Raw genomic sequence first — 56,224 nt, 5'->3', positions numbered from 1 at the left:
CCCGGTCGTCATAGCCCCGGGATTGCGGTGGTGGCGGGGGCGGCGCCGAGGCACTGCGGTCGATAATCTTGTCGAGCTCTCCGCGGTCCAGCCACACGCCGCGGCACTCGGGGCAATAGTCAATCTCGACCCCGCTGCGATCGGTAATCACAAGCGGCGTTCCGTCTAAGGGGCATTTCATCGGGCGTCTCCGTTGTTGATGCTTGTTAAGGCAAGATATAGGTGCGCAGGCCTGTCTTTTCACCCGCAACAGGCTGCGGTCTCGTCAGGTCGTGATTTCGCTTTAGGTTAGCATAATGCGGTTAATGATCTTTGCTCTTCTCATGACGACATCGACGGCACAGGCGTGGGAATTCACCCCCGGTCTGCCCTGTCGGCTGAACCATGACGCCGGTCAGGTGCAGATCGAATTGACCTATGATCCCACGCAACCGCTTTATTCCATCAGCCTGACGCTGGACCGTGCCTGGCCACAGGCACCGCGCTTTGACATGGCCTTTGGCGGCGGCGCGGCACTGGCCATCGCAACCGACCGTCACCGGCTCAGCCCGGACGGGCGAACGCTGACGGTGACGGACCAGGGGTTTGGAAATGTGCTGGACGGGTTGCAGTTCAACACCCGGGTAACCGCCGGATCCGGTGTGGAGATTGTGGAGTTTCCGCTGATTGATGCTGCCGAGCCCGTGGCCGCCTTCCGCCGATGTGAAGTGCCCGCCGGGGCCTGAGGCTGTCTTTAAAGCATCCCACCTTAAATCCGATACATCCCGCTTTGATCAGAGCACCCGCGCGACAGGCACTGTTGCGCCATCCTTTGGGCCGGCGCTTCAGTCTAAACCTTTGGTATCTCAGGTTTAGGATTGAGTGCTTTCGGGCACCTTCCGCATCGCCTAACGCGGCGTAACCTTTTCTTAACGCCAGTTAACCATGATGCCGGTCGGGAGACTAATATGATGCACGCGGGCGTCCTGGCGCTGATCATGATGGTGACGACCGCCGGGGCTGCGCAGGCGGGTCCCTGGTTGCGTGAGGAAAAAACCGGTTTTCTATCGACCACGGGCGGTGTCACCCAAAACAACGACATGAGCGGATCGCTCTATGCGGAGTACGGTCTGACCGCGGCAACGACGATTGGCGCATCGGTTTTCTATGGCATCGACCGGACGTTGCAACAGGCGGGATCGGCCATCGTCTTTCTGCGCAGAGCGCTGAGCGCGCCCGACGCCACGCAGAAATGGGCCTGGCATCTGGGCTTCGGTGCGCGATCACAAAACTACACTGTCACCCCGGCGGTCGAAGCGGGGCTGTCCTGGGGCCGTGGCATCCAGGTAGGCGAACGATACGGCTGGGCCGTGATTGACGGCAGCGTCAATGTTCCCCGCTCACCGCTGGAGACGCGCATCAAGCTGGATGGCACCATCGGGCTTGGGTTCACCGACAGGTTCAAGGGCATGGCGCAGGTCTTTCTGACCCATGAGGATGGCGAAGTTTTCGGCAAATTCGCCCCCTCGCTGCTCTTCACCCCGCGCGAGAGCAAACAGACCTTTCAGCTGTCCGTTGAATTTCCCTTCATGGGCGGCGGTGATGCGGAGATCAAGATCGGGCTCTGGCGGGAATTCTGACGCTTTGGCCCGAGACCCGGGCACACCAGCGGGACCCGACAGAGTGCATATTTGCGCGCCATGGACTACCACCGGGCTTGCAAAATGATCTGAAGCTCAGGCACTTAACTCGGCGGCATCAAGGATCTGCACCCCGTTGATCCGCCAGCCTTCCGCCGTCTCCAGCATCCGGTAGTCGAGCAGATGGCGGCGTCCCTGCTGATCGGTGATCATCACCCGTTGCCACAGGCTGCCGTCGCGTTCGCTCAGCTCCAGATAGCGGACATCGCCCGGGCGCCAGACCATCGGATAGCCATTGGTGACCATGCGTTCGAAGTTCTCGGGCGTCTGGAACAACCGCTGCAGATTCGGGCTGGCGTATTCAAAGGCGGCGGCAAAGTCATCGGACTGAAACGCCTCCAGCTGCTGCGAGATGGTGGCCTGAATATCCGCCTCCTGCGCCTGTGCGGGAATCATAAGACCCAGCCAGATCACGCACCCCAGAATAATGTCCCGCATGTTGCATCCTCCCTGATCTCCCAGGAAGGATAAGGCCCCCGCGGCCTACGGCAAGGGATCACCCCTCGGACACCAGCCCGCCTGCAAGCGCCTGATCGATCAGCGCCACGGTTTCCGCGACCCCGTAGAGCGCAATGAACCCGCCGAACCGTGGCCCCTGGCTGGCACCCAGCAGCACCTCGTAAAGCGCGGAGAACCAGCTGCGCAGCGGGTCGAACCGCTCGCGCCCGCAGGCATATACGATGGATTGCAATGCCTCGTCATCCAGCGGCCCGTCGTAGGCAGCCAACTGGTCCCGCAAGTCCGCCAGCGCCTCGCGTTCCAGATCGCTGGGCAGCCGGTAGACCCGCGTCGGTTTCACAAAGTCGTTGTAGTAGCGCACCGCGAAACCGGCCGCGGCATCCATATCCGGGTTGTTTTCGGGGTTGGTGTCCGGCGCGTAGCGCTGGATGAAACCCCACAGCTGCGCCTTGTCCTCGGCACTCGACACGGCTGCGAGGTTCAGCAACATGGAAAACGGAACCACCATGTTGGACGCGGGCACGTCGCCCCCGTGAATATGCCAGACCGGATTGTTGAGCCGCTGGGCGGTGTCCTGCGTCTGGTAGGCACGCAATTGCTGGTGGTATTCATCGACCGCCTTCGGGATCACGTCGAAATACATGCGCTTGGCCGTTTTCGGCTTGAGATACATGAAGTAGGACAGGCTCTCGGTGCTGGCATAGGTCAGCCATTCATCAATCGAGATGCCGTTGCCGGAGGATTTGGAGATCTTCTGCCCCTTGTCGTCCAGAAAGAGCTCGTAGCTGAAGATCTCGGGCGCCTTCCCGCCCAGCAAGCGACAGATCTTGGAGTAGATCGCCGTATTCGTCGCGTGCTCCTTGCCGTACATCTCGAAATCCACGCCGAGTGCTGCCCAGCGGGCCCCGAAATCGGGCTTCCACTGCAGTTTCACGTGACCGCCGGTGACCGGCAGGGTCATCTCCTCACCCTCTTCGGTATCGAAGGTGATGGTCCCCGCCTCCGCATCCACCGACTTCATCGGCACATACATCACGCGACCGCTCTCGGGGTGGATGGGCAGGAAGATCGAATAGGTCTGACGCCGCTCCTCCCGCAGGGATTTCAGCATGACGTCCATGATAGCATCATAATTCCGCGCTGCCCGCAGCAGCGTGTCGTCAAACTGGCCTGTCCTGTAGAACTCCGTGGCCGAGATAAAGTCGTACTCGAAGCCGAAGGTGTCCAGAAAACGCCGCAACATGGCGTTGTTATGCGCGCCAAAGCTGTCGTGGGTGCCGAAGGGGTCGGGCACGGATGTCAGCGGGCGTTGCAGATGCTCGGCCAGTTGGTCGGGGTTGGGAACGTTCCCCGGCACCTTGCGCATGCCATCCAGGTCGTCCGAAAAGCAGATCAGCCGCGTCGGGATGTCGGAGAGCGCCTGAAAGGCACGCATCACCATGGTCGTGCGCGCGACCTCGCCAAAGGTGCCGATATGGGGCAAGCCGCTGGGGCCATAGCCCGTCTCGAACAGGACATATCCCTTTTCGGGAGGTGCCTTTTCGTAGCGTTTGAGAATGCGGCGTGCTTCCTCGAAGGGCCAAGCCTTGCTGGTCATCGCGGCGTCACGTATCTGGGACATATCTCACCTGAACACTCTCGCCCGCGCACCCCATGTGGCGGGTCCGACCGTCCCTATTGCCTTGCCGTGCGGGCGTCAATAATCTGGCCCCCTCAGCTCCTCAACGAAAGATCACTCTACCGTGCCAGATGATGCGCCCCACTCCTTTACGCCGCAGGACAGTCTCGTGGCTCTCATGGTAGCGGTTTCCGCCTCGGATGAGGACATTCGCACTGCTGAACTGGTGAAAATCCAGACCTCCGTGCAATTGCTGCCGATTTTCTCGGACTATGACGAAGACCGGCTGACCACCGTCAGTCAGGCGGTCTTCGATCTGTTCGAGCAGGAGGATGGGCTCGATGCGCTCTTTGGCCTCATCCGCGAGGGGCTGCCGGAAAGGCTTTTTGAGACCGGTTATGCGCTGGCCTGCGATGTGGCCGCCGCGGACGGCACGCTGGAAGAGGCTGAATTGCGGCTGCTCGAAGAGATTCGCTATGAGCTCAATCTGGACCGGCTTCATGCCGCGGCGATCGAACGCGGCGCGCGCGCACGGCATCTGACCTGAAGGTCGGTTCGGGTGTAAAGTTGCTCTGGCGTTGATCATTTGGATTGCTGAGCGGGAAATGGGCTCAGTTTATGAGTGCTGCCCGCGGACAGTTAGACCACGAACCGGGCGCAGCATCATTGGCGCACCACGGCCCGAAGATCCGGTCCATCGCCGTCCTCAGCCCACAGGTATAAGCCTCAGCAGTTGACAGAAAACTATCCCTGTCGTGTGCCAAAGCAGTCCGATCGGTTCCGATGCAGACCGCAGAGACTGACGTTTATCAGCGTATGGCAGATCCGATCAGGATCTTGTTTTGACAGAAGATTATCCGACACGAGGCTCAAACCGGACAACCCATACATCAATTCAGCGACCGTCGGTGACGCGATGCCCCATCCAGCCAGTCCCGGGGTATCTCTGGTTGTAGTCATCGTTAAAAGTCGCTGACCCGGGGCATCGTCATTGTGTCAGCATAAGGTCAAATTCCAAACCTCGGTTTGGCGCTCTCGCGCCACTGTGCGGTTGACCACAGGCGGCTTGGTCGGATGTCCGTTGTCCGAAGCACTCGGACGCCGACAAGTGAATTCCACAATCGGGCACACCCTGGACCCAGGTCGGGACATTCACCGGATGTCCTGCTCGCGATCACCGCGGACCACACCAGCCATCGGGTCGTTTAGCGGAGGAACCGATGGGTTGGCGTCGGGCAATGCTGCTGGTGAGGGCTTATCCTGACCTGAGTAGATCAGCGTCCCGCAGCGTCAACGGTGGCGGGTTGCAGGTCGCGTCGATGTGATCCGCCTCCAGCACCGCGTCGGGTCCGGGCAGCGCAACACTGAAGAGCCAACCCTGCACATCGTCGCATCCCAGATCTCGTACCAGCTGCCATTCTTCCTCGGTCTCGACACCCTCGGCGGTAACCTTCAAATCCAGCCCTTTTGCCAGGCTGACCACACCACAGAGCATCTTTTGTTTCTCGGTACTGAGATGGGCGTTGGAGACAAACATGCGGTCGATCTTCAGCTTGTCGAAAGGCAGCCGGTTCAGATATCCAAGCGAAGAATACCCCGTCCCGAAATCATCGAGAGCCAGCTGGACGCCGCGCGCTTTCAGCCTGTTCAGGATCCCCTCAAGCCGGCCGATGTTCTCTGCCGCAAAGACCGTTTCGGTCAGTTCGATGCACAAAAGATGAGGATCGAGGCCGGATGACCGCAGCGCACTATCAATGACTTTTTCCAGATCGCCGTGCCAGACCTGAGCCGCCGAGACGTTGACCGACACCGTGCGTCGCGGCAGGCCCTGGGCGACCCACCTTTGGGCCTCCGCACAGGCGGCATGCAGCACAAAGGAGCCCAGATCCGCAATCAGATGCGAGCTTTCGGCAATGGGGATGAACTCCGACGGAGGGATGAAACCGCCGTCGTTCTTGGGGAGTCTCAAAAGCGCCTCGAACCCGTTGACCGTGCCGGTTTCGGAATCCACGATTGCCTGGTAATGCGCTTCGAACCTTTTCTCGTCGAGCGCCGAACGAATCTCGGCACTCAGATTCATCCGGGTCCCGAGCGCCACACTGAGCGAGGCGTCATAGTAGGAGTGTCTGCCACGGCCCTGCTCTTTGGAAGCGTAAAGCGCGAGATCGGCGAACCTCAACAACTCGTCTGGCTCGCTGGAATCCACCGGAACGACGGCGATACCGATACTGGCATTCGTCTGGACCGATCCAAGAGACAGCGACGCGGGAACGCTCATGCTCTCCACAATGGCATTGCCAAGCTGGTCTAGCTCTTGTCTGGTGACGCCACCCTCCACGACGATCGCGAATTCATCCCCCCCCAGCCGCGCCACGAAAGCTGTGTTCGGCACGACCTTGGACAGACGGTGGCCGACAATGCCGAGCAGCTGGTCACCTGCCTGGTGACCAAGCGTGTCGTTGACTTCCTTGAAATGATCAAGGTCGATCAGCAGCAATGCGGCTTGCGGATCGTCGCCACTGGCAGCTGCGCAAACCCTTTTGAGCTCCCGCGAAAACAGCGTGCGATTGGCAAGCCCCGTGAGGTTGTCATAGTAAGCGAGTTTCTCCAGTTCGCGTGCTGCCCGACGCTCTTTCGTGACATCCTGGAGTGTGCCGAACAGCGCAAATGGCGCGCCGGCCTCGTCGCGTTCCAACTTGGTGCGGATGTGGAGATCAATGACCGATCCGTCCGCGCGGCGCAGCTTCAGCGTGTCGGACTTTTGCGCACCTGTCTCGATAACGCTTTGCTGCAAGGCCTCAAGACGGCGGCGGCTCTCTTCCATGTAGAAACTGCGAATATTCTCTAGTGTGGGCTCGAAGGTGTTGGCATCCAGCTTCATGATCTCATACGCCCGTTCGTCCAGTTCGACCCGCTCGCCATCCAGGCAAAACCGCCAGGTTGCCAGATTGCCCAGGCGCTGCGCTTCCATCAGGTCGGCGGACTTGCGTTCGATCACCCGGTAACTGTCCTTCAGGGCGCGATCTGCCGTCGCTTGGGCCGTGTTATCCTGAATCACACCGACGACACCGGTTATCTGACCGTTGTCGTCTCGCTCGGCCTCCATATGGACCAGCATGTCAATGATCTCGCCGTTGGGACGTCTGAATTGCGACCGTGATACGGCAGGCTCACCGGTCTCCAGGACCCGCTTGAAGGCCAGGTGCTGGGCATTGTTCTCGACGTCTTCGTCCTCTTTCACCACATCACCTGCCTGAACCAGCGAGAGAGGGTGAAACCCTTCTTGCACCTCCATCCCCCAAAGCTCGATAAGCTCCTTGGACAGCCAGATCGGATCTGCTTCGGGGTTGATGGCGCGCCAGTGACCCATTCGGGAAATCTTGAGCGATTGCGACAGCAGGTTAGCGCGCTCATCCAGCTGTGCGCTTATTTTCGCAACGGCCTTTGCGGCATCGCGGGTCAGCGGGCGAAAAATGAAGACGCCCACCAGCACCACAAGCGCCAGCGAGATCGCAACCCAGATACCGTGTATCTTGATGGCGCGCATCATCTCCGCCTCAGCCGCAGCCGCGTGCAAAAAAGCGGCGTGTTCCAAGGCGACCAGCAGAAAATTCTCCGCCTGAACCCGCTCCATCGCGACGATTTGCCGGCTCATGTCCGGGTCTTCCAGAAAACTCTCGTAGAAATCCAGAAAATCGGAAACTTCGCGGTTCAAATGTCGCCGGTCGCGCGCGTAATGATCCATCAGCGCTTCGGTCATCTGCGCGGGCGGTGCCACGTCCGGCCGACCGTTGAGCAAAAAGTCATGTCCTGCGCGCATGTCATCAACGGTCTCGCGGATCGCCACCAATACGCGCCCTTTGCTGTAGCTGTTGGTCTCTGTGGCGACCCGGTCAGGCAGCAGGACGAGACGTTGCGCCAGTAGAGGTTGGTCAGACGCGATGCTGATGACCTCACTCTGCTGGCGATTGAGCTCCAGCACCTTGTTGACTTGGAACGCACCAAGCGCAATCGCCCCTGCGACCAGCATCATCGCGCACATGTAACGCAGGGTGTAGCGCCAGATGAGCGTGCGTTCTATCACGGAAGGCTGATCCAAAGGTGGTCCCGTTTCCATCAGGCGATATAGCAGAGCATCCAATTAGCAAACGAGACCTAAGGAACCTCTAAAAAACCGCATTCCCGCGGGTCTTCGCCTCAAAAAGAGACATCGCAGTTAATGGTTTATGACCCAGTCAGGTCTTCCATCAGGGTGGGGCAGGCGTTCTTTCCACCATAACATGCCGAGATCTGGTGGCATGTGCCGTGCGCATGCTCCTAAGTCATCGAATTGCTCGGGTGGGCTTACCTGCCGGACCGAACCACGTGCCTGATCCGCAAACCTCTCTTTTGGAAAACCCCATATCCGGTGGCCGTTGCGTAGAGAGCAGAGCCCACAGCGTCGCCGCTCAAGGCCTTCGCGTCATCTTCGTGCCCGCAAAAACGGCACTATCCTGGACCGACCGCCGCGTTCTCCATAGCAAGGGCCGGTGATACAAAAACGCGATTGCAGCCCGCTTTGAAAAGGACCAAGGTCGACGCGCAGCAAAAGGCCGCGCCTCCCCCTCGCGCACCCATTGCACCAATGATCCCGGGGCAAAGATCTTGACACACATACTGGTAACTGGAGGGGCGGGCTACATCGGCTCGCACGCCTGCAAAGCACTCAAGACCGCGGGATTCACCCCGGTGACATTCGACAATCTTGTCACGGGCTGGAAAGACTCTGTGAAATTCGGGCCGTTCTTTCAGGGCGATCTTCTGGACCGCGCAGCGCTGGACGAAGCCTTTGCCACGTACCAACCCGCCGCCGTGATGCATTTTGCCGCCCTCAGCCAAGTGGGTGAGAGCATTCATGACCCCGGCCGCTACTGGCGTAACAACTTTCAGGGATCGCTCACCCTGCTGGAAGCTGCGGTGGCCGCCGGGTGTGACCAGTTCGTCTTTTCCTCGACCTGTGCCACCTACGGCGAGCAGGACAACGTGGTACTGGACGAGACCAGCGCACAGCAACCGATCAACGCCTATGGTGCATCAAAACTGGCCACCGAGCATGCCTTGCGCAATTTCGAGACAGCGCACGGGCTCCGGCATGTGATCTTTCGCTATTTCAACGTGGCCGGTGCCGATCCCGATGGCGACATAGGCGAGTTCCACCAGCCCGAGACACATTTGATCCCCCTGATGCTCGACGCGATTTCGGGCAAGCGCGACGCGCTGACGATCTATGGCACCGACTATGAGACGCCCGATGGTACCTGCATCCGCGACTACGTGCATGTCTGTGATCTGGTGGATGCGCATGTTGCTGGACTGCAATGGCTGCTCGACGGCAAGCCGAGCGAGGTTTTCAATCTGGGGACGGGCAGCGGCTTTTCGGTGCGCGAGGTGATCAACCACAGCCGTCGCGTCACCAATGCGGAGGTGCCGGTCACAACCGGTACGCGCCGCGCTGGCGACTGTACCAAACTGGTGTCGGGCTCTACCCGGGCCAACAGTGAGCTTGGCTGGCGTCCTGACCGCTCGACGCTGGATACGATGATCGCTGATGCGTGGCAGTGGCACAAGACAGGCCATTACACCGAATAGACCGGTTCTGCTGTTTCCGGACGGAAATGCCCGGCGTTAGACACGAGACATAAACCAATAGGCCCTATCCTGCCGCCAACGCGGATTGAGGATGGACCAATTTGGCACAGAAAGACGCATTGGGTTTGCCGGAGTTGCAGGCCGCGCGGGCGGCAGGTACGCGGCTTTTGTGGGCCGTTTTCCTTTTCAGCGTCTTTGTGAACCTGCTGATGCTGACGGGTCCGCTCTTCATGCTGCAGGTCTATGACCGCGTACTCGGCTCCAGATCCGAAGAGACACTGGCAGCGTTGTTCTTGCTGGTTGGCGTCCTCTACGCGCTCATGGGGACATTGGACTATGCGCGTGGGCGGGTGCTGGCCCGTTTCGGTGCACGGTTTCAGTCCACCCTCGACGACCGTGTGTTCGACGCCGTGCTGAGGCGCGCCATTCTGCCGCGCGAGCGGGGCGCACCGGCCAGTGGCCTGCGGGATCTCGAAACGGTTCAGGGTCTGTTTACCTCGCCACTGATGCTGGCGCTTTTTGATGTCCCCTGGACCCCCCTTTTCATCGGGGCGATCTTTATCTTTCACCCCTGGCTGGGGTGGATGGCCCTGCTCGGCATGGTGATCCTGATTGCCATTACCCTACTCAATAACTGGCTGACCCAACCCAAGACGATGGAAGCGCAAAGCCGATCCGCCCAGGCCGACGGATTCGCCGAACAGGTTCGCCGCTCGGCCGAGGTGGTGCGCGCCCAGGGCATGGGCACAGCCGTCTCAAGCCGCTGGCACGGCATGCGCGACAGAGCGCTTGAGCAGACCGTGAAATCGAGTGACTGGACAGGGCTTTTTACCGCAACGACGAAATCGTTCCGGCTCTTTCTGCAGTCTGCGATGCTGGCCGTGGGCGCGTATCTGGTCCTACAGGCCGAGATGACAGCCGGGGCGATGATTGCCGGATCGATCCTGTTGGGCCGGGGTCTCGCCCCGATCGAGCAGTCGCTGAGCCATTGGCCCATGGTGCAGCGTGCGCGCGGCGCCTGGTCGGATCTGGCCGCTCTGCTGGCCAAGACGGCGCCCGAGGATGACACCCACGCCCTGCCCAAGCCGGAGGCAACTGTCACCTTCAAAGGAGTCAGTGTAGTCCCGCACGGCGGATCGGCCCCAACCCTGTCCAGCGTCTCCTTTTCACTGGCGGCAGGCGAAGTGCTGGGCGTCATCGGCAAGAGTGGGTCCGGCAAATCCACTCTCGCCAAGAGCATTCTGGGCCTCACTCATACCGCAGCTGGCGAGGTCCGTTTTGGCGGCGCGACCCTGGATCAGTACAGCGCAGATGCCCTGGGCGCCTACATCGGCTATCTGCCCCAGAACGTTGTGCTGTTCTCCGGCACCATCGCGGAGAACATCGCGCGCATGGCAATGCAGCCCGACGAACAGGGCGTAGTTGATGCGGCCAAGCGTGCCAATGCGCATGAGATGATCCTGTCGCTACCAGAGGGCTATAAAACCCTGATCCAGAGCGATGACAGCCAGCTTTCCGGCGGGCAGAAACAACGCATTGCACTGGCGCGCGCGTTCTATGGCGACCCGGTTCTTCTGGTTCTGGACGAGCCGAACTCCGCGCTGGACAATGACGGATCGGTCGCCCTGAACCGCGCAGTGCGGGAATTCAAAACCTCGGGCAAATCGGTCGTCATCCTGACCCACCGACCGACGGCGATCTCGGAATGCGATCGGCTACTCGTTGTCGAAAACGGCCGGATCCTGGCGGATGGCCCCCGGGACGAGGTGCTGAAATCCATGGTGAGCAATGTGCGCGACATCAAACAATCCCTCGCCAAGGCGTCCCAATCATGACGCCCCCGATGTGGAAAGCCTCCGGCCCGCTGATCACCGGCGGTCTCGCACTTTTCGTATTGATCGGTGTGCTCGGTGCCTGGAGCGTGCAGGCGCGGATTGCGGGCGCCATCATCGCATCTGGCATGATCGAGGTCGAATCAAACCGGCAGGTCCTGCAACACCCCCAGGGCGGTGTTGTCGGCGAAATTTTGGTCACGGATGGCGACGTGGTTGCCGCAGGTGATGTGGTGCTGCGGTTTGACGATACGCAACTGCGTTCAGAACTCGCGATCATAGAAGGTCAGCTTTTCGAGCTGCTGGCACGCAAGCTGCGCCTTCAGGCGGAGCGGGACGGGCTCGAGCGCTTGCCAGACCCCGATGCGCTGCTTGAGCAGGTCAAAAACGATCCGGGCGTTCAGGCCCTGATTGACGGGCAAAGGCGGCTCTTTGAAACACGCGCCGTGACGCTCCGGCAACGCGGGGAACAGATCGCGGAGCAGGTCGCCCAGGCCGAGAACCAGATCACCGGATCAAAGGCGCAGCTTGCGGCGCTTGAGACGCAACTGACCCTGATCGAGCGTGAATTGACCGATAATCAGGGGCTCTTTGACAAAGGCCTGGTCCCGGCCTCACGCGTGTCTTCCCTGCAACGGGAACAGGCCCGCCTGTTGGGTGAAATCGGCAGCCTGACCGCCGGTATCGCGCAACTCCGAGGACAGATCGCCGGGCTCAATATCGAACGGATCTCGTTGACCACGCGGCTGCAAGAAGAGGCGATTACGACCCTGCGTGACCTGCAGTTTCAGGAAGTGGAGCTCTATCAACGCCGCCTGAGCACGATGGAAACCCTGTCGCGAACCGTGCTGCGCGCGCCGGTCAGCGGCGTCATCTACGATTCGCGTATCTTCGCGGTACAATCGGTGGTCTCGCCCGCCGAACCCATCATGTTCATCATACCGCAGGATCAGCCCATGATTGTCTCTGCCCGGGTCGACCCGATCCACGTGGACCAGGTGCACGTGGGTCAACAGGCCTCCCTCCGGTTCGCCGCTCTCGATCAACGAATGACGCCGGAGGTCTTCGGGCATGTGACCAATCTGTCGGCGGATGTCTTTGTCGATCAGACCACAGGAGCGTCGTATTATCAGGTCGAGCTGATACCCGACGCAGGTGAAATGGAAAAACTCGGCGGCCAAACCCTTCTCCCTGGCATGCCTGTGGACGCTTTCATCAAAACTGCAGCCAGGTCACCTCTCACATATCTCACCCAACCACTGACCGATTATTTCACGCGCGCTTTTCGTGAAAGCTGACCTATCGCACCAGGTTTTTTGGCGGTTCAGGGCAATCCGTGAGAGGACCCAGGATCTGCGCCAGCCCATCCGGCGCGCGGTGCCAGCAAGCGCCACCCAATCACATTTTGAATGTGCTCACCTGCAGATCCGTCCGTAGGCAGTGGAAACTGGCTATGGTCAGAACAGGCCCTCGCTCAAAAAGCCTGTGACAATAATCAAAGCAGGTGGGGACATTTCGCGTACGTTCGACACGCACAATACAGGTTGGCGAGGGGCGAACCCTTTGCACCCGCATTTCGTTAGACAGCCGCGCTTTCAAATCTGGTTTGGCCACTTTTTTCCACGGCGCTGCGAGATGTCGACCTACATTGCAAGAGAATCAATCCTAACCTTCAGCCAAAAAAATTCCCTGCCCAATTGCCGCCGATGCACCGCCTGCCAATCCGCGTTCTGCGATGCAGACTGCAAAATCCGGTCTGGATGATCTTTTGCGCACTTGTATTGCCATACGACAGTTCCGTGCACAGCGCGGTCGACACCTGCCTTACTTCTCCACATCAGAACACAGATTTGCCCTACCACCAATCAACGTGGAGCGGTCGAACAAGCGGCATGGTTCTTACCGTGAAGGAGGAGCGGGATGGATCAATACAGATCTTCCCCACGTATCTCGCCGAAAACGAAGCTCGGATACCGACTGGAAAACCCGCGTTCCAGCGGGGCTGGGGCTGAGACACGTGCATGCCAGCGGGCTGGTCGCATCACTTGGCTATGATGAAGAAGAGAGTTTCAAAAGCCCATCGCACCACAGCATCACCGTTTGATTCTATCTGTGGTGACCTGATCGGGATCTTGCGCAAGACCTTCCAAATCAGGCGGTGCCGCGGACTGATGACAAAATCTGGAATGCCCGAAAAACGCGGCGCAATGCGTTCGAAACCCGGCCAGACACCGCTCTGCCTACTCAAACCAGAACAATCATGCCTCACGCGGTTGGCGCACCGGAAATTATGACGACAATCGGCGCCATCCCGTTCACGGCCCCTGCCCGATCGGTCTTCGTCACAGAGGAGCATCCCCCCGATCCATCATAAGAACGAGGTTCGTTTGACTATCTGAAAGGAGGACATTGCAATGAGGCTTCGGGCCCCCGCTATGATGAGTGCGCGCGCAGCCGGACGTGATTGACCGTCGACGCGCATCGACGCCGGTCTGACTGCAGGCACGTCATGTTCTTGGACGTGATGGGGCCCAACGGGTGCCGCCGTCCCGCAACACCACACTCAGCTTCGCTGTTCAGGCGACGGACAGCTGTACCCTACAACCGACAGGCTGCGTGGCAAAGATCACCTTGCTGGTACCAGCGGAGCGGACCCTCAGGATCTTTTTGAGCCGCACGGTCCCAGCACCCCGGACCCGTTCTGTCAGGCCGCGCACGGCTGTCAGACGACGACTGAAGGCGGTGAGACCTGATCGGAGCAGCGACGGTATCAGAAGGAGACAGATTTGACCGGGTTAGGAGGCAGATCCCGCGCTGAACTGCCGGTCATAGAGGCTGCGGAAAACGCCGTTCAGCGCCAGTAGCTCCGACTGGGTGCCGCGCTCTGCAACCTTGCCATCCTGAATGACCACAATGGTATCCGCGCTCAGAATGGTCGACAGACGGTGCGCGATAACGATCGTGGTGCGGCCTTTGGACACTTTCTGGAGCGCCTCATTCACCAGATATTCGGATTCGGTATCCAGCGCGCTCGTCGCCTCATCCATGATCAGGATGGGGCTATCGCGCAGGATCGCACGGGCTATGGCGACGCGCTGGCGCTGCCCACCGGAGAGGTTGCCACCGTTCTCACCCACGTCTGTATCGTATTGTCCCGGCATGTTTTCGATGAACTCATGGGCGTTCGCAGCCTTGGCCGCCGCGATGATCGCGGCATCGGTGGCGTTCTCTGCACCCATGGCGATGTTCTGTTTGACCGATCCCGCAAAAAGAAACGTCTCCTGCCCGACAAAGGCGATCTTGTCGCGCAGCGAGGCGAATGTCGCATCGCGCAGGTCAAACCCGTCGATCTCGATCCGGCCCTCGACCGGATCATAGAGCCGCAGAATAAGGTTGATCAGCGTTGATTTCCCGCCCCCGGACGGCCCGACCAGCGCCGTTGTCTTGCCAGCCTCGAACGTCGCGTCGAGGCCGCGCAGCAGCGGCGCTTTGCCCTCATAGTTGAAGCTCACACCCTTGAAATCGACCTGTCCCGGGCCATCAGGCAGAGCACGCGCGGTCTCACGCTCCCGGACGGCGATGGGGGTGTCGAGGATCTGGTACATCAGACCGACACCGACCAGACCCGCCTCGATGTTGACGCGCATGCGCGCCAGCCGCTTGGCCGGGTCGTAGGCCATCAACAGCGCGGTCACAAAGGACATCAGCTCTCCCGGCGAGGTGCTGGTATCGCCAAAGATATTGACCGTGCTCAACGCGACGACCGAGGCAATGGCAAACCCGGACAACGTCTCCATCAGGGGGCTGGTCGCACCCGACAGCCGCGCAACCGCGTTGGAGCGGTTCTCGACCGTGCTGACGGCGGCATTCATGCGCGAGGCCATTCGTTTCTCCAGCGCAAAGGCCTTGACCACGCGGATCCCGGTGGAGGTTTCCTGCACGACTTTGATGATCTCGGCCGATGACGCCATCGTCGCCTCGACAATGCTTTGCACCCGTTTGAGAATTTGCCGTACGCCAAGGATCGCCAGCGGCCCGAAGATCAGCGAGAAAAGCGACAGCGTGGGCTGCTGATAGACCATGACCACGATCAGACCGACCAGCGTTAGCAAATCCCGCACGAAGCCCATGATCAGCGTATCGATGACCTGCCGCGCCGCCTGCGCCGAGGTCGTCACCCGCATCAGGATATTGGAGGACTCGAACGTGTTGAAAAAGGCCACGCCGTGTTCCAGCAGCCGATCGTAGAGCCGCCGCTGCTGGTCCGCGACAATGCGGTTACCAGCCCGGCTGAGAGCCACGACCTGTATGTAGCTGGCGATACCCTTGATGGTGAAAATCGCGGCAACCGCACCGGCCACGGCGAAAACCTGCCAGCGGTCGCCTGTTTGCACCATAGAATCGATGATGTCCTTCATGATCCAGGCGGTCAGCGCGGTCATCACCGCGATCACGATCATGGCAAGCATCGCCACCCCATAGGTGCCGGTCTGCGCCCTGAGGTTCTCTCGCAACAACCGCTTGATCATCGCAGTGTTGAGGTTCGCCTTGGCGCTTTTTTTCATGGCGAGATCATCCGGCACTGCATAAGGCACCACTACCTAGGGAGGATCGCAGCCCCTGTAAAGGTTTGCGCACCTCGTATCATCGCACCGCCGAACACTGGCAACGGCACCCGAATGCTAGCGGATGGCGCACTCCGGCACCATTAAGGTGGTGGAACGTGGTCTTCGCCGCTCTTCTAGGATGGGTTCCACTCAGATCGGCAGTTCTGATGTCGCTTTCTCGGTCGAGACGACGATTGACGTCCTGAATTTCCGAACATTCCTGTCAGCAAAGAAGAACCGGTGGGTGAACTTCTCGTAGCCCGCAATGTCCTTGGCCATGATGACGAGGATGAAGTCGGCTTCACCCGCAATACAGTAGAAATGCGTCACTTGCGGATCCTCACGGGCCTTGCGCTTGAAGGCGTCGATCTGATCAAGCCGATCACGTTCCAGTTCCACCGACACGATTGCCGTTATGTCGAGGCCCAGAGGCTTGGGGTCGAGAATGGCCACGTCCCGCTTGATCACACCAGTCTGTCGCAACGTCCGCATCCGTCTCTGGACCGACGCCGTCGAAATGGCGGCTGCCTCTGCAAGTGTCTGGACCGATGTCTTGGCATTTTTCTGGCAAAGATCGAGTAACTTCCGATCTATCTCATCCATGATCCGACCCTCGCAAATTCCTAGTTTTGGTGATGTATCAGCATCATAAAATACCAAAATTGAGCATGGATCACCTCAGGCCTCATGTCTATCTCATATCCACATGAAACACGGTGCACTCGCGATCCTCCCTCTGGCCCTCGGCGCTGCCATCTATGGTTTTGCGTTCGGTCTTCTTGCCGCCCAAGCTGGATTCCCGTGGTGGGGGGTCGGACTGATGAGCGTCTCCGTCCATGCAGGCTCGTCCCAGATCGTCGCCGTGGAACAGTTTGCGTCAACCCAGACCATGCTGGGCGCTGCGCTGGCCGGGGCGGCGCTCAACCTGCGCTATATCGGGATTGTCGCGTCCCTGTCCGATGTCTTGGCAGACATATCGTTCAGGGGCAGGCTGCTTGCGATCCATATCACCGGCGACGAGAACTGGGCCCTGACCATGGCGGAGCGTGCCAAATCGCCGGAGGTGGGGGCCCCTTTTCTGGTGGGCTCCGGTCTTGTCATGATCACCGTCTGGACGCTGTCAACAACGGCGGGAGCGATCATCGGCGCCACCCTTCCAGATCTCGAACGCTTCGGCTTGGGGTTCGCGTTTACAGCCGCGTTCATAGCGATGGCCCGCGGACTGTGGCGCGGCAAACCGCAGCTGCTCCCTTGGCTGGTCGCGGGGGCTGCGACACTCGTTGCCGTATCGCTCGGCCTGCCGAAAGCATACGCTATCGTTGCGGGAACACTCAGCGGCCTTGCGATATGTGTGATCCTGCGGCGCGCCGGGGGCCGGTCCGCATGACCGGCGCACAATGGGCTCTCCTCGGCATCCTGGCCATCGCCGCGTTCGGCATCCGCGTTCTGGGGCTGGTGGCGGGCAGGCGCATCCGCAGTTCACCCCATGCGTGGGTCCTGGCGGAGCTTCCCGGGCTGATTGTCGTCAGTCTGGTTGCAGCATCCCTTGCCGGTCAGCCGGTAGGGACATGGGTTGCCGCCGGTGCCGCCCTAGGCGCAGCGGTTCTGACCAATCACGTCATTGCCACGATGATCGTCGGCGTTCTGGCGTTTGCCGTGATTGGACCGTAGCCCGCGCAGCCTTGGTTTTGTCAAGAGCTGCACCCGCGCTGACTGCGGGCGCAGCATGCATGCGCTACTTCACCGCTTCGATTTTCGCGAAGTCCAACTCATTCTCATCGGGTGACGACATGATTGACAGAACCTCTTTGCGGCGGGTCAGAAGGATATAGGCCACACAAGCCAGATAGATCCCCACCACCATTGCGCCGATCCACTGGATCTGAAGCCACTGGCTCTTGAACAGAATGGTCAGACTGAACAGCACAGCGACGTTACCCGCGATGTAGGGGATCTTCCCGAACCGTTCCGTCGTGATGGAGAGGTTGTCCGAGTAGAGCCGGATCAGGCTGTCCAGAGAATTGATCACGAAGGTCACGCCCACGATGATCATCGCAAAGTTCAGCAGGCCCGTCGTGCTGATCTCGGTGACGTAGTAATGATAGAGGATCGAGAACCACACCGCCAAGGGGATCGAGGGAATGACCAGCAGCGCCAGCAGGAGGTGCTGGGTCTTGAGGCCTCCGACGAACCGGGAGGTGAACTGGCCGATCATGATCGACCATGCAAACCACCAGAACAGGTAGAATTCATGGTAGGCGTTGATCGGTATCACGAACTTGTGGAGGTTGGTGAAATATCCGCCGATCAGCGACAGATTCGACCCCATTTCTCCCAGGCCGATGCCCCCCGTCACCCACATCAGCAGTATCAAGGCCAGAAACAGAACCGTTGAGCCGACACTGAGCACCTTGACGAATTTGATGTCCGTGCTCGAATAGGCTGCCGCGAGGATCACGCAGAAAACGATCACATAGAAGGTTGCCACGACCGTTTCACCATCTCCGATTTCGGGGATGTAGAACGGCAGGTAGATCAGGAAAAGGCTCGCTGTAAACGCGCAGGTCCCGATGATGACGAGGTTGTTCAGGATGCGAACGACGGGGATCTCAAAGAACTTCACCCGGGGTTCGATCGCACAAAAATAGAAGCTGGTCAGGAAATAGAAGCTCCAGATCAGAAAGCCCCAAAAGCCAAACTCAATGGCGAGCGGGTTGGTGAACCCGTATTCCGGGCCGTCCACCACATTTGCATATGTGGGAAACTCGCCCAGCGGAAACATGATCAGGCCAACATCCAGGCCGGACGTGAAGAGAATGGCGATGAACGTAAAGAGCGGGACGGGCGTCACGCCGATCACAGGCATGTCCCACCACTTGATGACGCAGAATACGACCAGCGCGAGCGCCAAAAGTATTCCAAATGAGATGATGATCGTTAGCGCAGTTGCCATTTTGGCCCTCCCCAATAGCCGACACGAAATCCGACTTCACCTGATGTGCGGTCCTTGTTCGGGCCTTGTTCTGCATCCGGGCAGCCTATCGCTTTGCTGCGCATTTCATCAAGTGCAGGTCCCATTATTATTCGAGCTGTGGAGCCATCACGGCAAAATGCTGCACTCGGCGCCCAGGTTTGCGCCTTTCTATCCCAGACCGGCGGCGGTAGCTGCCGGATCCACCCGCCAGGCATCCAATTGCTGCCCGGTGTCTCGGCCATCCGGTCTGGTGCAGTTGAACCATGCGCAACTTCATACCGTCCGCCTCGCCGTTTCGCGGCGCATTCGTGGCCCGGGTTGGTCCCGCTTTAGGCAGATGGCAGATGTCTGGGCGGTCGGGTTCGACGCATGCCACACCGCTATCTTTCGAGCACGCGACCGGGATCTTCGATGGGCCCGTTCTGTCTCGGTCTTGGCCCGGCTTGGTCGCGCGCCCCTCCCTGCGTCATGTCCGGCCTGTGTGCTTTGGGGTGCCGAAAGGTCGCCAGCAGGATAAGCATCAGCCCCGTCAGTTCCAGCACCCAGTTCATGAGGGCTGAACTGATCTTGAGGTCGATGATCTGGTCCATGTGGTGGAAATCGGCGGCGCGGATCAGGATGAAACCGAAAACGAAGGCCGTTCCCAAAAGGGCCATTCCCGTCCGCCGCAGTGTGTTGCGCATCACGTAGAACAGGATCACACATGCCCCGGCCGCTGACACGGCAAGGGCCAATATGAACCCGCGCTGAACATCCCATCGCATGCTGTACCAGCCCTGCAGTTTCGCCGTGCACCGCCCCGTGGCGGTCAGGGCAGATTGCAGGTCGAGCTGTTTGTTGATGGCCAGGAACAACACCAGGATGAGCAGGCCCAACCAGAGCCATCGCTCCCGGTAGACCGTTTCGGATGGGAAAGCGCCCTGTCTGGCGGTGCGCAGCAGGGCAAGAGCGACCACCACATAGATCCCGACGGTCACCCAACCGATCAGGCTGGGATCGCCGATCTGCGGTTGCCATCTTTCCTGAACGCAGCTGAGCAGCGGCCCCATCGGCACGGGCCGCGAGATCAATTCAATAAAGGAGGGCTCCATACTACGTAACCGTCTCGCAAAAGGTCTTTACAGCGCAAAAAAGTCTTTGGATCCAATACCGCGCACCAAAACAGCCCGGGTACCCCGACCGAACATCAGGCGGTCAATTCACCCGTTGGTATGCGTCGGTCCTCTCACACCATCAGTCTTCGCGACCGACGGAGGTGTAGGCGGTAAAGCCCGCATCCTCCGCGTCGGCCGGGCTGTAGATGTTACGCAGATCAATCATCCGGGCATGCTGCATACCAGCCGCAAGACGCGACAGATCCAGCCCCCGGAACTCGTTCCATTCCGTCAGGATGACCACAGCATCGGCGCCATCTGTCGCAGCATAGGCGCTGTCATGCCAGGTCACGCCCGGCAGCAGTTTTTCACCCTCGCGGCGGCCTTGCGGATCACAGACCTGCACCTTGGCACCGCCCCCGACCAGCGCCGGCACGATGGTGAGCGATGGCGCATCGCGCATATCATCGGTGTTGGGTTTGAAGGTCACCCCCAGCACGGCAACGGTCAGGCCATTCACCGATCCCGCACATAGATCAATGATCTTGTCGATCATGCGCCGCTTGATGGCCTCGTTGACCTTGATGACCGTCTCCGTGATCTGCATCGGCACCGCATGCTCCTGCCCGATCCGGGCCAGCGCTTTGGTATCCTTCGGAAAACAGGAACCGCCATAGCCCGGCCCTGCGTGCAGGAACTTGTTGCCGATCCGGTTGTCGAGCCCCATGCCACGGGACACCTGCTTGATGTCGGCGCCGGTCCGTTCGCACAGATGGGCGATCTCGTTGATAAAGGTCACCTTGGTCGCCAGAAAGGCGTTGGCCGCGTATTTGATCATCTCAGCGCTTTCCAGATCCGTCTGGATGATCGGGAAATCGCGCAGGTAGAGCGGGCGGTAGATGTCGGACATCACATCGCCCGCGCGCTGCGTTTCAACGCCGACGATGACACGGTCGGGGCGCATGAAATCATCGACTGCCGCACCTTCGCGCAGAAACTCGGGGTTGGAGGCCACATCGAATTCGAACCCGGGCCGGGCCGCGGCAATGATCTCGCGCACCTTGCGGTTGGTGCCCAGCGGTACGGTGGATTTGGTGACAACGACGGTGTAGCCGGTCAGCGCATGCGCGATCTCCTCGGCGGCGGCATAGACATATGTGAGGTCCGCGTGCCCGTCCCCGCGACGGGTTGGAGTGCCCACGGCGATAAACACCGCATCCGCCCCGTCCACAGCCGTTTTCAGATCCTGCGTGAAGGTCAGACGCCCCGCCTCGACGTTGCGCGCCATAACCATATCGAGGCCGGGCTCGTAGATTGGGATCTCCCCCTGTTCGAGCCGGGCGATCTTGCTCGCGTCCTTGTCGACACAGACCACATCGTGGCCGAAGTCCGAGAAGCAGACGCCCGACACCAACCCGACATACCCCGTGCCAATCACTACAATACGCATATCATTGCCTTTTCATCAAAACCGGACGACCCGAGAGAGGGCGCCGCCTAGATGCGGTGTGGCTCGCGTCCTGTCAACTGATAGCCGCCTAAGTGATTAAAGGGGCAAGCGTTGGCCAGCGGCGAACCCACCCGAAGATGCAGGGGGCCATAATCCTGGGCGTGATACGATAGAGCGAGCAAGCTGTGTCCCCTCGCGACGCGCCCGCAAAAAGAGCGTCGCTGACTGAAACCGTCGTGCATCGCGAGGCCCAGCAACAAGCTCGGATAGTCGGGAATCTTGAGCCCGGGCCTCAACCCGACAGTGGCAGATCAATCCCGCCGCAGCGCCGCCAGCAGCCGCGCCATGCCACCCGGGACCAGCAGGGCAGAGGCGACAAAGCCAAAGGCGAACCCCGCCAGATCAGCGACCCAACCATTGCCGATATCGAAAAAGATGCCCCAGACAAGCTGGATCCCGAGCAGGATCGCGATGAGGCTAAAGGCGCGGGCTTGCGCCTCGCCACGTGCGCCGAGCGACACCCACATGACAAAGGAATACCCCCCGATCAGACCATAGACCGCCGGAAACCCACCGACGATCCATGTGGGGTCGTTCAGCAGCAGCCCGTAGATCAGCGCGCCAAAGATCGCCCCGCCAAAGAACAGGACCAGCACCGCCACCTGCCCCATCGTCTCGCCTACCAGCTTGCCGAGCGCCAGCAGGAACACCGCGACAAACAGCGCCGAGGTGAAACTGTCGTGCACAAAGGGATAGGTCAGAAACCGCAGCAGGTGCTCTGGCAGCCAGCGCCCGTTGGTCACCATCCAGTCAAAGATATCGCCGGAAAACGCGTAGCTCTGCACCGCGGATAGCCGCCAGCCGATGGCCTCCGGCCCGCCGATGAGCCCCTGCGCCCCCAGACCAAAGATCACCTCCGGGGCGGCGATGGCCAGAAACAGGATGGTGACAACCGGTGGCAATGGATTGACGGGCGAGGCTTCTTTGTGACCGGACATGGGCTCGCTTCCTTGACGCTGCTCTGGCCCATGGGTAAGCCACCGCGGATGTGTTTTCCAGCGAGATCGGACCTGCCATGAGCCCTTCAGATTTTACGCCGCGCGTGTTCTCCGGCATCCAGCCGTCGGGCGATCTGCACCTGGGCAACTACCTAGGGGCCATCAAGCGGTTTGTCAGCATGCAGGAGGACGCCTATGAGACGGTCTATTGCATGGTCGATCTGCACGCCATCACCGTCTGGCAGGATCCGGCTGCGCTGCGGCACAACACGCGCGAGCTGGCAGCAGGCTTCATCGCCAGCGGCATCAGCCCTGAGAAATCCATTCTGATCAATCAGAGCCAGGTGCCCGAGCACGCGCAGCTGGCCTGGATCTTCAACTGTGTGGCGCGCATGGGCTGGATGAAGCGCATGACCCAGTTCAAGGACAAGGCGGGCAAGAACGCCGAGGCAGCCTCGCTGGGCCTGTTCGGCTACCCGGCGCTGATGGCCGCGGATATTCTGGTCTACCACGCGACGCATGTGCCCGTGGGCGACGATCAGAAACAGCATTTGGAGCTGACGCGCGACATCGCCACCAAGTTCAATCACGACTACGGCGTGGATTTCTTTCCGCTGACCGAACCGGTGATCAAAGGTGCTGCGACCCGCGTGATGTCCCTGCGTGACGGGGCCAAGAAGATGTCAAAATCCGACCCGTCAGACGCCTCCCGGATCAATATGACCGATGATGCCGACACCATCGCCAAGAAGATCCGCAAGGCCAAGACCGACCCGCATGCGCTGCCCTCCGAGGCGGCGGGGCTGGAGGACCGGCCCGAGGCGCGCAATCTGGTGAACATCTATGCCGCTCTCAACGATCAGACGGTGGAGGCCGTTCTGGCCGAGGTCGGGGGTCAGCAGTTCGGCACATTCAAGCCGCTTCTGGCAGAGCTTGCGGTCGCCAAACTCTCGCCCATCTCGCAGGAAATGGCACGGCTGATGGCCGACCCGGCAGAGATTGACCGTATCCTCGCCCGGGGGGCTGGTCAGGCGCGCGAGATTACCGTGCCGATCCTTGAAAAAACCTATGAGATCGTGGGTATGGTCCGCTAACCCGCGCACAGGCCCTGCGCGGGGGTGTGGGTTGTTGGGGCCAAACGGCGTGCCTAGCTTCGGGTCACAGCCAAGGAGCACAGCATGCCGCAGCCTCATCCCACCGTTGGTCACGTTCACCTCATGGTCGCTGATCTGGACCGGGCGGTAGCCTTCTACCGCGATCTTCTGGGGTTCGATGAGATGGTCCGCCGTGGTGATAAGGCCGCCTTTCTGGGTGCGGGCGGCTATCACCACCACATCGGGCTGAACACATGGCACAGCAAGGACGGCACGCCGCCGCCTGCCGGGCACACCGGGCTCTATCACAGTGCCTTTCTCTATCCCGACCGGCGGAGCCTCGGCCAGGTGATCGCGCGGGTTCTCGAGGCGGGACACACGCTTGACGGGGCGGCCGACCACGGGGTCAGCGAAGCGGTCTATCTGCGCGATCCCGATGGCAACGGGGTGGAGCTTTACCGCGACCGACCGCGCGCTGAATGGCCCTGTGACGCGGCGGGCAATCTGACGCTGGTCAACGAACCGCTCGACGTGGACGCGCTGATCGCCGCGGGCGCTGGCTGAGCCGTGCGTGGCATGGACAATCCCTGCAACCTCGGCCAGTTTCCGAACAACACACGTGGGAGAGTCGGCCATGGCCACGGGGTTTTTCTGGGATGAGCGGTGTTTCTGGCATGCAGGGGGCAGCTACGCCTTCACGCTGCCCATCGGCGGGCTGGTGCAGCCGCTCGCTGCCGGGGGCCTGCCCGAAAACCCCGAGACCAAGCGGCGGTTGAAGAACCTGATGGATATCACCGGGCTGTCCCGGGCGCTGGACATGAGGGGCGCACCGGAGGCCACGCGCGAGATGTTGGCCCGGGTGCATCCCGAGAGCTATCTCGATGAGTTCAAGCGCCTGTCCGATGCCGGCGGCGGTGAGCTAGGGTTGCGCACGCCCTTCGCTGCGGGCGGCTATGAGATCGCGGCCCGCTCGGCGGGCCTCGCTGTCGCGGCAGTAGAAGCGGTGACCACCGGCGCGCTCACCAATGCCTACGCGCTCAGCCGCCCCCCGGGGCACCATTGCCTGCCCGATTTTCCGAACGGGTTCTGCCTGCTGAACAACATCGCTGTGGCCATCGAACATGCGCAGGCTCAGGGCCGCGCACGGCGGGTCGTCGTTCTCGACTGGGACGTGCACCACGGCAATGGGACCGAGGCGATATACTACGCCCACGACGACGTGCTGACCATCTCGCTGCATCAGGAGGGGAACTATCCGCTGGATACTGGCGCGGTCACCGACCGGGGCGAGGGTCGGGGCAAGGGCTTTAACCTTAACCTGCCACTGCCCGCGGGGGCGGGCCATACCGCTTATCTTCACGCGATGGACACCGTCGTTCTGCCGCAGATCGAAGCCTTCGCACCGGACCTGATCATTGTGGCCTGCGGCTATGATGCCGCAGGGGTCGATCCGCTCGCCCGGATGCTGGCAACGGCGGAGACGTTCCGCCAGATGACCGCACGGATCAAACAGGCGGCAGAGCAGCTTTGTGACGGGCGGCTGGTGCTGGTGCACGAGGGCGGCTATTCTGAGGTCTACGTGCCCTTTTGCGGTCATGCCACGCTGGAAGCGCTCAGCGGCAGTGACATCACCGCGCCCGACCCGCTCGCCCATACGCTCGACGTTCGCCAGCCCAACCCCCGTTTCGATGCCTTTCTGAAGGCGGAAATAGACCATCTCGCCCAGCAACTCTGAGCGCAGGAGACACGCGATGCCCGATCCAAACCCCGCTGCCCTCGACTTTCTCATGACGCGCCGGTCGCGCCCGGCCAAGACGCTAACAACGCCCGTGCCCACCCGCGAGCAGCTGACGCCGCTCCTGCAGGCCGCCGCCCGCTCGCCCGATCATGGCAAGTTGGAGCCCTGGCGGTTCATCATCATCGAAAAACCCGCCATGGCCCGGCTGGCAGAGGCGGCTTCAGCCCGTGGCGCAGCACTCGGCCTCGACGACGATCAGATTACCAAGGGTCGCGGTCAGTTCGACAACGGCAATCTGGCCGTTGCGGTTATCGAGGTGCAAAAGCCCTCTGACAAGATCCCGCCGATCGAGCAAAGCTACTCCGCGGGCTGCGTGTGTCTGGCGCTATTGAACGCGGCACTGGCATCGGGCTGGGGGGCCAACTGGCTTAGCGGCTGGCCCAGTCACGATGCAGGCTTCTGCACGGGGGCTCTGGGCCTTGCACCGCAGGAGCGTGTGGCCGGTTTCATCCACATCGGTACCGAAAGGGCCGCGCCGCCCGAACGGCCCCGCCCGGATGTGGCGGGCATCACCACCTGGCTCAGCGCATGATCCTGCGGGCGTTCTTTGCAGCGCTCGGCCAGATGACCGACCGACGGTTCCGGGGCGTGCTGATGCTGGGCGTTGCACTCACGCTGGCGCTGCTGGTTACCGCCTCTGCCGGGTTCGTCTGGCTCATCGGCGGGCTGGTGGGCGATCAGGTCAGCCTGCCCTTTGTCGGGGAGGTCACGTGGATTGACGATGTGCTTGGCTGGGGCTCGGTTCTGGTGGTAGCGGTGCTCTCCATCTTCCTGATGATCCCCGTCGCCTCCGCCATCACCTCGCTGTTCCTGGAGACGGTTGCACAGGCGGTAGAGGATGAACATTACCCGCATCTGCCTGCTGCCACTCCCGTACCCTTCGCGGACGCGCTGCGGGACACGGTGAGCTTTCTGGGGGTGCTGATCGCCGCCAATATCGCAGCACTGATCCTCTATCTGATCTTCGCACCCGCCGCGCCCTTTATATTCTGGGGGCTCAATGGCTTTCTGCTGGGCCGCGAGTATTTCACCCTCGCCGCCATGCGCCGCGTGGGTCGGCGCGAAGCCAAGGTGTTACGCCGCAGGCATCTCACCACGATCTGGATGGCCGGTGTGTTGATGGCGGTGCCGCTGACCGTGCCGCTGTTGAACCTGATCGTCCCGATCCTGGGTGCTGCGACCTTTACCCATCTGTTCCATGCACTGGCGTCAGATCAGCCCCGCGGTTGAACCAGTCGATGTCGCGCACGGTAATCACCTCGAAAACGATGATGGCGGTGATCACGGCCCAGAGCGCCAGACTGATCCATGTGGTGATCCATGCCTTGCGCCCCAGGTTGTGCACCTCTGGCGCGCCTGCATGGGTTCCGGGCACGATCTCGCCCAGATCGCCCTGGGTCTTCACCCGGATCGGCAGCACGATCAGAAAGGTCATCGACCAGATGACCGCGAACAGAACCAGCGCGGATGTGATCCCCATGTCGTAAGACCTCCTCTCGGCGTCAGACCTGTTCCAGCTCTACCAAACAGCCGTTGAAATCCTTGGGATGCAGGAAGAGCACGGGCTTGCCATGGGCGCCGATTTTCGGCTCTCCGCTTCCCAGCACGCGCGCACCGGTGCCAAGCAGATGATCACGTGCGGCTAGAATATCCTCAACCTCGTAGCAGACATGGTGGATGCCGCCTGCCGGGTTTTTGTCGAGGAACCCTTGGATGGGGCTACCCTCTCCAAGGGGGTGCAGCAGCTCGATCTTGGTGTTCGGCAGCTCGATGAAGATTACCGTCACGCCGTGGTCCGGCTCCGCCTGCGGCGCGCCGACGTTGGCACCGAGCGCTGTGCGGTACTGAGCGGCCGCCGCCTCCAGATCCGGGACGGCGATGGCGACATGGTTGAGGCGGCCGATCATGAAACTGCTCCGTCAGTTGAGGTCTGGAGTGCTTATGAGCCGTCGGCATTGACGATGCAATAGACGCGGCGTCGCAGGGGTTTTCGACGTTGGGCATTAACGTGCTGTTAGCCATCTATGCGCCATGTTGCAGCAGAACCCCGAGTCACCCTGCGGAGACGATCATGGACAAGACAGACCCTTTTGTAGCGACGACCCCGGCACCCACGGCGGCCCGCCCGCTGCTTGGCGTGACGGTCCTCGTGATCGAGGACAGCCGCTTTGCCTGCGAGGCGATGCGTCTTTTATGTCTGCGCAGTGGCGCCCGGATCCGGCGCGCGGATTGTCTGCGGTCTGCCCGGCGACACCTGCAGGTCTACCGCCCATCGGTGGTGATCGTGGATATTGGCCTGCCCGATGGTGACGGCCTCGACCTGATCGCGGAGCTTTCGCACAGTGAAACGCGCGTTGATGTGATCCTCGGCACTTCCGGCGATCTGGACACACATGCCCCTGCAATGGCCGCGGGCGCCGATGGGTTTCTGGAAAAACCGATCAATTCGCTGGCTGTGTTTCAGCAGGCTGTTCTGTCAAATCTGCCACCGGATCGGCAACCGACCGGGCTGCGCGAATTGCCGGACGAGATCATTCATCCCGACCGCATGGCCTTCCAGGATGACATGGCACATATCGCTGGCGTGCTGGATGATCCAAGCGATGATTGCGCGCTCGACTACGTGGCCCAATTCCTGGGCGGCGTTGCACGATCCGCAAAGGATGATGATCTGGAAAAAGCCGCGACCAACCTGGCGCTCAAACGCGCGGCTGGGGAATCCGCCTTGGACGAGCGCGCGCAGATCGCAGGTCTGATCCAGCAGCGACTGACCCAGAAGCTCGCCATCTGAAAACCGTCACAACGCCGGATCATCGGCCACGCGAACCGGCGTGGTGAAGGTACCCAGAGCCTGCTTTTGCCTGCCATCCGCGTCGAAGTTCTGGGGCGCCAGCCACCGCTCGAACGCGGTGCGAAGCGCGGGCCATTCCGCATCAATCATCGCAAACCAGGCCGTGTCGCGGTTCCGGCCCTTGCTGATCACTGCCTGCCGGAACACACCCTCATAGCTGAAACCAAAGCGCTGTGCGGCCCGCCGCGAGGGCAGGTTGAGCGCGTTGCACTTCCACTCAAAGCGCCTGTAGCCAGCTGAAAAAGCCCACTCCATCATCAGAAAGATCGCTTCGGTCGCAGCGCGCGTGCGCTGCAGCTGCGGGCCAAAGTTGATGTGACCCACCTCAATTGTTCCGTTGGCCCTATCGATACGTAAATAGCTGGCGACCCCGCCCAAGAGCCCTGAGTGCAAATCCCGGATCGCGTAGAACAGTGGATCACCTTTGCGCACCGTCTGATCCACCCAGCGATGATAGGCCTGCGCCGTGGCAAAGGGGCCATAGGGCATGTAGTCCCACAGCGCATCGTGCCTGTCGAAAGCCTTGAAAAGCGCCGCCGCATGAGCATCCGCATCAAGCGCCTCGAGCGCCGCATAGCGACCGGTCAGTGGCGCCCCAGTCGGCGCGGGCGGCGCGCACCAGTCTGGCACGACGGCTCCGAGGGTCGTCACATCTTTCTGATCCAAAGTCATTGACCCTTCCGATCTCCGAGTGCTCCCGGTCCATTGTCGCCCACCAGCGTCGGCATGTGGTGAAACGTATCACCGGGCAGACACCGCATTTCAATAGATCGTCTTTACCAGATACACAGCGCGGCGGTCTCGGCTCACCCCGGGTTCGGAGCCTTCAGGTTCAATGCCACCGCCTCAGCACCTCTGTTCGGGAAGAGGACACCGCCGGGACAGAACGAAGCGTCGCAAACCCCGCCAACCATATCCCTGAAAAACCAGCGCCAGCGCAGACATCGCCCAGAAGAGCGACGAACCGCGGCGGCGCGACCGGCTATCAGAAAGCGCTGCCGCCAACCCGATACGCCTGCCGTAAAGGCTCACTCCTGCGGAATCACCCGCAGGCCCAACTCCATCAGCTGATCGCTCATTGGTTCGGAGGGTGCGTCCATCATCAGATCCTCTGCCCGCTGGTTCATGGGGAAGAGGATGACCTCGCGGATGTTCTGCTCTTGCGCCAGAAGCATCACGATCCGGTCGATGCCCGCCGCGCACCCGCCGTGGGGTGGCGCGCCGTACTGAAACGCGTTGACCATCCCGCCGAAACGCTTGCGCACCTCATCCTCACCGTAGCCCGCGATCTCGAAGGCCTTGAACATGATCTCGGGTTTGTGGTTCCGGATCGCGCCCGACACCAACTCATAACCGTTGCAGGCCAGATCGTACTGATATCCCAACACGTCGAGCGGATCCCCCTCCAACGCGGCCATTCCGCCCTGTGGCATGGAAAACGGATTATGCTCGAAATCGATCCGGCCGGTTTCTTCGTCGCGCTCGTAGATCGGGAAATCCACGATCCAGGCAAAGGCGAACCGGTTCTCGTCGGTCAGCCCCAGCTCAGCCCCGATCACATTGCGTGCCTTACCCGCGATGGCCTCGAACGCCTTCGGTTTGCCACCGAGGAAGAAGGCCGCGTCGCCCACATCCAGCCCCAGCTGCTGCCGGATCGCCTCGGTTCTCTCGGGTCCGATGTTCTTGGCCAGGGGGCCTGCGGCCTCCATGCCCTGCCCCTGATCGCGCCAGAAGATGTACCCCATGCCAGGCAGCCCTTCTTTCTGGGCAAAGGCGTTCATGCGGTCGCAGAACTTGCGGCTGCCACCCCCCGGCGCTGGAATAGCGCGGATCTCGGTGCCATCCTGCTCCAGCAGCTTTGCGAAAATCGCAAAGCCGGAATCGCGAAAGTGGTCGGAGACCACTTGCATTTTAATAGGGTTCCGAAGGTCCGGTTTGTCGCTGCCGTACCAAAGCGCCGCGTCTTTGTAGGAAATCTGCGGCCAGTCGGTATCGACGGTGCGGCCGCCGCCATATTCCTCGAACAGGCCGGTCAGCACCGGCTGGATGGTGTCGAAAACATCCTGCTGCTCAACAAATGACATCTCCAGATCGAGCTGATAGAAATCCGTGGGCGAGCGGTCCGCGCGCGGATCTTCGTCGCGAAAGCACGGTGCAATCTGGAAATACCGGTCAAAGCCCGACACCATCAGCAGCTGTTTGAACTGCTGCGGCGCCTGCGGCAGCGCGTAAAACTTACCCGGGTGCAGCCGCGACGGCACCAGAAAGTCGCGCGCGCCCTCGGGGCTGGAGGCAGTGATGATCGGCGTCTGATACTCTCTGAAACCACTGTCCCACATCCGCCGCCGGATCGACGCCACCACGTCCGAGCGCAAGGTCATATTGGCCTGCATCCGCTCCCGCCGTAGATCGAGGTAGCGATACCGCAACCGTGTCTCTTCGGGGTATTCCTGATCACCAAAGACCTGAAGCGGCAGCTCGCCCGCCGGCCCCAGCACCTCCACATCGCGGATGTAGACCTCGATCGCCCCGGTCGGGATCTTCTCGTTGACCAGCGAGGCATCGCGCGCCTTCACCTCCCCGTCGATCCGCACGCACCACTCCGCGCGCAGCTTTTCGACCTGCGAAAAGACCGCGCTGTCCGGATCGCACAGCACCTGGGTGATACCGTAGTGATCGCGCAGATCGACGAAGAGCACACCGCCGTGGTCGCGCACCCGATGAACCCAGCCCGACAGACGCACCGTATCGCCCACGTTTTCAGAGGTCAGAGCGGCGCAGGTATGGCTGCGATAAGCGTGCATCGTGGATTCCTTCGGGTTCGAATTTCGCGCCAGATACACCGGTTGGTACCGGGGAAGTCAAGGCGTGATCCGGCAGGTGAGCGAGCGCTAGAGAGCCCGCAACCGATGACGTTCCAGCAGGTCGACCAGCATCTCGCGGGCCTGTTGGCAATGCGCCCGGTGTGCCGCGCGCGCCATGTCAGCGTCTCCGTGGGCAATCGCCTGATAGACCCGCCGGTGCGCTTCGTTGGATTTCGCCGGTTTCGGCCGGATAAACAGCGTGATGGCCCGCGCGCGGCGCACCTGATCACGCATCATGTTGGAGATCATCTCGATCCGCCTGTTCTGGCCGAGGCGGACAAGCTCCGTATGAAACCGGTCATCGGCCTCGGCCCAGCGATCCAGATCGTCCCGGGACACGGCAGCCTCCATCTCCTCAATGGCACGGTCCAGATCCGCCAAAGCATCCGGGCCGTATCCGCGCTGCGCCGCCTGCTCTGCGGCGAGGCTCTCCAGCTCGGTCAGCACATCGTAGATTTCTCGCATGTCTTCGGGAGAGACCGACAGGATGCGCACGCCCTTGCGCGGCTTCATTTCCAGCAGACCCTGCGCCTCCAGCATCAGCAGCGCCTCGCGCACCGGTGTGCGTGACATACCCAGCATACTGGCCAGTTCCGCCTCCAGATGGTTCGATCCGGCGGCCAGCCGTCCGGAAAAGATCATGGCGCGCAACTCTTCGAGGGCACGTTCCATGCTGGAGGGGCGTTTGCGCGTTTTTTCGGTCAAAGAGCCTTCCAGAAATGATCAGGGCCTCGGCCCATGCACAGATTGTTCAAGCAAGGCCCGAAAACAGATGCATTTGCAACCGATACCATAGACCAACCCGGAGGCGCGCAGATGGCTACCCTTTGGGAAGGTATCCGTCCCGCGTTTGCGGTGTTTTCATATCCAGAACATCACCCGCAATCAGGTTGCGCAGCATCTGGGCGGTACCACCGCCGATGGTGAACATGCGCGCGTCCCGAAGCATGCGTTCAACCGGGTTGTTGCGCGAATAGCCTGCGGCACCGTGCAACTGGAGCGCATCATTGGTGACCTTTACCGCCATCTCGGAGGCGAAGACCTTGGCCTGCGCGGCCTGAACCGGGTCCGGAAAGCCCGACGGCTGATGCTGGGCACTCTGGGCCGCGCGCCAGATCATCAGACGGGCGGCGTCGATCTGCGTGGCCATATCCGCCAGCATCCACTGCAAACCCTGAAATTCCGCGATGGGCCTGCCGAACTGCTGGCGCGTCTTGACGTAGTCCCGGGCGGCCTCGAACGCCCCCTGCGCCAGGCCAAGCGCCACTGCCGCAGCACCCACCCGCTGTGCGTTATAAGCGTTCATCAAGCCTGCGAAACCCTTCGCAACCCCCTCTGGCGGGCAGATCAGACGGTCGGCGGACAAACGCATCTGGCGCAGACATACCACGGTTTCAGGGATCCCGCGCAGGCCCATGGTCGGCTCGCGCGGGCCAATCTCCAGCCCCTGTTCGCCCAGAAAGGCCATAAAACCGCCGATCCCTTTGAACTGACCGTCCTCGATCACCCGAGCAAAGATGAGATGAAGGCGCGACACACCGCCCCCCGTGATCCAGTGTTTTGTCCCCTCCAGAACCCAACCGTCGCCATCGCGGGTCGCCGTTGTGCGCATCTCGGTCGCAGCGCTGCCCGCGTCGGGCTCTGTAATGCAAATGGCAGGTTTGTCGCCGGACAGCACGTGTTGCGCCGCGATTTCCCGTTGACCATCCGTACCATAGGCGAGGATCGCACCGATAGCGCCCATGTTGCCCTCCACCGCGATCCGCCCGGTCACCCCGCAGCAGCGCGCGAACTCCTCCACCACCAGCACGATGTCCTGACAGCTGGCCCCCTGCCCGCCCAGAGCGTGCGGCACCCCCATGCCCATGAACCCAGCATCGGTCATTTCTGCGACGGTTTCATGAGGGTAGGTCTCGGTCGCGTCGGTCTCGGCCGCACGAACCCGGGCCGTGCGCTCCGCCAAAGCACGGGCACGGGCCCGCAGCGCCTGTTGCCGCTCGGACAGCAGGAACGAGGCGTGGTCGGTGGAGTGATCGTCAAACATGGAAACCTCCGCAAGGTCTGAGTGATCAGGAGGTTACTTCAACAGTATACCAAATAATAACGAGAATATCTGGCATATATCTTTTGATTTACTCAATCTAAAGCGCGCCGAGAAACGTCTTGATGAGCGTGGATGCGCGCGCATCTGCCGGGACGAGCGCGCCGACCTCCCGTGTGACCGGCGGATCCCCGAATGGCACAGCCCGCAATCCAGGCCAACGGCCACTGCCCCCACGACACAAGGGGACGATGGACACGCCAAGACCCGCCCGCACCAGCGACTGGATCGCATCAAGCGAATCGATCTCCATGGTTGCGGCGACGGTGATGCCTCGCTCCGCCAGATGGCTCTCTATGGCGCCACCGGCCCAGGTTTGCCGGTTGAACCAGATGAACGGATGGCCCGTCAGCAACGCCCGGACGTCACCACCGGCGTCGACGGGGGCCAGGACCATCAGCGGTTCCTGCGCGATCACATGCCAGTCCAGCCCGGCAATGGGGCTGGGTGGGCGCGTGCAGACGGCGACGTCCAGCGCGCCCTCGCCCAGCTGGGCGGCCAACCGGTCCGAACTGTCGCTGTGCACGTCGATGGACAGATCCGCGTGTTGAGCGCGCAGCTCCGCCAGCGCTTGGGGCAGAAAGCTGCTCAGCACCGTGGGGACAGCCCCCACACGCAGCCGCCCGCGGATCAGATCGCCGTCAATAACCTGCGGCGTCGCATCAAATAGCGTCACCACCTTGCGGGCGTGATCGGCCAGCGCCCGGGCCTTGGCGGTGGGCCGGGGCGGACGCACCAGACGGTCGAACAAGGTCAGACCCAGCTCTTCTTCCAGCGATTTGATCTGCAGGCTGATGGCGGATTGCGACCGGCCGACGGCCTCTCCCGCTGCAGCGAAAGAGCCCGTGTCAATGACGGCGATCAGAATGCGCATGTGCTGGATGTTCATCAAGGGACCTAGGAAATAGGGCTGCAGACTGCGCTTGAGGCTAGCGAACCTTCGGTGCCCGGTCCATCGGAGGATGGGCCGATCCAGCCGGACAACAGCCCGTTTTTTGCGCCCACCAGCGGACGAAGGGCCGTGCCGCAGACATCTTTTGCGTTGATTTTTTACGGTTTTACTTGAGCACAGCGCGTTTGTGACACAAATAGGAAGGCGATCCCGACCCCGTACTGCAGGAGTTTGCGTGTCTCTTTTCTTGATCGTCGCACTGCCCTTCTTTGGCGCGCTGTTGCCGGGGCTGATGAACTCGGCGGGGCGGCAGGCCTGTGCGGGCATCACCTTTACCGTGTCGCTGACGGCCTTCATCGGGCTGCTGACCAACTTGCCTGCCGTCCTCGCCGGGGAGGTGGTCAGCGCGCGGGTCGAGTGGATGCCCAGCCTCGGAATGAACTTCACGCTGATGCTGGACGGTCTGGGCTTTTTCTTTGCGCTGCTCATTCTGGGGATCGGTTTGCTGATCATCGCCTACGGGCGGGCGTATCTGTCACGCAAGGACAATATGGGCGAGTTCTTCACTTACCTTCTGCTCTTTCAGGGTGCGATGGTGGGCATTGTTCTCAGCGATAACATATTGCTTTTGCTAGTTTTCTGGGAGCTGACGTCGCTGTCGTCCTTCCTTCTGATCGGCTACTGGAAGCATCTGCCCGAGGGTCGGCAAGGCGCGCGGATGGCACTCACGGTAACGGGCATGGGCGGGCTGGCGCTGATCGGGGGGATGCTTCTGCTGGGTCAGATTGTCGGCAGCTACGACCTCAGCGTCATTCTGGAGAACCGCGAGCTCATTCAGGCTTCACCGCTTTATCTGCCCGCCCTGCTGCTGATCCTTCTGGGGTGCTTCACGAAATCCGCGCAATTCCCGTTTCACTTCTGGTTGCCACACGCGATGGCAGCCCCCACGCCGGTCTCGGCCTATCTGCACTCCGCCACGATGGTAAAGGCGGGGATCTTCCTGATGGCACGCCTGTGGCCGGTTCTGTCAGGCACGCCGGAATGGTTCTATATCGTCACCACCGCCGGTCTGATCACCATGGTGCTGGGCGCGGTGATCGCGCTCTTCAAACATGATCTCAAGGCGCTCTTGGCCTTCTCCACCGTCAGCCATCTGGGGCTGATCACCATGCTGCTGGGCACCGGCACGACCTTTGGCGCCATGGCAGCGGTGTTTCACATCCTCAACCACGCGACGTTCAAGGCGGCGCTCTTTATGTCGGCCGGGATCGTCGACCATGAGGCGCATACCCGTGACATCCGGCGGCTGGGCGGCTTGCGGCATCTGATGCCAGTGACCTTCACCATTGCCACGCTGGCGGCACTCTCCATGGCGGGGATCCCGCTGCTGAACGGGTTCCTGTCAAAGGAGATGATGCTGGAAGAGGCCACGCACACAGTTCTCTTTGGTGCGCCGTGGCTGGTGCCCGCGCTGGCGACATTCGGCTCGCTTTTCTCGGCGGCCTATTGTTTTCGCCTCATCGGGCACACCTTCCTTGGCCCGGTGCGCGACGACTACCCCACCACACCGCATGATCCCGACGCCGGCATGTGGTTGCCACCCGCGATCCTGGTGGTGCTGGTGGTCGTCATCGGCGTGGCGCCGTTCCTCGTTCAGGATTTCGTTTTCCTCGTCGCCAAATCCGTGATCGGCGGCGTCGCCGAACTTGAGGTCAAATACATCAAGATCTGGCACGGGCTGGTCCCCGCGCTCTTCATGTCCATCGCGGCGGTTGTCGGTGGTCTACTGATGATGGCGGTCTTCAAGCCCGCACTGCGGCTCTGGGATGCAGCACCGCGGCCCGAGGCCAAGACGATCTTTGAGGGGCTGATCGCCCGGCTCGTTTCCCTTGCGGAGGGGCTGATCCACGGTCTGCACAACGGTGCCTTTTCCCGCTACGGGGCGATTGCTGCCGTCACCATCATCGGCGCGGGCACCTATGCCTTTGTCACGGGCACGGTGGGCGCACCGACGCGCGAGATGCAGCCCACCACCCCGGTTGCCCTTGCGGGCTGGGCGATGCTGGTCGCCGCCACCATCGCCATGGTGTTTTTGCACCGCAACCGGCTGATGTCTCTGATCCTGATCGGTATCGCCGGGCTGATGGTCTCTGTCGGCTTCGTATTCTTTAGCGCGCCGGATCTTGCCATGACGCAGATCACGGTCGAGGTGGTCACGATCATCCTGCTGCTGCTGGCGCTGAATTTCCTGCCCAAACACTCCCCGGTGGAGAGCAGCACCATGCGCCGCGCGCGCGATACCGTTTTGGCCATCGCGGGCGGTTTGGTCACGACCGTCATGGCCTATCACTTCCTCATGCGCGACGCGATCAGCGCGCCGATCTCGGAGTTCCATCTGGCCAATTCCTACAAGGGCGGCGGCGGCACCAATGTGGTCAATGTGATCCTCGTGGATTTCCGGGGCTTCGACACCTACGGGGAAATCATCGTGCTGGGCATCGCAGCCCTTCTGATCTACGCGCTGACGGAAACGCTGCTGTCCGGTCCGGTGCGTGCGCGGCTGCTGAACCGTAAGCCGGATCAGCCGCGGGCGGGCGACATGCACCCCACCATGATGGTGGTGCTGACCCGGGTGATCATGCCGGTGGTGCTTCTGGTGGGTTTCTACATCTTCCTGCGGGGCCATAACGAGCCGGGCGGCGGGTTCATCTCGGGCCTTGTGGTGTCGATTGCGGTGGTCATGCAGTACATGGCGAGCGGCTTCAACTGGGCCTCGGCGCGGCTGCGGTATCCCTACCACGGGATCATCGGTGCGGGCGTTCTGATCGCCGGGCTGACGGGGATCGGCTCGTGGTTCGTGACCAAGCCGTTCCTGACCTCGGATTTCACCTATGTGCGCATCCCGCCGTTCCAGGAGTTTGAACTGGCGACCGCGGCGCTCTTTGACCTTGGCGTCTTCCTTGCGGTGGTCGGCGCCGTGATGTTGTCGCTGGAAAGCTTCTCAAGGCTGGCGCGGCGCGCCCATACGCCCGATACAGAGCACGCCATGGACATCGACCCGTCGCGCAACGACCCCGCGACCCCCGCGAAAGGAGGCCTCTGAGATGGAGCTTCTCGTTGCCTCGGCCATTGGTGTGCTGACCGCCTGTGGCCTCTACCTGACCCTGCGGCTGCGAACCTTTCCGGTCATTCTGGGGATTTCGCTGCTGACCTATGCAGTCAACGTGTTTCTGTTCTCCTCCGGGCGCCTAACCATCGGTGCGCCCCCCATCCTGCGCGACAATATCGACAGCTATGCCGACCCGCTGCCGCAGGCTCTGGTGCTGACGGCGATCGTGATCTCCTTCGGGATGACGGCGGTGGTGGTGATGATCGCACTTGGTGCATTTCTGGGCTCTGACGATGACCGCATCAACGACCCCCTCGACGAAGAGAGCACCGGATCCGGAGAGACACAATGATACATTGGATCGTAGCCCCGGTGATCCTGCCCGCCCTGCTGGCGCCGTTTATCGTGTTGGCCGCCCGCTATCACATCGGCATCCAGCGTGTGTTCTCGGTGGCGGGGGTGCTGGCGCTGATCGGTATCGCGCTCGGCCTGGCACTTCAGGCCTCAGACGGGACGATCACGCTCTATCAACTGGGAGATTGGGCCGCACCCTTTGGCATCGTGCTGGTGGCAGACAGGCTGTCGACGCTGATGGTGCTGCTGACGGCGGTGCTGTCGCTTTTCGTGCTGCTCTACGCCATCGGGTCCGAATGGGACAACCGCGGGCGGCATTTCCACGCGCTCTTTCAGTTTCAGATCATGGGGATCATGGGCGCGTTCCTGACGGGCGACTTGTTCAACCTCTTCGTGTTTTTCGAGGTGCTGCTGATCGCCTCTTACGGGCTGATGATCCACGCGGGCGGCAATGCGCGGCTGCGGGCGGGGGTGCAATATGTGCTCTTTAATCTCATCGGCTCGACGCTGTTTCTGTTTGCTCTGGGTGCGATCTATGCCGAGGCGGGCACGCTCAACATGGCCGATCTCGCGCAGCGCGTGACGCTCATCGGCGCAGAGGCGACGGCGGGTATCCGCATCGCTGCCGTGCTACTGCTGCTGGTCTTTGCGATCAAGGCGGCAGTGCTGCCGCTGCACTTCTGGCTTCCGTCCAGCTACGCCGAAGCGCCCGCCCCCGTCGCCGCGCTCTTCGCGATCATGACTAAGGTAGGGGCCTACGCGATCATCCGGGTCTACACGATGGTCTTTGGTCCGGATCTCGCGGTGACAGAGGGATTGCACACCACCTGGCTGCTGCCCGCAGCACTTGCCTCGCTCGCCATCGGCATGCTGGGTATCCTCGCGGCGCGGCATCTGGACCGCCTCGTGGCCTTCGCCGTGATCGGGTCGATGGGGATGGTCATGGTGGCGATCTCGCTCTTCACCCCCACCAGCATCATCGCAGCGCTTTATTACATGGTGCATTCGACGCTGGCAGCCGCGGCGCTGTTCCTGATCACGGATCTGGTGCGCGCGGGCCGGGCCGATCTGAGGCTGACCGCGCAGCCGGTGATCGCGGGCGCGGTGCCGACGTCGGCGTTGTTCTTCGCCGCCGCTATTGCCATGGCGGGCCTGCCGCCCCTGTCGGGGTTTCTGGGCAAGCTGCTGGTGCTCGACGCCGCGTTTGAAAGCACGTCGGCCGCCTGGATCTGGGGCACTGTCCTGATTTCCAGCCTGATCGCGGTTGTCGGCTTTTCGCGCGCTGGCAGCACGCTGTTCTGGAAGGCCAAGGCGACAGAAGGCGCGGAGGATGCAGAGCCTGCGACACCACCCGCGATGCTGTCCTATGTTGCCGTCGGCGGGCTGATCGCGCTGATCGCGGCGCATACTGTCTTTGCCGGACCTGCGACGCGCTACATGACCGCGATATCGGACCAGCTGTTTGACCCGGAACCCTATATCGCGACCGTGCTGGAGACACCGGGCAAGCTGAGCGAACCGACGGAGGGATATTGATATGGCCAAAGCCTACCGATGGCTGCTACCGCACCCGTTGCTGACGATCCTGCTCGCCGTGGTGTGGACACTTCTGCAAAACGAGATCTCCGCTGGAATGGTCGTTTTCGGCATTATTCTCGGCATTATCATCCCTTGGGGCACCGCTGCCTGGTGGCCGGATACACCGCAGGCATTTCACCCCACACGGCTGATCCGCTACATCCTCATCGTCCTTTGGGACATCATGGTCGCCAATGTTGAGGTCGCGTGGATCGTGTTGACCAAACCCAACGCCAAGCTGCGCCCCGCCTGGATCGTGGTGCCGCTGGATCTGCGCCAGCCCGAGGCCATCACCATGCTGGCGGGAACCATCACCCTGACCCCGGGCACGGTATCCGCGGATCTGTCGGATGAAGGCCACAGCCTGCTGGTCCATGTGCTGCATACCGAAGACCCAGAAGCGGTGCGCGATGACATCAAGCACCGTTACGAACGGCGGTTGAAGGAGATCTTCGCATGAGCTTTGCGACGCAATTGATGGATACAGCGCTGATCATCGCCTTTGTGGTAGCCGCATTCGCGCAGGTCATGTGCATGTTCCGGCTGATCAAGGGGCCATCGACCGGCGACAGGGTGCTGGCGCTCGACACCATGGTGGTCAACGCCATCGGCCTCATCGTACTGCTGGGGATCGCGCAGGGCGTACGGATCTACTTCGAGGTGTCGCTGATCATCGCGATGCTCGGCTTCATCTCCACCGTGGCCTATGCCCGGTTCGTTCTGCGGGGGGACATCATCGAATGAACCTTGAGCTTGTCCTGACCTACGCCATTGCGATCAGCCTGCTGGTTGGCGCAATCTTTGCCCTGGTTGGCGCCATCGGCCTGCTGAAATTCAACGATTCCATGACCCGGCTGCACGCGCCGACAAAGGTGGGCACTGTGGGGATCGGGGCGTTCCTGCTGGCCTCGATGATCCATTCCTTTACCTTCAGCGAAGGCTCGTTCCACGAACTGCTCATCATGGCGTTTCTCTTTGTGACAGCTCCGATTTCGGCCAACTTCATCGCCAAGGTGAACATTCACTGCCGCAGCTGCGACACGCCGCCCAGCCCGCCACGGGATGATACTTGGTCAACCTTGAACGTTCCAGAAGCGGACCGAGCGCTCGCCGCTGATGCGAAATCAACCGCGAAAAGCTGATTCTGCGACGCTGGTGACCCATGGAAATCTACCCCGGCATGCCAGTGGAAACCGGTAACTGGTGCTATAGAATTTCTCTGCGCTATGCCAAAAATTGCGGAATTGACCCTCAAGCGGGCAAGAATCCTCCGAATCGCGTGGTGTACAAGTTTCCGCATTGCTCCTAGGGTTGTGGCAGCTCTGCGTAATAAAGGGCACGCCATGAACAGGGAACACGCATATGTCGATAGAACCACCCCTTACTGATTTGCCTATCAAAACCGCCAATAGCGGTTTTTATAGGGGATTCAGCGTCAATGTAACGGTCATCAGCAAGATCATCATCAGCGCGCTGGTGGTCTGGTGCATCGTCTGGCCGACCCAGGCTGGCACCGTGCTGGGTAACTGGAATACGGCCATTCTGGCTCAATTCGCCGCTTGGTACATCTGGGTTGTGACCGCCTTTGTGATCGTCTGCATCGGTCTGGCGATCTGGCCGACAGCCGGACGCCTCAACCTCGGGGTCGAGGGCGAAAAACCCGAATTCACCAATTTCTCCTGGTTCTCGATGATGTTCGGCGCCGGGATCGGCGTTGGCATGTTGACCTGGGCTGTGGCTGAACCGGTCGCGCACTTCCAGAATAACCCATCCGTCATTCAGGGGCTGACAACGGCGCAGGGGGCCGACAATGTGCGCACAGCCTATGTCTGGTCCTACCTGCACTGGGGTCTGGGCGCCTGGGCGTGCTACGCTGTCGCCGGTCTGGCGCTGGCGTTCTTCAGCTACCGTCGCGGGCTGCCACTGACCATCCGGTCGTCGCTGACCCCTCTCTTCGGCAAATCGCTCTCAGGTCCGCTTGGCCACATCATCGACATCGTCGCCGTTGTGGCCACGATCCTGGGTGTTGCGCAAACGCTGGGCTTTGGGGTGGAGCAGTTCGTCGCCGGCCTCACACGGATCGGTATCAGCGGGCTCGCCCTCGAAGACGGATCTGCCACGACCTTGGGCATCGTTATCGCCTTGCTGGTGATCATGGGGGCATCGACCCTCTCCGCGCTCTCCGGCGTGGGCAAGGGGATCAAATGGCTGTCGAACATCAACATGGTGTTGTCGATTTTCCTGTTGAGCTTCTTCATCATCTTCGGGGCCACATGGTTCGGAGCATCGGCCTTCTTCATCGGCATCTGGGACTATCTCGTCGCCCTGCCGTGGCTCAGCTTCAACGTCTATGCCTCTGACGGTGTCGAAGGGTCTGAGGCCTTCCTGCTGACACAGTGGCAGGGCTGGTGGCCGGTCTTCTACTGGGCCTGGTGGATCGCCTTCGCGCCATTCGTGGGTCTCTTCCTTGCGCGCATCTCGCGCGGTCGGACGATCCGCGAATTCGTACTGGGCGCGATGATCGTCCCGTCGCTGATGTGCTTTGTCTGGTTCGCCTGGGCCGGTGGCACCGCCATCGACCTAGAGCTCAACGGCGACGCAAACGGTGTGATCCTCGGTGCGGCCAATGGTGACAAGATCTTTGCCATGACCGAGTTCATGCTGGCACCAATCGCCGAAATCCTCGCGTGGGGTATGGCGGTGATCATCGTGGTCCTGCTGATGACGTTCCTGGTGACCTCCGCGGACTCCGCGGTGCTGATCGTGAACACCATCAACGCCGCCGGTGACGAAGGTCCGAAGGCGCGCCCCCACATCCTGTTCTGGGGTGCGGCCCTGGCGCTCGTGGTTGGCGGCTTGCTGATCTCCGGCGGCACCGGTGCCATCCAGACTGCGATGGTGATCGGGGCGTTGCCCTTCTCCATCGTCATGGCGCTGATGTGCCTGGCGCTGATCAAGGCGATCTTCAACGATGGCCGTCGCGAGGCGGCAGGTGTGCCGACGACCATTGATCAGGATATGGCTGGCAGCCCGGCGGAGTAACGACCGCACCATCTCAACACGAAAGGCCCCCGACTGACGGTTGGGGGCCTTTTTTCTGTCTGGCCACCCAGCGGCCCTGCAATACCCCCCGAATGACCCGACACGCGGATGGCTCCGCCCGCGCACCCGGCCTAAGGCCGGGCAGCGCCCGACCCTCCTCGATGGGGGGGAGGGGGCTTTGCCCTTCCCGAAAGCACGACGCGTCTGATCTCGCCTGGGCGCCGTTGCCCAAACGGTTCAGGTGTTTGCCGACACCCGTGTCCCTGTGTCGGTCCGTTGCCGGGACGCGCGCCGCGTCAGGATCTGCCGCCGCGCAAAAGCCATCAGGAACATGACCGTGAAGACCAGAACGATGGTGGGTGCCGGGGCGCTGTCCAGAAAAAAGCTGGCGTAGGTGCCGATCATCATCGCAGACGCACAGATCAGGACCGACATCCACAACATGGTCGCAAATCGCCGCACCAGCAGAAAGGCAATCGCGCCGGGTGCGATCAACAGACCAATGGCCAGAATAAGCCCCACCGCCGCCAGAGTCGCCACGATGCACAGCGACAAAGCCGCCAGCAAGCCGTAGTGCAGCCAGGTCACCCGCAGGCCCGAGGCGCGCGCCTGCGCCGGATCAAAACTGTGCAGCAGCAGGTCTTTCCACTTCAGGATCAGCGCCCCGCCCACCACCAGCGAGATGGCAAGGGCGGTCCACATCTCGTGCATCTCGACCCCCAGCATATTGCCAAAGAGGATGTGATCGAGATGCGCATTTGTCTCCACCGAGACGTAGAGCACGATGCCCACCGCAAACATGCCGGAGAAGACAACGCCCATCACCGTGTCCTGCTTGACGCGGCTGTTCTCGGCCAGATAGCCGGTCGCGACAGCGCAGGTCATTCCCGCCGCGAAAGCACCGAGGATCAGCGGCGCACCGATGATATAGGCGATGACGATCCCGGGCAGGACAGCATGGCTCACCGCGTCGCCCATGAGCGCCCATCCTTTCATTACCAGAAAACACGACAAAAGCGCCGTGGGCACCGATACGATGAGCGAGATCAGAAAGGCATTCTGCATGAAGGCAAAGGAAAAGGGCACCATCAGGCTGGCAAGATCCACTAGGCGCCCTCCCTCTCGTGGCCCAGACGAAGCGCCGCAGCAGACCGGCGCCGCGCTGCCAGCAGCCCGTAGGTGGGCGCAAAGACAAAGGCGAGCAGAAAGATCAGCGTCATCAATGTGACGATCACGCCGCCGGTGGCCCCATCGAGGAAATAGCTCAGATACGCTCCGGTAAAGCTGCAGCCTGCGCCGATGGCCACAGACGTCGCGATCAGCCGCGGGAACCTGTCGCACAGCAGATAGGCCGTCGCCCCCGGGGTCACGACCATGGCGATCACCAGAAAGGCACCGACCGTCTGCATCGCCGCCACGATGCAGGCCGACAGCAGCACAAAGAACACCGCCTTGAGCAGGCCCGGCCGCAACCCGATGGCGCGCGCGTGGTTTTCGTCAAAGAAGGTCACCATCAGATCCTTCCATTTCGCCATCAGCACCACCAGCGAAACGATCCCGATCAGCGCCAGTTGCAGCGTGTCCTCCGGTGTAATGGCGAGGATATTGCCCATGGTGATCGTCTGGATTGACACCGCCATCGGGTTGATCGACACGATAAAGAGCCCCAGCCCAAAGAAGGACGTAAAGATCAACCCGATCACCACATCGACCTTGAGGCCCGAGCGTTCTGACAGAAACAGCATTGCCGCCGCGGCCAGCCCGCCCGCCAGAAATGCGCCCAAAGCAAAGGGCAAACCCAGAATGTAAGCTCCCGCCACCCCCGGCACGACCGAGTGGGAGAGCGCGTCCCCGATCAGCGACCAGCCCTTGAGCATCAGATAGGCCGACAGAAACGCGCAGACCCCGCCCACCAGCGCCGACACCCACATGGCGTTGGTCATGTAGCTGTAGGAAAACGGCTCCAGCAGGGTAGCGATCACGGTTTGGGATCCCGCCGCTGGGTCTTGTCGCCATATTGCACCAGCGGACGCTCATCGTCAGTAAAGATGGTGACGGAGCGCGCATCCTCGTCGTCGTGCAGCGTGTCGCCGCCCAGCGTGAAGTGCCGCAGCACCCCGCCAAAGGCACGTTCGAGGTTCTCTCTGGTAAAGGTCGTCTCGGTCGGGCCGTGGCACAGAACGGTCCCCTTGACGAGGATCGTCCGGTCGCAGAACTCCGGCACGGAGCCCAGGTTATGGGTGGAGACCAGCATCACCCGCCCCTCGTCCCGCAGCGCGCGCAACAGCGCCACGATCTGAGCCTCGGTCTTGACGTCGACACCGGTGAACGGCTCATCCAGCAGGATCACCTGACCGTCCTGCGCCAGCGCCCGGGCGAGAAAGACCCGCTTGCGCTGGCCGCCGGACAGCTCTCCGATCTGCCGCTGGCGGAAGTCCTGCATGCCAACACGCACCAGCGCCTCTTCGACCGCGGCGTGATCTGCCGACCGCGGGCGGCGCAGAAATCCCATGTGGCCATAGCGGCCCATCATCACCACGTCCTCGACGAGAACGGGAAAGGCCCAATCGACCTCTTCGGCCTGTGGCACATAGGCCACGAGATTGCGGCGCAAGGCCTCGGCCACGCTCAGCCCAAGGATACGGATCCGACCCTGTGCGGCAGGGACGAACCCCATGATCGCCTTGAAGAGCGTCGATTTCCCCGCACCATTCACCCCGACGAGCGCGGTCACCGTCCCGCGCGGGATGTCAAAGCTCGCATCCCACAGCGCCGTATGGCCATTGCGGTAGGTGACGGTGACGTGTTCAGCGCAAAGCCCGCCCCCCGGTTCACGGGCGGCGGGCCTCTCCTGCGTTTCGGGGGAGTTATCGCGCATCTAGGGTGCCCCGCGGCAGTCTCGGAGGGGCATCCTTACCCCCCCGCCCCGCGCAGCCCTTCGGCCACGGTCTCGGATGTCACGCGCAAGAGATCGAGGTAGGTTGGCACCGGGCCATCCGCAGCACTCAGGCTGTCGACGTAGAGCACGCCGCCGTAGGCCGCGCCAGTCTCACGCGCGACCTGCTCTGCCGGGGCTGTGTTGACGGTGCTTTCGCAGAAGACCGCGGGCGCATCATGGGCGCGCACGCCGTCGATGACGGAGCGGACTTGCTGGGGTGTGCCGATCTGGTCTGCGTTCATGGGCCAGAGGTAGAGCTCCTTCATCCCGAAGTCACGGGCAAGGTAGCTGAAAGCCCCTTCGCAGGTCACCAGCCAACGCTGGTCTGCGGGAATATCGGCGATCTTGGCGCGCAAGGGCTCGATCGTGGCGCGCAGCTCATTCTTGTAGGCAGCGGCATTCTCAGCATAGGTGTCGGCGTTTTCTGGGTCATGCTCGGCCAGCGCCTTTTCGATGTTGTCGATGTAGATCAGCGCATTGTCGAGGCCCATCCACGCATGGGGGTTTGGCTTGCCCTCGTAGCTGCCCGAGGCGATGGGGATCGGATTGATGCCCTCGCTCAGCGTGGCGGACGGCACATCTCCCATATTGGACAGGAACTGCTCGAACCACAGCTCCAGATTCATGCCATTCCACAGGATCAGATCCGCCTGAGAGGCCCGCACGATGTCCTGCGGGGTGGGCTCGTACCCGTGGATCTCCGCACCCGGTTTGGTGATGGACACGACGTCCGCCGCGTCACCGGCCACATTCGCCGTCATATCCGCCAGCACGGTAAAGGTCGTCACGACCTTTAGCTTGTCCTCTGCCACGGCCTGCCCTGCAACACCGGCAAGAAGTAAAGCACCTGCAACGGTTCGGATCACGCTCGCCATCATATCACCACCTTTGATTCAAAATCTCTCGACTTGGGGTGATATTGCAAGTCACTCGCAAGAAGTCAAGCTAATTGCGATTCATTCTCAACTAGGGGTGTCGGTCGACAGCAGATAGGTATCCATGATCCAGCCGTGGCGCGCCCGCTCTGCCGCACGCAGCGAGGTAATGCGGTGGGCGACATCGGGCAGCGGTCCGTGGTCTATCACCTGTTCCGGCATGCCCAGGTAGGCGCCCCACCAGATCGTCAGATCGGACCGATCCAGATGCTGAAACTGAGCCTCCCCGTCGAGCATCACAACCACGCGCGTCGACCCCTCGGGCCAACCGTGATCACGCAACTGTCGGCCAGTGGTGATCGTGACGGGACCCCCCAAGGCATTCAGCGGGATCGCATGAGCCGCTGTCAGCGCCTGAATCGCCGTAATCCCCGGTACGACGCGAATGGCAGGCGCGGGGGTCAGCCGCTGCGCGATGCGGATCGTACTGTCATAAAGCGACGGATCCCCCCAGACCAGCAGCGCCACGGGGCCGTTGGGCGAGACGGTCCCCAAGGCCTCCTGCCACCGCACGGCGATCTCGTCGTGCCAGCGGGCAACCCTCTCCAGATAGGGCAGATCCGGATCCCGCACGGGATAGTCAAAGGGCAGGATCCGGGCCTGCGACCCGGAGGCGGCGATGATCCGCATCCGCACCTCGGCCAGATCATCCTTATCCGCCCCTTTGCGCGGCAACAGGATCACGGCCGCTGCGCGCAATGCCTCCAACCCCTCACCCGTCACATGTGCGAGCGATCCGGTACCGATGCCAATCAGCCAGAGCCTGTCGATCATGTACTCCCCCACAAAAAAGCCCGAGCCCCTAGCCGGGACCCGGGCCACCGCATCATGTGTCGGTTCAGTGCGCGTGGTAAAGCCGGTTGGCCGTCAGCCCTTCGACCTTGCGGGACCGCAGCGCCTTGGCGGCGGCCAGCACGGCGAGGTCCGCAAGGGGCTCGATCAGGACCACCAGCATGTAGGCGGCACCAAAGACCAGCACGGACTGGAACGTCTCAGCCCCCACACCCTGACCATAAAACGCCCAGAACGCGACCCAGGCCACAACCCCGCCCTGGTACATGGCCGACAGTTTGAACACATCCCTATAGGCCAGATCCACATAGGCCCGGTCTTGCGGGATAAAACGGTTCGCCACTGCGGTGATCGCAAAGAGCGGCACCAGCAGGGTGGTCACATTGACAAAGAACATCGGCAGATCGCTGGGCGCAAAGAACGCGCCCTGGATCAGCAGCCCAAGCGCCAGACCAAGGGCCGCGGGCGCCGCCCCCATCAGCAGAAAGAGCGTCGTGCCAAGGATGAAATGCACCTCGGAGATACCGACGGCGAAATGCGGCAATACCTCGAAAAAGATAAACGTGCCCACGGCCGCCATCACCGTGCGCGCCGCAAAGGAAACGCCGCTGTGGTCCTTGAGATCGGCAAGCGCGAGCTTGGCCGTATAGCCCGCAGCCCCTGCCGCTGTCACATAGGCAAAGGCCATCTTGGCCCCGTCGACGACACCTGGTTCGATATGCATTCTCAGTCCTTTCTGATCTGCCCCACCGGCAGAATACTGTACCCGCGATTGCGGCGTTTCGATTTCACGGCAGGTCTCCTGACTTGCGAATCAACACGCTCTGGCCCTTCCCGGTGCACGCACCAGTGGGTCATCCATCGCATTCGCCGCTTACAGTTGCGGGGGCAGTCCGGGCCTCTCACCCGGTTCCCTTTTCAGCCGCACGTGCGGCACCGTGTCCCAGTCGTAGCGCTGATGCCCCGTGAGCAACAAGCATAAAAGCGACCTTCACCCCTCCGCGAACGGCCCGTAGAGGATCAATGCCGGTTTATCACCAACTTCCTGCGCCAGCTGCGTGGCCAGAGCGGCCACGGTACTGCGGTCGATCTGCTGGGCCTGCGTGCTGACGCTCTGAGCCAGAATCGCGGGCGTGTCACCGGGCAGACCGCGCGCCACCAGCGCATCGGCCAGCTTCGGGAAGGTGCGTTTGCCCATGAATACCACAGTGGAGGCGGTCGGATCGGCCAGGGCCGCCAGATCCAGATCTTCCGGCAGCGCGCCGCCCGCATCGTGACCGGTGACGAACTGCACCCGCCGCGCCGTCATCCGCCGGGTCAGCGGGATGCCCGCCGCTGCCGCCGCCGCACAGGCCGAAGGCACGCCGGGGATGATCTCATAGGGAATGCCCGCCTCGCGGAGCGCGATCAGCTCTTCCTCCAACCGGCCAAAGATGCCGCTGTCGCCGGATTTCAGCCGTACCACCCGCTGGCCCAACTGGGCATATTCGACAAGAAGGCGGCTCACGTGGTGCTGCTTGGGCGAGGGGCGACCCGCACGCTTGCCCACGCCAACCAGATCGGCACCGGCGCGCACGTGGGTCAGGATCGGGCCGGACGAAAGATCATCAAAGAGCACGGCATCCGCGCGCTTCAAACGGTCAACGGCCTTGAGCGTCAGCAGTTCCGGATCACCGGGGCCGGAGCCGACAAAGCTGACAAACCCGCTCACCCGACCGCTTCCTGTGCCGTGATCAGGTGAAAGAAGGTCCCCGTGACCTGCCCGCGATGCGATCCCGTCTCCGCGACGGGGTTGCCATCCGCGTCCGCAACCTCTGCCAAGGGTCTGTCCGGTTGTTCGAGAATGGTGGAGTAGTGGAACTCGTGCCCCCGCAGGTCCGCCCCCGTGCCATGCCCCGGCATCGGCGCCAGCAGCCGCGCCCGGCGGTAGCCCAGATGGAACTTGCGCTTTTCGTAGCTTGTCACGAGGCCCAGCAGACCGGCCATCCGGTGGCGGGTACCGTCTTTGTCGATCAGCCCATCGCCCAGAGCCATGTAGCCGCCGCATTCACCATGAACCGGCCGCGTCTCCGCATGGGTGCGCAGCGCTGTCCGGAACCGCGCCGCCGCTGCGATCGTACCACCGTGCAATTCGGGATAGCCGCCGGGCAGCCAGACCAGATCTGCGGCGGCATCGGGCGCCTCGTCCGCAAGCGGCGAAAAGGGCAAAACCTCTGCCCCTGCGGCACGCCAGCCAGCCAGAACATGCGGATAGGCAAAGGAGAACGCGGCATCCTGCGCCAGCGCGATCCGCTGCGCTGGCGGCTCCGGCAGGCGGCCTGTTCCGCCCGGCGTCGCACCTCGCGCCGCGGCACGGATCGCGGCGACATCCACATGCGCGCGCAGAAACTCCGCATAGCCCGCAATGGCGGCCTCCAGATCCGGGTGCTCGACCGCCTGAATGAGGCCCAGATGCCGCTCCGGCAAGGTCAGATCCCCGCGCCGCGGCAACACGCCGAGGACCGTGAGCCCCGCCTTGTCCATCCCCAGCCGGGCCAGCCGTTCATGACGGGGCGAGGCGCAGCGGTTGAGGATCACACCCGCAAAGGGCACATCGGAATTATAAGCGCGAAAGCCGAGCGCCGTGGCCGCCGCCGACTGCGCCTGTCCGCTGATGTCCACCACCAGCACCACCGGCCACCCCATGCGCGCAGCGGTCTCGGCACTGCTGCCAAAACCGCTCTGACCGCGGGTCGCGACCCCGTCGTAAAGCCCCATGGACCCTTCAGCCACGCAAATCTCCGCCCCGGCGGACTGCGCCGAGATCGCCGAGAGCAGCGAGGACCCCATGGCCCATGTATCGAGGTTGAACGACGGCCTGCCAGAGGCCGCGCGGTGAAATGCCGGATCAATGTAGTCCGGCCCGGATTTGAAGGGCTGCACGGCCAATCCGTCGTCCGCCAGCGCACGCAAAAGACCGAGCATAACGGTGGTCTTGCCAGTGCCCGAGGCGGGCGCGGAGATCATGATCCCCGGTATCTCAGTCATCGCCGTGGCTCCAGCTGGCCCAGGGGCTGTCTGCGGTTTGCGGGCGGTAGCGGCGGTCGTAATCAGCGGCATAAAGGCAGCTTTCATCAAAGCCTTCGCCCGCCAGCGCTGGCCCCACGAGGATAAGCGCCGTGCGCGAGATCCCTTCGCCCACGCGGTCCGCGATGTCCGACAACGCGCCGCGGATGATCTGCTGATCCGGCCAACTCGCTCGGTAGACCACCGCGACAGGGCAGCCCGGACCATAAGCTGGGGTCAGATCCGCCACGACGCGCGCGAGGTTCTGCATCGACAGATGAATGGCCAGCGTGGCCCCGGTGGCTGCGAAGTTCGCCAGTGTCTCGCCCTCGGGCATGGAGGACGCGCGCCCCGGCGTCCGGGTCAGCACCACCGATTGTGCCAGACCGGGCAGCGTCAGCTCCGCGCCCAGAGCGGCTGCGGCAGCTGCGAAGGACGGCACACCCGGGGTGACCGAGACGGGGATGCCCAGATCGCGCAGGCGTCGCATCTGCTCACCCATGGCGGACCACACGGACAGATCCCCCGAATGCAGCCGCGCCACGTCCTGACCTGCCGCGTGGGCCGCGCTGATCCGTTCCATGATCTCGTCCAGCGACATGGACGCGGTATTGACCTGCGCTGCGCCGGGTGGGCAATGCGCCAGAATGGCCTCCGGCACCAGCGATCCGGCATAAAGACAGACCGGGCAGGCCGCGATCAGATCGCGCGCGCGCAGGGTCAGAAGATCGGGCGCGCCGGGTCCCGCGCCGATGAAGTGGACGGTCATGTCTCTTCCTTGATGGCCAAAGCGCAGGTGGCAAGCTTGTCCGCAGAGGTCTGGCGTACGGTCAGCAGCCGCGCGCCTTTTCCTGCGGCGGCCAATGCGGCAGCTTCGGCCACGGAACCGGTGCCATGGGACTTGCGGCTCGCCGCGGATTGGGTCGTCGTCGTCTGCTCGCGCAGCACATCGGGCGGCACGGCCTTGACTGGCAGCTCCATCGCTTCGGCAAAGAGCCGGAACACTTTGGCCACGGCCTTGTCATCCGCCGTCGCCAGCAAGACCGGTTCCACCGATTTGCAGGCGCGCGCGTAGGCATCCTCCAGACTGGCCTCGGAGGCCTCTTTGCGAAATCCAAACCCGGCAACGATCATAGGCGCACACTCCATTGTACGATGGGGTAGCTGGCGGCCCACCCGCGCCGGGGGCCCAGCGGTTCGGACCTTGCCAGTTGCAAGCGCAGCAGATCGCCCCCCATTTCTGCCTGAGCCTGCACCAAAAGCGCTTCGGTCTCCAGTGTGACGGCGTTCGCGACCAGCCGCGTACCTGTGGCCAGATGGGTACGCAGCCAGCTCAAGAGCGGGTCGGAAAGCCCGCCGCCGATGAAAACCGCCTGCGGGGGCGGGCCGCCCAGCACCTCCGGCGCGCTGCCGGTCACGACCTGCAACCGGTCGACGCCCAGCCGCGCGGCATTGTCGGTGATCCGTGCGACGCGCGCTGGATCGCGTTCAAAACTGGTGGCGGAGAGGCTGGGATGTGCCAGCAACCATTCGATGGCGATGGACCCGGATCCGCCGCCGATGTCCCACAGATGCTCAAAGGGCAGCGGCCCAAGAGCGGCCAGCGTCATGGCGCGCACGGGCGACTTGGTGATCTGGCCATCGTTCTCGAACCAGTCATCAGACCGCCCAGGGACCAGCGGCAGCGCATCTGCGCCTGCACAGGTCACGGCAGCACAGACCGGATGCTCAAAGCGACGGTCGGGCAAGGCCTCGGCACGGGCCTCCGTCACCGTCTGGCGCGGGCCGCCCAAAGCCTCAAAGACCGTGAGTGTCGAGGCGCCAAAGCCGGTATCGGTCAGATAGGTGGCGAGGGTTTGCACTGCCGCCCCGTCGCGCAGCAACACAATACACCGCGCACCCTGTGCCAGATGCGGCCGGAGCCGGGCCAGAGGCGCCGCGTGCAGGCCGAGGCAGGTCGTCTCTTCCAGCGGCCAGCCCATCTGAGCCGCCGCCAGCGAAAAGGTGGACCGTCCCGGCAGACAGCGCCATTCGCCCGGGTCCAGATGCCGCGCCAGAACCGATCCCGCGCCGAACCAGAAAGGATCGCCAGAGGCCAGCACGACCACGCGTTTGCCGCGTTGCTCGAGCAGCAGCTCAACACCGTCGGCAAAGGGCACGGGCCAGGGAATCAGCTCACCCTCCTGCGCCTTCAGTAGCGCCAGATGCCGCGGCGGACCCATGATGATTTCAGCCTGCGCAAGCGCCTTTCGGCTTGCGGAGCCCAGCCCACCCGGACCATCCTCCCCCAAACCGACGATGGTCAACCAAGGGGTCTCAGACATGGCGCCGAACCTGCTCGTGCTGGGGGGCACCACCGAAGCAACGGCGCTCTGCCGGGCGGTGAGCGCGGCAGGTCTGCGCGGCACAATCTCCTTTGCAGGGCGCGTGGCGCGACCCGTACGTCAGCCAATGCCCCAGAGGATTGGGGGCTTCGGCGGTGCTGCGGGGCTCGCGACCTACCTGCGTGATCAGCGCATCACCCATGTGATCGACGCAACCCATCCCTTCGCCGCGCAGATGAGCCGCAATGCGGTCAGCGCCTGTGACGCGGCCCGCGTGCCGCTGATCGCTCTGACCCGAGCGCCGTGGAGGGCTCAGCCGGGCGACAGCTGGACCCATGTGCCCGACATCCCCGGAGCCGTCGCAGCGCTTGACCGACCGCCGGCGCGCGTGATGCTCGCCATCGGGCGCATGCATCTGGCGGCCTTTGCGCCGCACCCGCAACACTTCTACCTGCTGCGATTGGTGGATCCGCCCGAGGCGCCCCTGCCCTTTCCGGACTGTCACACTCTGGTGAACCGCGGGCCTTTCAGCGAAGCAGGCGACCTCGGGCTGATGCGACAGCACCGGATCACCCATGTGGTTTCCAAGAACGCGGGCGGCACAGGCGCCTACGCCAAACTTGCCGCGGCGCGCGCGATCGGTCTGCCAGTGATCATGATCGACCGGCCCGCGCTGCCCGCACGGCGCGAGGCGCACAGCATAGATGAGGTGATGGGCTGGATCGCTCATGCCGGCACCGATCTTGGGGTGTAGAGCAGGGGCGCGCCATCCCGCGCGATGATCCGCGTCGCCGACGAGCCCACGATCACCATGGTACGCATGTCCGCCATCTCTGGCGTGGCCTGCGGCAAAGGAACGACCCGGATCGCCTCCTCCGGCGTTGAGACCGCGCGCGCAAAGATCACCGGGCGCGCATCGCCGCAGGCACCCTGCAGCAGGCCAAGCGCGCGCGCAAAGCCTTCGGGTCGCGAACGGGAGCGTGGGTTGTAAAAGGCCATAGCGAAATCCGCTTCCACCGCCAGCAGCAAACGCTTTTCGATGAGCGGCCAGGGCTTGAGGTTATCGCTGAGGTTGATGGCGCAGAAATCATGCCCCAGCGGCGCACCGACACGGGCGGCAGCGGCCAGCATCGCGGTGATGCCGGGTGCGACACGAATGTCCAGATCGCGCCACGCGGGCGGCCCTGCCTCCACCGCCTCAAACACCGCCGCGGCCATGGCAAAGACACCCGGATCGCCGGATGACACCACCACCACCCGCCGCCCGTCCGCAGCCATCTCCAGCGCATGGCGCGCGCGGTCGATTTCCACCCGGTTGTCACTGGCGTGCAGGGTCAGCCCGGGCCGCTCCGCCACCCGCGCGACATAAGGAATGTACCCCACCACATCCGTTGCATGAGCGAGTGCCGCTGTCACATCGGGCGTCACCAGCCCCTCCGCCCCCGGACCAAGCCCCGCGATAACGAGCGATCCGCTCATGGTCGGCGGCCCTGACCATGGACAATCACGATGGAGAAGTAAGGCGTGATCCCCTCGCCCGCCTCCGCCAGTCGCTGCACGGTCTGGCCGTCCATTGTGGCATATTCGATCAGCCAGGCAGCATCAAACTTTCCGGCGGCTTTCAGCGCGGTTTTGACCTTGTCGATGTGCCGCCCGATCTTCATCACGACCAGCGCGTCGCTGCGGGCCATGGCCTCGGTCAGCCGGTCCTGCGGCAAGGTGCCCATGAGCACGGTCAGAATGTCGTCGCCCCAGGTCACAGGCGCACCCGTTGCGGTCCACGCCCCCGACATGCCGGTGATCGCGGGCACGACCTCAACCGGTACCGCATCGCGCAGGCGGGTGTATAAGTGCATGAAAGAACCGTAGAAAAACGGATCACCCTCGCATAGCACAACCACATCTTCGCCCGCTTTCGCCAGGCTGCGCAGCCGCTCGGTGCAGTCACCGTAGAAAGCCGAAAGGGCCGCGTTATAGGCGGGATCGCTCACCGGGATCTCGGTCGTCACCGGGTATTCCATCGGAATTTCGGTCGCATCCGCAGGCAGCAACCCCTCCACGATCCGGCGCGCCTGACCTGCCCGGCCCGCCTTGCGAAAGAAAGCCACATGGCGCGCGTTGCGCAACAGCCGGTCGGCCCGCACGCTCATCAGCTCTGGATCGCCGGGGCCGAGCCCGACACCGTGGATCGTACCGCAGCGTCCCCCGGTGCTCATTCCGCGCGGCTCGCGATGGCGTTGATGGCCGCGACGGTGATCGCACTGCCGCCCAGACGCCCCTGTACGATGCAGCAGGGCACCGGCTGATCGGCCCAGAGCGCGTCCTTGCTCTCCACCGCGCCGACAAACCCCACGGGGCAGCCGATGATCGCGGCGGGCCGCGGGCATTCCGGGTCTTGCAGCATGTTGAGCAAATGGAACAGCGCCGTCGGCGCGTTGCCGATGGCCACAAGGGCGCCCGCCAGGTGAGGCCGCCAAAGCTCCAGCGCGGCGGCGGAACGGGTATTGCCCATCTGTGCCGCCATCTCCCGCACCGGTGGATCCTGCAGCGTGCAGATCACGGCGTTGTCGCGCGGCAAACGCGGGCGCGTGACCCCTTCGCTGACCATCCGGGCGTCACAGAGTATCGGTGCACCGGCCTCCAGCGCGGCCCGGGCGACCTGCGCGAAACCCGGAGAGAAGCGGATGTGCGCCTCCAACCCAACGAGCCCCGCGGCATGGATCATCCGCACGGCGATTGGCTCTTCATCGGGGCCAAACCGCGCCAGATCCGCCTCCGCCCGGATGGTGGCAAAGGACTGCGCGTAGATCGCGGCGCCGTCAGTTTCGTAGCTGTAGGTCATTGCAGGCGGGTCACTTCGGTCATGAGCGCATCCAAGGTCAGACCGCTCTTTTGCGGGGCATCCCACGCGGTGCCGCCCTGAACAAGCCCAAAACGCCCCGTCTCGCCGACCACGGTCAGATCGGCGGCGGCCCGGCGGGCACAGCCTTTGGCGCACCCCGAGACATGCAGGCTGCCATCAACCAGAGGCGCCAGCCGCCGGGCCAATGCACGTGTCTCGACGCTGGCCTGCGCGCAGCCCGGCGCCCCGGGGCAGGCATCGATCCGCAGCAGGGGATCGTCCGCGCGTGTCACAAAGCGGATGTCATGCACCGGCCTGCCTGCCTCCAGCAGGATCTGGCGCCAGGGGGTGACCCGCAAGGCAGTAGCGCCGGAGGTTTCCATCACATGCAACAGCGCCTCGCTGTCGATCTGGCCAAAGACGACGCCCAGCATCTGGCCGAGCGGATGTACACCGGGGTACGGAGGCTGCACTGCCGCGATCGGCGCGACGTCGCACCAGCCCGCAGGCAGCGCGCGATGGTTGAGCAGATGCCGCATCCGGCGGTGTTCCGCGCTGCGGTGATCCGCAAACCACTGCGCCAGCTCCAACACCGCGGGAACAACCTCTGCTTCGCTCACCGCCCGCCCACGCTCTGCCCCGTCTGCCCGGACAATCAGACCACCCGTCGCCGCTTCGATCCTTATGTCCGCCGAGGCATCCTGCAGCATCGGCGCATCACCCGCGTCCACCGCAAACCCAAATTTCGCGGGTAGATCAGGTAGTTCGGCTAGCGCGTCCTGTATCGCGGCGGCAATCCGGTGCGTCCGGTCCCCGTCAGCCCAGAACGGGGGAAGCAGCACATTGCGGCGCGCCTCTGCGCGCGGGGTCGGATCCAGCAGCCCGAGCTCGTCCAGCCCGACCATCAGGGGAGCATAGCCCGCCTTTGTCACACCGCGGATCTGCAAATTAGCACGGTTCGTCAGGTCGATGATCCCGTTACCGTAGGCACGCGCAAGGTCACAGAGCCCCTGTCCCTGTGCCGCCGTCAGCCGAGCGAAAAAGGGGCGGACGCGGACGATCAACCCGTCGCCCGAGACCATGGGACGGTGCGCGCCGGGGCACCACCCCTTGACCTGCACGCTCATTCCGCCGCCTCCAGTTGTGCGCGGATGGAGTTGCGCCGCGTCGTCCAGAGCCCCGCCTCATGCAGTGCCGCAAACCGCGCCTGCATCGCGGCGTGGGCCTGCGGGTTGGCCTCGCGCAGGAACGCATCCGTCTGTGGGTCGCCAAGCGTTGCGTCGTGGTAGAGATCAAAGAGATACGCGGAGACGGCGCCCGCCAGAT

The 56,224-nt window shown here is 62.5% G+C and carries 56 protein-coding genes and 1 riboswitch (2 of these 57 running past the window's edge); of the genes, 23 read left to right on the top strand and 33 right to left on the bottom strand.

What is annotated here, in order from left to right; genetic code table 11:
• Positions 1-181 carry the 5' portion of a zf-TFIIB domain-containing protein gene (locus tag Q1A53_RS08715; RefSeq protein WP_299965197.1) on the bottom strand. Its footprint begins 56 nt before the window's first position, so only the first 181 of its 237 coding nucleotides appear in the window; the start codon lies at positions 179-181; its stop codon lies beyond the left edge, outside the window.
• Between the two features lie 142 nt (positions 182-323).
• On the opposite strand from Q1A53_RS08715, the gene Q1A53_RS08710 reads away from it, so the two are divergent.
• Positions 324-725 carry a hypothetical protein gene (locus Q1A53_RS08710; RefSeq protein WP_299965195.1) on the top strand — a complete coding sequence of 134 codons (402 nt, stop codon included), beginning with the start codon at positions 324-326 and terminating at the stop codon, positions 723-725.
• 222 nt (positions 726-947) lie between these two features.
• Positions 948-1,619: a hypothetical protein gene (locus Q1A53_RS08705; protein WP_299965193.1), complete on the top strand. Its 672-nt coding sequence runs from the start codon at positions 948-950 to the stop codon at positions 1,617-1,619.
• 96 nt (positions 1,620-1,715) lie between these two features.
• Here the strand turns inward: Q1A53_RS08705 and Q1A53_RS08700 are convergent, their stop codons facing one another.
• Together Q1A53_RS08700 and Q1A53_RS08695 are read right to left on the bottom strand one after the other, a co-directional pair.
• The gene (locus Q1A53_RS08700) at positions 1,716-2,117 is read right to left on the bottom strand and encodes a DUF4864 domain-containing protein (RefSeq protein WP_299965191.1); all 402 of its coding nucleotides are present in this window, start codon (positions 2,115-2,117) and stop codon (positions 1,716-1,718) included.
• Between the two features lie 58 nt (positions 2,118-2,175).
• Positions 2,176-3,759: a lysine--tRNA ligase gene (locus Q1A53_RS08695; protein WP_299965189.1), complete on the bottom strand. Its 1,584-nt coding sequence runs from the start codon at positions 3,757-3,759 to the stop codon at positions 2,176-2,178.
• A 121-nt stretch (positions 3,760-3,880) separates the two neighbouring features.
• Here Q1A53_RS08695 and Q1A53_RS08690 point away from each other — a divergent pair, with 121 nt between their 5' ends.
• The gene (locus Q1A53_RS08690) at positions 3,881-4,303 is read left to right on the top strand and encodes a tellurite resistance TerB family protein (RefSeq protein ID WP_299965187.1); all 423 of its coding nucleotides are present in this window, start codon (positions 3,881-3,883) and stop codon (positions 4,301-4,303) included.
• Between the two features lie 708 nt (positions 4,304-5,011).
• Here Q1A53_RS08690 and Q1A53_RS08685 read toward each other — a convergent pair.
• Complete coding sequence (locus Q1A53_RS08685) at positions 5,012-7,840, bottom strand: bifunctional diguanylate cyclase/phosphodiesterase (RefSeq protein ID WP_299965185.1); 2,829 nt, start codon at positions 7,838-7,840, stop codon at positions 5,012-5,014.
• Between the two features lie 560 nt (positions 7,841-8,400).
• On the opposite strand from Q1A53_RS08685, the gene galE reads away from it, so the two are divergent.
• From galE to Q1A53_RS08665, 4 genes are all read left to right on the top strand, one after another.
• The gene (galE, locus tag Q1A53_RS08680) at positions 8,401-9,384 is read left to right on the top strand and encodes a UDP-glucose 4-epimerase GalE (RefSeq protein ID WP_299965183.1); all 984 of its coding nucleotides are present in this window, start codon (positions 8,401-8,403) and stop codon (positions 9,382-9,384) included.
• Positions 9,385-9,485: 101 nt separating this feature from the next.
• Complete coding sequence (locus Q1A53_RS08675) at positions 9,486-11,219, top strand: type I secretion system permease/ATPase (RefSeq protein ID WP_299965181.1); 1,734 nt, start codon at positions 9,486-9,488, stop codon at positions 11,217-11,219.
• Positions 11,216-12,514 (top strand): HlyD family type I secretion periplasmic adaptor subunit, encoded by a 1,299-nt coding sequence (locus tag Q1A53_RS08670; protein ID WP_299965179.1) that lies wholly within the window; start codon positions 11,216-11,218, stop codon positions 12,512-12,514. The genes Q1A53_RS08675 and Q1A53_RS08670 overlap by 4 nt, the downstream gene beginning before the upstream one ends.
• Before the next feature lie 437 nt (positions 12,515-12,951).
• A complete protein-coding gene (locus Q1A53_RS08665; protein WP_299965177.1) occupies positions 12,952-13,320 on the top strand; it encodes a hypothetical protein in 369 nt (122 codons plus the stop codon).
• A gap of 691 nt (positions 13,321-14,011) precedes the next feature.
• On the opposite strand, the gene Q1A53_RS08660 is transcribed toward Q1A53_RS08665, so the two are convergent.
• Positions 14,012-15,781: an ABC transporter ATP-binding protein gene (locus Q1A53_RS08660; protein ID WP_299965175.1), complete on the bottom strand. Its 1,770-nt coding sequence runs from the start codon at positions 15,779-15,781 to the stop codon at positions 14,012-14,014.
• 192 nt (positions 15,782-15,973) lie between these two features.
• Positions 15,974-16,426, bottom strand: coding sequence for an Lrp/AsnC family transcriptional regulator (locus Q1A53_RS08655; protein ID WP_299965173.1), 453 nt, complete (start codon positions 16,424-16,426; stop codon positions 15,974-15,976).
• Positions 16,427-16,529: 103 nt separating this feature from the next.
• Between Q1A53_RS08655 and Q1A53_RS08650 the strand changes: the two genes are divergently transcribed.
• Together Q1A53_RS08650 and Q1A53_RS08645 are read left to right on the top strand one after the other, a co-directional pair.
• Entirely contained in the window at positions 16,530-17,210 is a 681-nt protein-coding gene (locus Q1A53_RS08650; protein ID WP_299965171.1) for an AzlC family ABC transporter permease, read from the top strand.
• Positions 17,207-17,494, top strand: coding sequence for a branched-chain amino acid transporter (locus Q1A53_RS08645; protein ID WP_299965168.1), 288 nt, complete (start codon positions 17,207-17,209; stop codon positions 17,492-17,494). The genes Q1A53_RS08650 and Q1A53_RS08645 overlap by 4 nt, the downstream gene beginning before the upstream one ends.
• A 64-nt stretch (positions 17,495-17,558) precedes the next feature.
• Here the strand turns inward: Q1A53_RS08645 and Q1A53_RS08640 are convergent, their stop codons facing one another.
• The 4 genes from Q1A53_RS08640 to Q1A53_RS08625 all read right to left on the bottom strand — a co-directional run bounded on the left by Q1A53_RS08640 (position 17,559) and on the right by Q1A53_RS08625 (position 22,339).
• On the bottom strand, positions 17,559-18,776 hold the full coding sequence (locus tag Q1A53_RS08640; RefSeq protein ID WP_299965166.1) for a BCCT family transporter: 1,218 nt from the start codon (positions 18,774-18,776) through the stop codon (positions 17,559-17,561).
• 401 nt (positions 18,777-19,177) lie between these two features.
• Complete coding sequence (locus tag Q1A53_RS08635; protein WP_299965164.1) at positions 19,178-19,888, bottom strand: isopropylmalate isomerase; 711 nt, start codon at positions 19,886-19,888, stop codon at positions 19,178-19,180.
• Positions 19,889-20,030: 142 nt separating this feature from the next.
• A complete protein-coding gene (locus tag Q1A53_RS08630; RefSeq protein ID WP_299965162.1) occupies positions 20,031-21,341 on the bottom strand; it encodes a UDP-glucose/GDP-mannose dehydrogenase family protein in 1,311 nt (436 codons plus the stop codon).
• 311 nt (positions 21,342-21,652) lie between these two features.
• Complete coding sequence (locus Q1A53_RS08625; RefSeq protein ID WP_299965160.1) at positions 21,653-22,339, bottom strand: rhomboid family intramembrane serine protease; 687 nt, start codon at positions 22,337-22,339, stop codon at positions 21,653-21,655.
• A gap of 77 nt (positions 22,340-22,416) precedes the next feature.
• On the opposite strand from Q1A53_RS08625, the gene trpS reads away from it, so the two are divergent.
• From trpS to Q1A53_RS08600, 5 genes are all read left to right on the top strand, one after another.
• Positions 22,417-23,433, top strand: coding sequence for a tryptophan--tRNA ligase (gene trpS / locus Q1A53_RS08620; protein WP_299965157.1), 1,017 nt, complete (start codon positions 22,417-22,419; stop codon positions 23,431-23,433).
• An 84-nt stretch (positions 23,434-23,517) separates the two neighbouring features.
• Positions 23,518-23,997 carry a VOC family protein gene (locus Q1A53_RS08615; RefSeq protein WP_299965155.1) on the top strand — a complete coding sequence of 160 codons (480 nt, stop codon included), beginning with the start codon at positions 23,518-23,520 and terminating at the stop codon, positions 23,995-23,997.
• Positions 23,998-24,067: 70 nt separating this feature from the next.
• Positions 24,068-25,168 (top strand): class II histone deacetylase, encoded by a 1,101-nt coding sequence (locus Q1A53_RS08610; RefSeq protein ID WP_299965152.1) that lies wholly within the window; start codon positions 24,068-24,070, stop codon positions 25,166-25,168.
• A 16-nt stretch (positions 25,169-25,184) separates the two neighbouring features.
• Complete coding sequence (locus Q1A53_RS08605) at positions 25,185-25,763, top strand: nitroreductase family protein (protein WP_299965150.1); 579 nt, start codon at positions 25,185-25,187, stop codon at positions 25,761-25,763.
• A complete protein-coding gene (locus Q1A53_RS08600; RefSeq protein ID WP_299965148.1) occupies positions 25,760-26,461 on the top strand; it encodes an EI24 domain-containing protein in 702 nt (233 codons plus the stop codon). The genes Q1A53_RS08605 and Q1A53_RS08600 overlap by 4 nt, the downstream gene beginning before the upstream one ends.
• Here Q1A53_RS08600 and Q1A53_RS08595 read toward each other — a convergent pair.
• Both Q1A53_RS08595 and mce read right to left on the bottom strand, forming a co-directional pair.
• Positions 26,415-26,711, bottom strand: coding sequence for a DUF1467 family protein (locus tag Q1A53_RS08595; protein ID WP_299965146.1), 297 nt, complete (start codon positions 26,709-26,711; stop codon positions 26,415-26,417). The genes Q1A53_RS08600 and Q1A53_RS08595 overlap by 47 nt on opposite strands.
• A gap of 22 nt (positions 26,712-26,733) precedes the next feature.
• Positions 26,734-27,138, bottom strand: coding sequence for a methylmalonyl-CoA epimerase (gene mce / locus Q1A53_RS08590; protein WP_299965144.1), 405 nt, complete (start codon positions 27,136-27,138; stop codon positions 26,734-26,736).
• Positions 27,139-27,302: 164 nt separating this feature from the next.
• On the opposite strand from mce, the gene Q1A53_RS08585 reads away from it, so the two are divergent.
• Positions 27,303-28,022, top strand: coding sequence for a response regulator (locus Q1A53_RS08585; RefSeq protein ID WP_299965142.1), 720 nt, complete (start codon positions 27,303-27,305; stop codon positions 28,020-28,022).
• Between the two features lie 6 nt (positions 28,023-28,028).
• Here the strand turns inward: Q1A53_RS08585 and Q1A53_RS08580 are convergent, their stop codons facing one another.
• From Q1A53_RS08580 to Q1A53_RS08560, 5 genes are all read right to left on the bottom strand, one after another.
• Positions 28,029-28,754, bottom strand: coding sequence for a GNAT family protein (locus Q1A53_RS08580; protein ID WP_299965140.1), 726 nt, complete (start codon positions 28,752-28,754; stop codon positions 28,029-28,031).
• A gap of 356 nt (positions 28,755-29,110) precedes the next feature.
• Complete coding sequence (aspS, locus tag Q1A53_RS08575) at positions 29,111-30,886, bottom strand: aspartate--tRNA ligase (RefSeq protein WP_299965137.1); 1,776 nt, start codon at positions 30,884-30,886, stop codon at positions 29,111-29,113.
• Between the two features lie 87 nt (positions 30,887-30,973).
• Complete coding sequence (locus Q1A53_RS08570) at positions 30,974-31,618, bottom strand: GntR family transcriptional regulator (RefSeq protein WP_299965135.1); 645 nt, start codon at positions 31,616-31,618, stop codon at positions 30,974-30,976.
• 148 nt (positions 31,619-31,766) lie between these two features.
• Complete coding sequence (gene acdA, locus Q1A53_RS08565) at positions 31,767-32,990, bottom strand: 3-sulfinopropanoyl-CoA desulfinase (RefSeq protein ID WP_299965133.1); 1,224 nt, start codon at positions 32,988-32,990, stop codon at positions 31,767-31,769.
• A gap of 97 nt (positions 32,991-33,087) precedes the next feature.
• A complete protein-coding gene (locus Q1A53_RS08560) occupies positions 33,088-33,936 on the bottom strand; it encodes a LysR family transcriptional regulator (RefSeq protein WP_299965131.1) in 849 nt (282 codons plus the stop codon).
• 238 nt (positions 33,937-34,174) lie between these two features.
• Here Q1A53_RS08560 and Q1A53_RS08555 point away from each other — a divergent pair, with 238 nt between their 5' ends.
• The 7 genes from Q1A53_RS08555 (at position 34,175) to Q1A53_RS08525 (ending at position 42,022) form a co-directional block, all read left to right on the top strand.
• Positions 34,175-37,042 (top strand): monovalent cation/H+ antiporter subunit A, encoded by a 2,868-nt coding sequence (locus Q1A53_RS08555; protein WP_299965129.1) that lies wholly within the window; start codon positions 34,175-34,177, stop codon positions 37,040-37,042.
• Position 37,043: 1 nt separating this feature from the next.
• Positions 37,044-37,400: a Na+/H+ antiporter subunit C gene (locus tag Q1A53_RS08550; protein ID WP_299965127.1), complete on the top strand. Its 357-nt coding sequence runs from the start codon at positions 37,044-37,046 to the stop codon at positions 37,398-37,400.
• Entirely contained in the window at positions 37,397-38,938 is a 1,542-nt protein-coding gene (locus Q1A53_RS08545) for a monovalent cation/H+ antiporter subunit D (protein WP_299965125.1), read from the top strand. Before Q1A53_RS08550 ends, Q1A53_RS08545 begins: the two co-directional genes overlap by 4 nt.
• 1 nt (position 38,939) lies before the next feature.
• Positions 38,940-39,440, top strand: coding sequence for a Na+/H+ antiporter subunit E (locus Q1A53_RS08540; RefSeq protein ID WP_299965122.1), 501 nt, complete (start codon positions 38,940-38,942; stop codon positions 39,438-39,440).
• Positions 39,437-39,724, top strand: coding sequence for a K+/H+ antiporter subunit F (locus Q1A53_RS08535; RefSeq protein WP_299965119.1), 288 nt, complete (start codon positions 39,437-39,439; stop codon positions 39,722-39,724). Before Q1A53_RS08540 ends, Q1A53_RS08535 begins: the two co-directional genes overlap by 4 nt.
• Complete coding sequence (gene mnhG, locus Q1A53_RS08530) at positions 39,721-40,122, top strand: monovalent cation/H(+) antiporter subunit G (protein ID WP_299965117.1); 402 nt, start codon at positions 39,721-39,723, stop codon at positions 40,120-40,122. Before Q1A53_RS08535 ends, mnhG begins: the two co-directional genes overlap by 4 nt.
• A gap of 220 nt (positions 40,123-40,342) precedes the next feature.
• Positions 40,343-42,022 (top strand): BCCT family transporter, encoded by a 1,680-nt coding sequence (locus tag Q1A53_RS08525; protein WP_299965115.1) that lies wholly within the window; start codon positions 40,343-40,345, stop codon positions 42,020-42,022.
• A 237-nt stretch (positions 42,023-42,259) separates the two neighbouring features.
• Here the strand turns inward: Q1A53_RS08525 and Q1A53_RS08520 are convergent, their stop codons facing one another.
• The 11 genes from Q1A53_RS08520 to cbiE form a co-directional block, all read right to left on the bottom strand.
• Entirely contained in the window at positions 42,260-43,111 is an 852-nt protein-coding gene (locus Q1A53_RS08520) for a metal ABC transporter permease (protein ID WP_299965279.1), read from the bottom strand.
• Between the two features lie 17 nt (positions 43,112-43,128).
• Positions 43,129-44,001 (bottom strand): metal ABC transporter permease, encoded by an 873-nt coding sequence (locus Q1A53_RS08515; RefSeq protein ID WP_299965276.1) that lies wholly within the window; start codon positions 43,999-44,001, stop codon positions 43,129-43,131.
• A complete protein-coding gene (locus tag Q1A53_RS08510; protein WP_299965113.1) occupies positions 44,001-44,900 on the bottom strand; it encodes a manganese/iron ABC transporter ATP-binding protein in 900 nt (299 codons plus the stop codon). The genes Q1A53_RS08515 and Q1A53_RS08510 overlap by 1 nt, the downstream gene beginning before the upstream one ends.
• A gap of 35 nt (positions 44,901-44,935) precedes the next feature.
• Positions 44,936-45,838: a metal ABC transporter substrate-binding protein gene (locus Q1A53_RS08505; protein WP_299965111.1), complete on the bottom strand. Its 903-nt coding sequence runs from the start codon at positions 45,836-45,838 to the stop codon at positions 44,936-44,938.
• Between the two features lie 84 nt (positions 45,839-45,922).
• Positions 45,923-46,669, bottom strand: a complete 747-nt coding sequence (gene cobF, locus Q1A53_RS08500) for a precorrin-6A synthase (deacetylating) (RefSeq protein ID WP_299965109.1) — start codon at positions 46,667-46,669, stop codon at positions 45,923-45,925.
• Between the two features lie 64 nt (positions 46,670-46,733).
• Positions 46,734-47,411: an energy-coupling factor ABC transporter permease gene (locus tag Q1A53_RS08495; protein WP_299965107.1), complete on the bottom strand. Its 678-nt coding sequence runs from the start codon at positions 47,409-47,411 to the stop codon at positions 46,734-46,736.
• Between the two features lie 50 nt (positions 47,412-47,461).
• Positions 47,462-47,643: riboswitch (cobalamin riboswitch) on the bottom strand.
• A gap of 35 nt (positions 47,644-47,678) precedes the next feature.
• Entirely contained in the window at positions 47,679-48,398 is a 720-nt protein-coding gene (gene cobA, locus Q1A53_RS08490) for a uroporphyrinogen-III C-methyltransferase (RefSeq protein WP_299965105.1), read from the bottom strand.
• Positions 48,395-49,714, bottom strand: a complete 1,320-nt coding sequence (locus tag Q1A53_RS08485; protein ID WP_299965102.1) for a cobyrinate a,c-diamide synthase — start codon at positions 49,712-49,714, stop codon at positions 48,395-48,397. Before Q1A53_RS08485 ends, cobA begins: the two co-directional genes overlap by 4 nt.
• Positions 49,707-50,501 (bottom strand): precorrin-4 C(11)-methyltransferase, encoded by a 795-nt coding sequence (cobM, locus tag Q1A53_RS08480; RefSeq protein ID WP_299965100.1) that lies wholly within the window; start codon positions 50,499-50,501, stop codon positions 49,707-49,709. Before cobM ends, Q1A53_RS08485 begins: the two co-directional genes overlap by 8 nt.
• The gene (locus Q1A53_RS08475; protein WP_299965098.1) at positions 50,498-50,866 is read right to left on the bottom strand and encodes a cobalamin biosynthesis protein; all 369 of its coding nucleotides are present in this window, start codon (positions 50,864-50,866) and stop codon (positions 50,498-50,500) included. Before Q1A53_RS08475 ends, cobM begins: the two co-directional genes overlap by 4 nt.
• Positions 50,863-52,056, bottom strand: coding sequence for a precorrin-6y C5,15-methyltransferase (decarboxylating) subunit CbiE (gene cbiE / locus Q1A53_RS08470; protein WP_299965096.1), 1,194 nt, complete (start codon positions 52,054-52,056; stop codon positions 50,863-50,865). The genes Q1A53_RS08475 and cbiE overlap by 4 nt, the downstream gene beginning before the upstream one ends.
• Here cbiE and Q1A53_RS08465 point away from each other — a divergent pair.
• Positions 52,055-52,810 (top strand): cobalt-precorrin-6A reductase, encoded by a 756-nt coding sequence (locus Q1A53_RS08465; RefSeq protein WP_299965095.1) that lies wholly within the window; start codon positions 52,055-52,057, stop codon positions 52,808-52,810. The two genes, cbiE and Q1A53_RS08465, sit on opposite strands and share 2 nt — an antisense overlap.
• On the opposite strand, the gene cobJ is transcribed toward Q1A53_RS08465, so the two are convergent.
• The 5 genes in view from cobJ to cobN are tightly spaced (each overlapping or abutting the next) and all read right to left on the bottom strand, a layout consistent with a single transcriptional unit that may run on beyond the window.
• Complete coding sequence (gene cobJ, locus Q1A53_RS08460) at positions 52,783-53,535, bottom strand: precorrin-3B C(17)-methyltransferase (protein WP_299965093.1); 753 nt, start codon at positions 53,533-53,535, stop codon at positions 52,783-52,785. The two genes, Q1A53_RS08465 and cobJ, sit on opposite strands and share 28 nt — an antisense overlap.
• Positions 53,532-54,272: a precorrin-2 C(20)-methyltransferase gene (cobI, locus tag Q1A53_RS08455; protein WP_299965091.1), complete on the bottom strand. Its 741-nt coding sequence runs from the start codon at positions 54,270-54,272 to the stop codon at positions 53,532-53,534. Before cobI ends, cobJ begins: the two co-directional genes overlap by 4 nt.
• Positions 54,269-54,898, bottom strand: a complete 630-nt coding sequence (locus tag Q1A53_RS08450; protein ID WP_299965089.1) for a precorrin-8X methylmutase — start codon at positions 54,896-54,898, stop codon at positions 54,269-54,271. The genes cobI and Q1A53_RS08450 overlap by 4 nt, the downstream gene beginning before the upstream one ends.
• Positions 54,895-56,025 carry a precorrin-3B synthase gene (gene cobG, locus Q1A53_RS08445; protein ID WP_299965087.1) on the bottom strand — a complete coding sequence of 377 codons (1,131 nt, stop codon included), beginning with the start codon at positions 56,023-56,025 and terminating at the stop codon, positions 54,895-54,897. The genes Q1A53_RS08450 and cobG overlap by 4 nt, the downstream gene beginning before the upstream one ends.
• On the bottom strand, positions 56,022-56,224 hold the 3' end of the coding sequence (gene cobN / locus Q1A53_RS08440; protein ID WP_299965084.1) for a cobaltochelatase subunit CobN. The gene runs 3,085 nt beyond the window's last position; the window shows 203 of its 3,288 coding nt (coding positions 3,086-3,288); the start codon falls outside the window, past its right edge; its stop codon occupies positions 56,022-56,024. The genes cobG and cobN overlap by 4 nt, the downstream gene beginning before the upstream one ends.

The organism is uncultured Roseobacter sp., from assembly GCF_947496515.1.
Lineage (GTDB): Bacteria > Pseudomonadota > Alphaproteobacteria > Rhodobacterales > Rhodobacteraceae > Roseobacter.
This window is presented reverse-complemented; position numbering and strand designations above follow the sequence as displayed.

Excerpts from the sequence above, each read along its gene's own strand:
- Q1A53_RS08650 (WP_299965171.1), top strand. The coding sequence starts at position 16,530 with ATGAAACACGGTGCACTCGCGATCCTCCCTCTGGCCCTCGGCGCTGCC.
- Q1A53_RS08665 (WP_299965177.1), top strand. The coding sequence starts at position 12,952 with ATGCAGACTGCAAAATCCGGTCTGGATGATCTTTTGCGCACTTGTATT.
- Q1A53_RS08670 (WP_299965179.1), top strand. The coding sequence starts at position 11,216 with ATGACGCCCCCGATGTGGAAAGCCTCCGGCCCGCTGATCACCGGCGGT.
- Q1A53_RS08535 (WP_299965119.1), top strand. The coding sequence starts at position 39,437 with ATGAGCTTTGCGACGCAATTGATGGATACAGCGCTGATCATCGCCTTT.
- Q1A53_RS08705 (WP_299965193.1), top strand. The coding sequence starts at position 948 with ATGATGCACGCGGGCGTCCTGGCGCTGATCATGATGGTGACGACCGCC.
- Q1A53_RS08655 (WP_299965173.1), bottom strand. The coding sequence starts at position 16,426 with ATGGATGAGATAGATCGGAAGTTACTCGATCTTTGCCAGAAAAATGCC.
- Q1A53_RS08550 (WP_299965127.1), top strand. The coding sequence starts at position 37,044 with ATGGAGCTTCTCGTTGCCTCGGCCATTGGTGTGCTGACCGCCTGTGGC.
- Q1A53_RS08710 (WP_299965195.1), top strand. The coding sequence starts at position 324 with ATGACGACATCGACGGCACAGGCGTGGGAATTCACCCCCGGTCTGCCC.
- Q1A53_RS08605 (WP_299965150.1), top strand. The coding sequence starts at position 25,185 with ATGCCCGATCCAAACCCCGCTGCCCTCGACTTTCTCATGACGCGCCGG.
- Q1A53_RS08540 (WP_299965122.1), top strand. The coding sequence starts at position 38,940 with ATGGCCAAAGCCTACCGATGGCTGCTACCGCACCCGTTGCTGACGATC.
- Q1A53_RS08450 (WP_299965089.1), bottom strand. The coding sequence starts at position 54,898 with ATGACCTACAGCTACGAAACTGACGGCGCCGCGATCTACGCGCAGTCC.
- Q1A53_RS08600 (WP_299965148.1), top strand. The coding sequence starts at position 25,760 with ATGATCCTGCGGGCGTTCTTTGCAGCGCTCGGCCAGATGACCGACCGA.
- cobF (WP_299965109.1), bottom strand. The coding sequence starts at position 46,669 with ATGATCGACAGGCTCTGGCTGATTGGCATCGGTACCGGATCGCTCGCA.
- Q1A53_RS08585 (WP_299965142.1), top strand. The coding sequence starts at position 27,303 with ATGGACAAGACAGACCCTTTTGTAGCGACGACCCCGGCACCCACGGCG.
- Q1A53_RS08495 (WP_299965107.1), bottom strand. The coding sequence starts at position 47,411 with ATGCATATCGAACCAGGTGTCGTCGACGGGGCCAAGATGGCCTTTGCC.
- acdA (WP_299965133.1), bottom strand. The coding sequence starts at position 32,990 with ATGTTTGACGATCACTCCACCGACCACGCCTCGTTCCTGCTGTCCGAG.
- Q1A53_RS08570 (WP_299965135.1), bottom strand. The coding sequence starts at position 31,618 with ATGGAACGTGCCCTCGAAGAGTTGCGCGCCATGATCTTTTCCGGACGG.
- mnhG (WP_299965117.1), top strand. The coding sequence starts at position 39,721 with ATGAACCTTGAGCTTGTCCTGACCTACGCCATTGCGATCAGCCTGCTG.
- Q1A53_RS08695 (WP_299965189.1), bottom strand. The coding sequence starts at position 3,759 with ATGTCCCAGATACGTGACGCCGCGATGACCAGCAAGGCTTGGCCCTTC.
- Q1A53_RS08545 (WP_299965125.1), top strand. The coding sequence starts at position 37,397 with ATGATACATTGGATCGTAGCCCCGGTGATCCTGCCCGCCCTGCTGGCG.
- Q1A53_RS08630 (WP_299965162.1), bottom strand. The coding sequence starts at position 21,341 with ATGCGTATTGTAGTGATTGGCACGGGGTATGTCGGGTTGGTGTCGGGC.
- Q1A53_RS08510 (WP_299965113.1), bottom strand. The coding sequence starts at position 44,900 with ATGCGCGATAACTCCCCCGAAACGCAGGAGAGGCCCGCCGCCCGTGAA.
- Q1A53_RS08610 (WP_299965152.1), top strand. The coding sequence starts at position 24,068 with ATGGCCACGGGGTTTTTCTGGGATGAGCGGTGTTTCTGGCATGCAGGG.
- trpS (WP_299965157.1), top strand. The coding sequence starts at position 22,417 with ATGAGCCCTTCAGATTTTACGCCGCGCGTGTTCTCCGGCATCCAGCCG.
- Q1A53_RS08640 (WP_299965166.1), bottom strand. The coding sequence starts at position 18,776 with ATGGCAACTGCGCTAACGATCATCATCTCATTTGGAATACTTTTGGCG.
- Q1A53_RS08660 (WP_299965175.1), bottom strand. The coding sequence starts at position 15,781 with ATGAAAAAAAGCGCCAAGGCGAACCTCAACACTGCGATGATCAAGCGG.
- aspS (WP_299965137.1), bottom strand. The coding sequence starts at position 30,886 with ATGCACGCTTATCGCAGCCATACCTGCGCCGCTCTGACCTCTGAAAAC.
- Q1A53_RS08645 (WP_299965168.1), top strand. The coding sequence starts at position 17,207 with ATGACCGGCGCACAATGGGCTCTCCTCGGCATCCTGGCCATCGCCGCG.
- cobI (WP_299965091.1), bottom strand. The coding sequence starts at position 54,272 with ATGAGCACCGGGGGACGCTGCGGTACGATCCACGGTGTCGGGCTCGGC.
- Q1A53_RS08465 (WP_299965095.1), top strand. The coding sequence starts at position 52,055 with ATGGCGCCGAACCTGCTCGTGCTGGGGGGCACCACCGAAGCAACGGCG.
- Q1A53_RS08485 (WP_299965102.1), bottom strand. The coding sequence starts at position 49,714 with ATGACTGAGATACCGGGGATCATGATCTCCGCGCCCGCCTCGGGCACT.
- Q1A53_RS08580 (WP_299965140.1), bottom strand. The coding sequence starts at position 28,754 with ATGACTTTGGATCAGAAAGATGTGACGACCCTCGGAGCCGTCGTGCCA.
- Q1A53_RS08635 (WP_299965164.1), bottom strand. The coding sequence starts at position 19,888 with ATGGAGCCCTCCTTTATTGAATTGATCTCGCGGCCCGTGCCGATGGGG.
- Q1A53_RS08475 (WP_299965098.1), bottom strand. The coding sequence starts at position 50,866 with ATGATCGTTGCCGGGTTTGGATTTCGCAAAGAGGCCTCCGAGGCCAGT.
- Q1A53_RS08625 (WP_299965160.1), bottom strand. The coding sequence starts at position 22,339 with ATGTCCGGTCACAAAGAAGCCTCGCCCGTCAATCCATTGCCACCGGTT.
- Q1A53_RS08700 (WP_299965191.1), bottom strand. The coding sequence starts at position 2,117 with ATGCGGGACATTATTCTGGGGTGCGTGATCTGGCTGGGTCTTATGATT.
- mce (WP_299965144.1), bottom strand. The coding sequence starts at position 27,138 with ATGATCGGCCGCCTCAACCATGTCGCCATCGCCGTCCCGGATCTGGAG.
- Q1A53_RS08595 (WP_299965146.1), bottom strand. The coding sequence starts at position 26,711 with ATGGGGATCACATCCGCGCTGGTTCTGTTCGCGGTCATCTGGTCGATG.
- Q1A53_RS08560 (WP_299965131.1), bottom strand. The coding sequence starts at position 33,936 with ATGAACATCCAGCACATGCGCATTCTGATCGCCGTCATTGACACGGGC.
- Q1A53_RS08525 (WP_299965115.1), top strand. The coding sequence starts at position 40,343 with ATGTCGATAGAACCACCCCTTACTGATTTGCCTATCAAAACCGCCAAT.
- Q1A53_RS08505 (WP_299965111.1), bottom strand. The coding sequence starts at position 45,838 with ATGATGGCGAGCGTGATCCGAACCGTTGCAGGTGCTTTACTTCTTGCC.
- cobJ (WP_299965093.1), bottom strand. The coding sequence starts at position 53,535 with ATGAGCGGATCGCTCGTTATCGCGGGGCTTGGTCCGGGGGCGGAGGGG.
- Q1A53_RS08615 (WP_299965155.1), top strand. The coding sequence starts at position 23,518 with ATGCCGCAGCCTCATCCCACCGTTGGTCACGTTCACCTCATGGTCGCT.
- cobG (WP_299965087.1), bottom strand. The coding sequence starts at position 56,025 with ATGAGCGTGCAGGTCAAGGGGTGGTGCCCCGGCGCGCACCGTCCCATG.
- Q1A53_RS08520 (WP_299965279.1), bottom strand. The coding sequence starts at position 43,111 with ATGGTGCCCTTTTCCTTTGCCTTCATGCAGAATGCCTTTCTGATCTCG.
- cbiE (WP_299965096.1), bottom strand. The coding sequence starts at position 52,056 with ATGTCTGAGACCCCTTGGTTGACCATCGTCGGTTTGGGGGAGGATGGT.
- cobM (WP_299965100.1), bottom strand. The coding sequence starts at position 50,501 with ATGACCGTCCACTTCATCGGCGCGGGACCCGGCGCGCCCGATCTTCTG.